Raw genomic sequence first — 55,368 nt, 5'->3', positions numbered from 1 at the left:
GGCCGCCGTACGGCTCGGCCGAGCGGAACTTCGGCCACCACCTGGCCACCACCTTCAAGGGGCTGCGCGACGAGCTGCTGATCTCGTCCAAGGCGGGCTGGGACATGTGGCCCGGCCCGTACGGCGGCATCGGCGGCACCCGCAAGTACCTGATCTCCAGCCTCGACCAGTCGCTGTCACGGATGGGTCTCGACTACGTCGACGTGTTCTACCACCACCGGCCGGACCCGGAGACCCCGCTCGAGGAGACGATGGGCGCCCTCGACGCGATCGTCCGCAGCGGCAAGGCGCTCTACGTCGGGATCAGCTCGTACGGCGCCGAGCTGACGCGTCAGGCGCACGCGATCCTGGCCGACCTCGGCACGCCGCTTCTCATCCACCAGCCGTCGTACTCGATGCTGAACCGCTGGGTGGAGTCCGACGGCCTGCTCGACACGCTCGGTGACCTCGGCGTCGGCTGCATCGCGTTCTCCCCGCTGGCGCAGGGGATGCTGACCGACAAGTACCTGCGCGGGATCCCGGAAGGGTCGCGGGCCAGCCAGGACAAGTCGCTCTCGGCCGACCTGCTCACCGACGCGGCGCTGACCCACATCCGCGAGCTCAACACGATCGCCGCCGATCGGGGACAGACGCTCGCGCAGATGGCGCTGGCGTGGGGCCTGCGCCGCCCCGAGGTCACCTCGGTCCTGGTCGGGGCGAGCAGTGCCGCCCAGCTGACCGACTCCCTCGGCGCCCTGACCCGGCTCGACTTCACCGCCGATGAGCTGGCAGCGATCGACCACCACGCGGTCGAGAGCGGCATCGACCTCTGGGGTGACGCCCGGGACTCCAAGAACGCCTGACGGGTCCAGCGCGCGGAGAATGCGGACAATGGGGTGATGAGCACGGACGGCAGCACCGACTCGATGGGTGAGCTCGAGGTCAGCCCTCCGCCGACGTACGCGGCGGGGGTGCCAGCGGTGAAGCGGGCGATGGCGTACTCGCTGTCGCAGACCTCGCCCAAGCGGACGGCGCTGACGCTGCTCGCGCTCAACCAGAAGGACGGCATCGACTGTCCCGGGTGTGCGTGGCCGGAGACCGCTGGGAAGCGGCATCGCAACGAGTACTGCGAGAACGGCGCCAAGCACGTCAACGACGAGGCGACGACGAAGCGGGTCACCCGCGCTTTCTTCGCCGAGCACTCGGTCGCGGAGCTGCGAGAGTCGTCGGACCGGTGGTTGAACCAGCAGGGCCGGCTGACCGAGCCGATGGTGCTGCGCCCCGGCGGCACGCACTACGAGCCGATCGCGTGGGACGACGCCTTCACCCTGATCGCTGACGAGCTCACGGACCTCGACTCACCTGACGAGGCGGCGTTCTACACCTCGGGCCGACTCAACAACGAGGCCGCGTTCCTGCTGCAGACCTTCGTCCGGATGTACGGCACCAACAACCTCCCGGACTGCTCGAACATGTGCCACGAGTCCAGCGGAGCGGCACTGACCCAGACCCTCGGAGTCGGCAAGGGCAGCGTCCAGCTCGACGACATCCACACCAGCGACCTGGTGTTCGTGGTCGGCCAGAACCCCGGCACCAACCATCCCCGCATGCTCAGCGCGTTGGAGGAGACCAAGCGCAACGGCGGTCGGGTGATCGCGGTCAACACGCTGCCCGAGGCCGGGCTGATCCGGTTCAAGAACCCGCAGAACGCCCGCGGGGTGGTGGGTCGCGGCACCGAGATCGCCGACCGGTTCCTGCAGATCCGCCCCGGTGGGGACCTGGCGCTTTTCAAGCTGCTCAACAAGCGGCTCCTCGAGGACGACGCCCTCGACCACGCGTTCATCGCCGCGCACACGTCGGGCTTCGACGAGTTCGTCGCCCAGGCGCACGACATCACCCTGGCCCAGACCCTCGAGGCCACCGGCCTGACCGAGGCCGAGATCGAGGCCGTGCACGCCGACGTCCTCGCCAGCAGGAGCGTCATCGTGTGCTGGGCGATGGGCCTGACCCAGCACAAGCACGGCGTCCCCACCATCCGGGAGATCGTGAACTTCCTGCTGCTGCGCGGCAACCTCGGCAAGCCCGGCGCCGGGGTCTGTCCGGTGCGTGGCCACTCCAACGTCCAGGGCGACCGGACGATGGGGATCGTGGAACAAGCACCCGACTGGTTCCTCGACGCTCTCGGCACCGAGTTCGGGTTCGAGCCGCCGCGCGCCCACGGGTTCGACTCGGTCGACACCGTCCGCGCGATGCGTGACGGTGACGTGAAGGTCTTCCTCGGCATGGGCGGGAACTTCGTCCGCGCGATGTCGGACTCGACGATCACCGAGGAGGCGCTGCGGCGCTGCCGGCTCACCGTCCAGGTCTCGACGAAGCTCAACCACTCCCACACCGTCACCGGCGACACGGCCCTGATCCTGCCGACCCTGGGCCGCAGCGACCGCGACGTCCAGGCCAGCGGGGAGCAGTTCGTCACCGTCGAGGACTCGATGAGCCTGGTGCACGCCACCCGCGGCCGCCTCGACCCGGCGTCTCCCGACCTGCTCAGCGAGGTCGCGATCATCTCCCGCCTCGCCCGCGCCACCCTGCGTGACCCGGGCACGGCCGACTGGGCCGGTTTCGAGGCCGACTACGGCCTGATCCGTGACTCCATCTCGCGGGTGGTCCCCGGGTTCGAGGACTTCAACACCCGGATCGTCGACGGCAGCAACGACGGGGCCGGCTTCGCGCTGCCCAACCCGGTCAACGCGGGCACCTTCCACACCGCCAGCGGCCGGGCGACCTTCAGCACCAACGGCCTGGAGTGGCTCGCGACCCCGCCGGGGCACCTGATCCTGCAGTCGCTGCGCTCCCACGACCAGTGGAACACCATCCCCTACACGCTCGACGACCACTACCGGGGCATCCACCACGGTCGCCGGATCGTGATGGTCAACCCGCTCGACATCGCCGAGCTCGGCTTCGCCGACCGCGACGTGGTCGACATCATCAGCGTCTGGGACGACGGGATCGAGCGCCGCGCCACCGGGTTCGTGCTGGTCGGCTACCCGGCCGCGCGCGGTTCGGCGGCGTCGTACTACCCGGAGACGAACGTGCTGGTGCCGCTCGACAGCGTCGCCGACATCAGCAACACCCCCACCTCCAAGGGCGTCCTGGTCCGCTTCGAACGGGGGAGCGTCGGATGAGTCGCCTGGCCGTACGGCGCCGGGTGCTGCGTCTGCGCGACGGGATCGCCGAGGCGGGGCCGGACGACCTGGCCGCCGAGGAGCCGATGGAGATCCGGGTCGACGGTGCTCCGTTGACGATCACGATGCGCACCCCGGGCCACGACTTCGACCTCGCCGTCGGGTTCCTGGTCGGCGAGGGCGTCCTCGCCGCAGCCGACGAGGTCGCCGGCGTGGCCTACTGCGCGGGCGCCCGCACGGGTGAGGACGGGACGAATCCGTACAACATCGTCGACGTCACCCTGGCCGCCGGCGTCACCGCCCCGATCGCCGACCTGACCCGCAGCGTCTACACGACGTCGTCGTGCGGGCTGTGCGGCAAGGCCTCCCTCGACCTGGTCCGCACCAGCTCGCGGTGGAGCGTCGCCGAGGACCCGGTGCGCGTCTCTCCGGAGCTGATCGGCGCGCTGCCCGACCGGCTCCGCGCGGTGCAGCGCACCTTCGACCGCACCGGTGGCCTGCACGCCGCGGCCCTGTTCACCGCCGAGGGGGAGCTGATCGCGGCGCGGGAGGACGTCGGCCGGCACAACGCCGTCGACAAGGTGATCGGCGACGCCCTGCTGGCGGGCCGCCTCCCCGCCCGCGGCACCGTCCTGATGGTCAGCGGACGCGCCTCGTTCGAGCTGGTGCAGAAGGCGGTGATGGCCGGAATCCCTGTCCTGGCTGCGGTCTCAGCGCCGTCCTCGCTCGCCGTCGACCTCGCCGAGGACCAGGGCCTCACCCTGCTCGGCTTCGTCCGCGGCACCTCGATGAACGTCTACGCCGGAGCGCACCGCATCTCGTGACACGGCTCAGGGCTGCCAGAGCTCGATCCGGTTCCCCTCGGGATCGGTGACCCACCCGAACCGGCCGACCCCCTCCATCTCCTGCACCTCGTCGTCGACGGCCGCGCCGGCGGCCCGCAGCTGGGCGAGCATCGCGTCGAGGTCCGCGACGCGGAAGTTCACCATCGTCTGCTGGGTCTGCGCCCCGAAGTACGTCGTCGCCGACTCGAAGGTCGCCACCACGGTCGGGCCGGCCTCGGGCTGCCACAGCCCGTGCTCACCGAGATCGAGCCCGAGCACGTCGCGGTACCAGGCGAGCTGTGCCTCCGGGTCGCGCGCACGCAGGAAGTAGCCACCAATTCCGAGGACCCGCTCCATGTCTCGAGTCTGGCACGACGAGCGGGCCCTACGCTGAGCCTGAATCGAAGGGAATGCCGGTGGGCGAGCTGTTGTGGAACCTGGCGCCGACGGCGCTGGGCATCATCGCCAGCCCGCTGGCGATCCTGGCGCTGGTGGCCGTGCTCGTGGCGGAACGGGGACGCCGCAACGGGATCGCGTTCGCCCTCGGCTGGGTGGTGGGCCTGCTGCTGGTGCTCGTCCTGGGCCTCGTGGTCTTCGCCGTCTTCGACACTCCCGATCACCTCGATGCCCCGACCTGGTTCTCCCGGCTGCGTGTCCTCCTCGGTGCGTTCATGGTGCTGGCGGCCTACTTCGTCATCCGGCGCGGCCAGGGCCACCGGCAGGCGATGGCGTCGGCGACGACACCGGGTGAGGTCGCCGCAGCGGCACCGCAGCTGCCGGGCTACCTCCAGGCGGTCTCGCAGTTCACGTTCTTCCGCACCTTCGCCCTCGGCGTGGGGCTGTTCGCGCTGAACCCGGTCGACGCGTCCTGCGCCCTGATCGCCGCGCTCGACGTCAACCAGGCGGCGCTCCCGGCGGCCCAGTCCGCTCTGGTCGTCGGCATCTTCACCGTCGTCTCGGTGCTTCCCGTCCTGGTCCCGGTCGGTGTGGTGGTGGTCCGCGGTGAGGCGGCGCGGCCGATGGTCGACGGGCTCCGGGACTGGGTGGCGGCCCGCACGAACCTGCTCAACGCCGCCCTGCTCCTCGGCATCGGCGTGATCCAGATCCAGAAGGGGATCTCCGCGCTGATCGGCTGAGTCAGTCGCCCTGGGCCAAGAACTCCCGCAGCCCGGTCGGCGGCCGACCGGTGAGGCGTTCCACGTCCCCGCTCACCCCGTCCATCTCCCCGGCCGCGATCGCGGTGTAGGTCGAGACCCAGGCGTCGTACTGCCACGCCGGGGCGGGCCACTGCTTCCGCGACTCGTAGGCCTCGGCCACCGTCTCGTCGTGAAACCGGATCGCGCGTCCGGTCTCCTCGCCGACGATCGCGGCCACCTCGGCCAGCGTGTGCGCGGCCGGCCCGGTCAGGTCATAGGTGATGTCCCGGTGGGCGTCGGGGTCGGTGAGCACCGCCACCGCGGACCGTACGACGTCGGCGCGGGTGACGGACGCGACCCGACCGTTCCCCGCCGGACCGCGGATGACCCCGTCCTCGCCGGCCAGGTGCGGCAGGAAGTCCAGGTAGAGGTTGTCGCGCAGGAAGGTGAACCCCATCCCGCTGGCCCGGATCGCCTCCTCGGTCGCCCAGTGGTCGCGGGCGAGCGTGAACGTGGCCCCGGGCGCTGCACCGACGAACGAGGTGTAGACGACATGTTCGACCCCGGCCGCGGCGGCGGCCTCGACGAAGGTGAGGTGCTGGCTCAGTCGATCCGCCGCCTCGGCCGCGGAGACCATGAACAGCACCCGTGCGCCGCGCAGCGCTTCGCGTGAGCGGTCGAGGTCGCCGTACGAGGCTAGAAGGGTCACTGCGCCGGGCAGGTCCGGCGCCCGGGCCGGATCCCGGGCGAGCATCCGGAGCGGAACCCCAGCACCAGCGAGGGAACGGGCGGCGTGACCACCGAGGAAGCCGGTGACGCCGGTGATCGCGAGCTCGGGAGAACCGGTCATGTTCCGAAGATAATCGGAAAATCCGAGGCGTAACCTGGGACGATCCGTTCATCTTGTGAACATCGGGTGGGGTCGGTCGGGCGACGGCGCCCGTCAGACCGGGAGGGTCCCGAACATGACACGCGCCGTGGCGCCTGGTTCCACCTCTGCCCTGCGGGCGCAGAACCGTCAGCGCATCCTCGACTGCCTCGCCGTCGAGCCGATGCGCCAGGCAGACCTCGCGCGACGCACCGGACTCTCGGCGGCGACCGTCTCGGGCCTGATCCGCACGATGGCCGCCACCCACGAGGTGGCCATCGCCGACGGCGTCGCCAACGGTCGACGGGGCAAGGTGGTCTCGCTGGTCCGGGAGGAGGCGATGCCGGGGATCGGGGTCGACCTCGGCCGGACCTACCTCCGCCTCGTGCTCGGCACCGGCCTGCACGACATCCGTGCCGACGAGTACCTCCCGCTCGCCGGCGAGCCGGCGCCGGCCGAGATCGTCTCCTTCGCCGCCGCGCGGATCCGGGACCTGTGCGACCGCTTCGGACTGGAGCCGTCGCACCTCGCCGGTCTCGGGCTGGCCATTCCCGCGCCGGTCGACGTCTCCACCGGCAAGGTGGTGCCGGGCGCGATCCTCTCGCCCTGGGACGACACCCCGGTGCGCGACATCCTCGAGCGCGAGCTCGGCATCGCCCCCGTGGTCGACAACGACGCCAACATGGGTGCGGTCGCCCTGGACCGTGAGACCGGGTCGGACCAAGGCGTCGTCTACCTCAAGGTGGCCGCCGGCATCGGTGCCGGCGTGATGATCGAGGGCCACCTGATCCACGGCGCCTCCAACGCGGCCGGGGAGCTCGGCCACCTCAACTTCGATCCCAACGCGGCCACCGTCTGCCGCTGCGGGCGCCGGGGCTGCCTGGAGACGCTCAGCTCGACCGAGGCGATCCGGACGGCCCTGGAGCAGGCGCTGCGGGAGCCGATCACGTTCGAGGACACCCTCCGGCTCGTGCGCGAGGGGAACCCGGTCGCGGTCACGCTGGTGAGCGAGGCCGGCAACGCGCTGGGACGCAGCCTGGCGATGGTGGCGATGGCGCTCAACCCCGGTCGGATCGTGATCGGTGGACCCCTGGCCGCGGCCGGCGCTCCGTTGCTGACCGCGGTCCAGGCCGGCCTGGACCGCGCGGTCCTGCCGATGATGTTCGCCCGGGCCCAGGTGGAGTTCTCCCCGTTCGGCGAGCACACCGAGGCGCTCGGCGCCCTCGAGGCCGGGCTGGCCGCCTCCCGGGTGGAGGGCTGAGGAGACGTCGTACCCACTTCTGGGTAGATGCCGTCCTGCGGCCACGACCCGTCCCGCCGGAAAAGGTCTCGTGGGGTAGGCGCTGCACCTCGCAGCGAACGGGCCGATTCGCGCGGTCCGCATGGGACTGGGGGTTATATCGATGTTCGGACGACGCCACCGTCAGGAGATCGATGACGCTCATTGGGTGGAGCGGCTCTCGCTGACGGAACGGACGGCCATCGTCACGATGTTCCGCGACGAGCTCGCCCGCGGCTGGGTGCCGCAGCGCACGGACCTCGAGGCCGCGCTCAACGCCTACCACCTCGGTACGTCGCCCTCGGGCTCCCGCTACGCCGGCTGACCGCCGACGCTCCTGAGCCGATCGCTCACGCGCGGGTCGGCGGTCGGGCATTCTCTTGTGCATGAGTGAGACCGACGACAGTGTGCTGGTGACCATCGACGGAAGCGTCATGGTCATCACGATCAACCGGCCGCAGGCGAAGAACGCGATCACCGGTGCCGTGGCCCGCGGGATCGCGAGTGCCCTCGACGAGCTGGACGGCAACGACGACCTCGCGGTGGGGATCCTCACCGGTGCCGGTGGATCGTTCTGCGCGGGGATGGACCTCAAGGGCTTCCTGGCCGGGGACTTCCCGGCGGTCGAGGGACGCGGGTTCGCCGGCATCGTCGAGAGAGCGGCCGCCAAGCCGCTGATCGCCGCGGTCGAGGGCTATGCGCTCGCCGGTGGCTGCGAGGTCGCGCTGTCGTGCGACCTGATCGTCGCCGGCCAGGGTGCGAAGTTCGGGATCCCCGAGGTCAAGCGCGGCCTGATCGCCGCCGCCGGTGGTCTGATGCGGCTGCCCGAACGGATCCCGGTCAACGTGGCGATGGAGCTCGCGCTGACCGGTGAGTTCCTCGGCGCCGAGCGCGCCCACGAGCTCGGGCTGGTCAACCGGCTCACCGCCGACGGCGAGGCGCTCACCGCCGCCACGGCGCTGGCCGAGGTCATCGCGGCCAACGGTCCGCTGGCCGTGCGCGCCAGCAAGCAGGTCATCGTCGAGTCCGCCGCCTGGCCGGTCGAGGAGCGCTGGACCCGGCAGCAGACCATCGTCGACCCGATCTTCTCCTCCGCCGACGCCACCGAAGGGGCCGCGGCGTTCGCCGAGAAGCGCGCCCCGCAGTGGACGGGCCGCTGAGGCTGACCGGACTGGAGAGCTGAGCGCCGTGATCGTCTCGCAGAACCCGCTGCCCGAGCAGGTCGGCGAGCGGTTGCGGGCCCAGCTCACCTTCCTCGCCGAGGCCGACCGGCTGAAGACGGTCCTGCGCGCCTCGCCCCTCGCAGCGGCGGCACGACGGGAGAACGACGCCGAGCACTCGTGGCACCTCGCGCTGATGGTCCTGATCCTGTCGGAGTACGCCACCGAGCCGATCGACGTCGGCCGGACGCTCGAGCTCGTCGTCGTGCACGACCTGGTCGAGATCCATGCCGGGGACAGTCCGGTCTTCGACGACGACGCCGTGGTCGATCAGGTCGCTCGCGAGCAGGCGGCCGCCGACCTGCTGTTCGGGCTGCTCCCACCCGACCAGGCCCGCCGCGTGCGCGAGGCGTGGGACGAGTTCGAGGCCAACGAGTCACCCGAGGCGCGGTTCGCCAAGTCGATGGACCGGCTGGAGCCGATGCTGCTCAACTGGCTCGCTCGTGGCGGCACCTGGCAGACGCCGGGGGTGAGCGAGGCCGACGTGCGGGCACGCGAGGCCGACGTGGTCGGGCGTGGAACCACCCTGGGCGAGTTCGCGGACCTGATCGTCCGCGAGGGGCTCGAGAACGGCTGGATCCGTCCCGACGCCTGATCCTCAGTCACATCGCCCGGTGGTGCGGCAGTCCGTTCGCATCGAGCCAGTCGAAGACGCCCCAGCTGAACCCGGACTCGTACGCCGTCGTCACCGAGTCCGGCATCTCGGGCTCGATGCCGTGCCGCAGGCAGAGCGCTCGAGCCGTCTCATACCCTCGGATCCACTCGGCCTCTGAGTTCCCACCAACCACTCGTGCATTCGAACATTTGTTCGAACACGGTGCAAGTCGCGGAATGCCGCGGGCCAGGGTCTGCTGCGTGAAGCAGCGCGGCCCTGGCCCGGCGAGCATCGATCAGATGTTCGTCTGCACCCCAGCCAGCAGCTGGCGGGCCGCGACGATCCGCTGCACCTGGTTGGTGCCCTCGTAGATCTGGGTGATCTTCGCGTCGCGCATCATCCGCTCGACGGGGTAGTCCCGGGTGTAGCCGTAGCCACCGAGCAGCTGGATCGCATCCAGCGTGACCTGCATCGCGACGTCGGAGGCGAACGCCTTGGCCGAGGCGCCGAAGAACGTCAGGTCGGAATCGCCGCGCTCGGAGCGACCGGCGGCGGCGTAGGTGAGCTGGCGAGCAGCCTCCACCTTCATCCCCATGTCGGCGATCATGAACTGCAGTCCCTGGAACTCGGCGATCGGCTTGCCGAACTGCTGACGCTCCTTGACGTACTCGATCGCGTAGTCGAGCGCACCCTGCGCGACACCGACGGCCTGGGCCGCGATCGTGACGCGGGTGTGGTCGAGGGTCTTCATCGCGTACTCGAAGCCCTTGCCCTCCTCGCCGATCAGGCGATCGGCCGGGATCCGGACGTTGTCGAAGTAGACCTCGCGGGTCGGGGAGCCCTTGATCCCGAGCTTCTTCTCCGGCGCACCGAAGGAGACGCCGGGGTCGGACTTCTCCACGATGAAGGCGCTGATGCCCTTGGAGCGCTTCTCCGGGTCGGTCATCGCGAGCACGGTGTAGTACTCCGAGACGCCGGCGTTGGTGATCCAGCGCTTCACGCCGTTGAGCACCCACTCGTCGCCGTCGCGCACCGCGCGGGTCTTCTGCGCCGCGGCGTCGGAGCCGGCGTCGGGCTCGGACAGGCAGTAGGAGAAGCCGCCCTCGCCGGCGGCGAGCTTGGTCAGGTACTTCGCCTTGAGCTCGTCCGAGCCGCCGATCTGCAGCGGCAACGAGCCGAGCTTGTTGACCGCCGGGATGAGCGAGGCCGACACGTCGGCGCGGGCGATCTCCTCGATCACGATCACGGTCGCGAGGGCATCGGCGCCGACGCCGCCGTACTGCTCGGGGACGTGCGGTGCGTAGAAGTCGGACGCGACCAGGGCGTCGTGCGCCTCCTGCGGGTAGCGCGCGTCCTCGTCGACCTCGGCGGCGTACGGGGCGATCTTGTCCGAGACGATGGCGCGGATCGCGCGCCGGATCTCGATGTGGTCCTCAGGCAGACCGTAGAGCGGGTTGCTCATTCACTTCTCTCCATAGGTGTAGAAACCGCGGCCGGCCTTGCGGCCGAGCAGGCCGGCCGAGACCATCCGGATCAGCAGCGGCGGCGGGGCGTAGAGCGGCTCCTTGAACTCCTCGTAGAGCGACTCGGCCACGGCCTTGGTGGTGTCCAGGCCGATCAGGTCGGCCAGGGCGAGGGGACCCTGCGGGTGTGCGGCACCGCGCACCAGGGCCTCGTCGATGTCCTCGGCCGAGGCGAAGCCGGACTCGTACATCCGGATGGCCGAGAGGACGAAGGGGATGAGGAGCGCGTTGACGATGAAGCCGGCGCGGTCCTGCGACTCGACCGGGTGCTTGCCCAGGTCGTCGATGACGAACGAGCGGGCCAGGTCGACCGACTCACGGCTGGTGAGCAGCGAGGGCACCAGCTCGACCAGGGAGAGCACGGGGACGGGGTTGAAGAAGTGGATGCCGAGCACGTGGGTCGGGCGCGAGGTGGCGACCGCGAGGTTCATGATCGGGATCGACGAGGTGTTGGAGGCGAGCAGCGCCTCGGGGTCGGTGACGATCTTGTCGAGCTTCTGGAAGAGGTCGATCTTGGCGCCCTCGTCCTCGAGGATCGCCTCGATCACCAGCTGGCGGTCGGCCAGCGTGGTGAGGTCGTCGACGACGCGGATCCGAGCCAGGACGTCGGCCGCGGAGTCGATCTTGCCGCGCTGCTCGGCGCGCTCGAGGGAGGCGGTCAGGCGACGCTGGGCGGCGTCGACGGCACCCGCGCTCGACTCGACGACGATGACGTCCTTGCCGGCGCGTGCACTGACCTCGGCGATACCGGACCCCATGAGGCCACCGCCGACCACTCCGACCCGCTCGATACCCGTCATGCCTGTCTCCTTGTTCGACTCGAACCTCTAGTGAAACGCAATTCCACCTTCACGATACTCCGTTTCATTGGATAGGTTCAATCCATGACCTCAGGTGAGCGTTCAGCCCGGGAGCGGCTCGTCGCCGCGGCCTTCGAGCTCTTCGAGGAGCAGGGCTACGAGAGCACCACCGTGGACGAGATCGCGACGCGTGCCGCCGTCAGTCGATCGACCTTCTTCCGGAACTTCGGTTCCAAGGAGGACGTGATCTTCCCCGAGCACGCCGCGCTCCTGACCCGGATCGGGCAGCGGCTCGAGCTCTCCCAGGCCGACACCCGGGAGATCGCGGTCGCCGACGCGGCCCGAGTGGTGCTGATGCACTACCTCAGCGAGGGCGACATGGCGCGGGCTCGCTACCGGCTCACCTCGACCGTGCCGACGCTGCGTTCGCGCGAGCTGGCCAGCCTGCGCCAGTACGAGCTGCTCTTCGCCAGCTACCTGCGCCGGTGGTGGATCGACCTGCCCGACGGTTCCCTGCGCGCGGAGCTGATGGCGGCGACGGTCGTCGCGGCGCACAATCACGTCCTGAGGGGCTGGTTGCGCGACGAGTCGGGCGACCCGATCGCGGAGTTCAACCACGCGATGGAGCTCGTCCTCGGGCAGTCCACCTCGACGGAGGAGACTGCGGTGGTGGTGGTGAAGCTGGGCGGCGACACGGCGAGTATCGCCCGCAGGGTCCAACGGGCGCTCGACGCCCATGCAGCAGAAGTTTCAGCAGACTCAGAGGGGTAGGCGTTCATGCAGCAGGTCAAGGCAGTCATCGCTCGTGCCAAGGGATCACCGGTCGAGCTCGTCACGATCAACGTGCCCGACCCCGGTCCGGGTGAGGCGGTGGTGAAGGTGCAGGCCTGCGGGGTCTGCCACACCGACCTGCACTACCGGGAGGGCGGGATCAACGACGAGTTCCCGTTCCTGCTGGGCCACGAGGCCTCCGGGATCGTCGAGGCCGTCGGCGAGGGCGTCACCGGCGTCGCGCCCGGCGACTTCGTGATCCTCAACTGGCGCGCGGTGTGCGGGCAGTGCCGGGCGTGTGACCGGGGCGAGCCGCAATACTGCTTCGCGACCCACAACGCCAAGCAGAAGATGACGCTCGAGGACGGCACCGAGCTCTCGCCGGCCTTGGGGATCGGGGCGTTCGCGGAGAAGACCCTGGTCGCCGCCGGGCAGTGCACCAAGGTCGACCCGTCGGCCCGTCCGGCTGCGGTCGGGCTGCTGGGCTGCGGCGTGATGGCCGGGCTGGGTGCGGCGATCAACACCGGCGCGATCACCCGCGGTCGCTCGATCGCCGTGATCGGCTGCGGCGGTGTCGGCGTGGCCGCGATCGCCGGTGCCGCGCTGGCGGGGGCGAACCCGATCATCGCCGTCGACATCGACGCCAAGAAGCTCGAAGCCGCTCGCAAGCTGGGCGCGACCCATCTCGTCGACTCCTCGCAGGTCGACCCGGTGGAGGAGATCAAGCGGATCTGCGGTGAGGTCTACGCCGGCGCCGAGGGTGCCGACGTGGTGGTCGAGGCGGTCGGTCGCCCGGAGACGTGGAAGCAGGCGTTCTATGCCCGCGACCTGGCCGGCACCGTCGTCCTGGTCGGTGTCCCGACGCCGGACATGAAGGTTCCCGAGATCCCGCTGATCGACGTCTTCGGCCGCGGCGGCGCGCTCAAGTCGAGCTGGTACGGCGACTGCCTGCCGTCCCGCGACTTCCCGATGCTGGTCGACCTGTACCAGCAGGGCCGGCTCGACCTGGACGCCTTCGTCACCGAGGAGATCTCGATCGACGACGTCGAGGCGGCGTTCGAACGGATGCACCACGGCGACGTGCTGCGCTCGGTGGTCGTGTTGTGAGCGCCCGGGTCGACCACGCGGTCTCGTCGGGCACGTTCTCGCTCGACGGGCAGACGTTCGACGTCGACAACAACATCTGGGTGGTCGGTGACGACCACGAGTGCGTCGTGATCGACGCCCCGCACTCGGTCGAGGACATCCTCACCGTGGTCGGCGACCGGGTGGTGGCAGCCATCGTGTGCACGCACGCCCATGACGACCACGTCCGGGTCGCGCCGGCGCTGGCCGAGGCCACCGGTGCGCCGATCCTGCTGCACCCGGCCGACCGTCCGGTCTGGGAGCTCACCCACGGCGACCTGGAGTGGGACGTCGATCTCGAGGACGGGATGACGATCGGGCTGGGCGGCACCGAGCTCAAGGTGCTGCACACGCCGGGTCACGCCCCGGGCGCGGTCTGTCTCTACGTGCCGGAGCTCGGCTGCGTCTTCACCGGCGACACCCTGTTCCACGGCGGCCCCGGTGCGACCGGTCGCTCCTTCTCCGACGCCGACCTGATCGTCGACTCCATCCGCGCCCAGCTCTTCGCCCTGCCCGACGAGACGGTGGTGCACACCGGCCACGGCGAGGACACCACCATCGCGGCCGAGAAGGCGGCCCTCGGCGCCTGACCTAACGCTCGGGCTGGCCCTCGAGGACCGCGTCCATCGCGGCCCGGCCGATCGCCAGCGCCTCGGCGATCACGCTCAGGTCCTTGCCCAACCGTGGCACGTCGTGCGAGTCGGCTGGCGGTCGCACCTGCGTGATCAGCGCCCCTGCGTCGGCGGGAGGGGCGTCGAGGAACAGGTCGTCGGCGGCGTACCGACGCGCGCGGTCGCGGTAGCTCGCCTCGGCACCGCGGGCGTGGCGCAGGAAGTAGGGCCGCATCAGCGCCTGCTCGAGCCGCGACCCGCTGGAGGACTGGCCCGCCCGGCGGGTGCGCAGCACCAGCACGTGCGTGGCCCCGGCGGCGAAGGCGGTGCGGAACGGGACCGCCTCGGCCAGGCCGCCGTCGAGGAAGCGGCGCCCGCCCAACGCGACCGGGTGCCCGGCGAGCAGCGGCAGCGTCGTGGTCGCCTTCAGCGCGGTCTTGAGCGAGCCGCGGTCGACGATGTGCGGCGCCAGGTCCGTCGGCGTACCGGACTCGACGTCCGTGGCGATCGGGTGGAAGGTCACCGGGTTGGCCAGGATCGCGTCGAAGTCCATCGGGGTGATGTGCTCGTAGACCTCGTTGACCAGCACGTCGAGGTCGACCGCCGGGCCGCCGCGGAGCAGGCGACGCGGATCGTTCACGCCGGCCGACGCGACCTCGGGGAACGCCCAGCCCGGCAGGAACTCCTGGGCATGGCCCGTCAGCAGCCACGCCGCGTTCAGGGCGCCGCCCGAGGTGCCGTAGAGGGCGTCGAAGGAGTCCACGAGACCGGCCGAGTCCAACGCCAACGCCATCCCGGCGGAGTACGCCGTCCTGTTCCCGCCACCCTCGATGACGAGCGCGACCCGGTGCGGGTCCTCGCGCTGGCCGGGTCGACTGCCCGTGTCGCGGCGGTGGGTGAGGACCTCGAGGACGGGCTGGATCGCGGGCTGGGTCACGTGATCGTGATGCCGCCGTCGACGGCGATGGTCTGGCCGGTGATGTAGCCGGCGGCGTCGGAGGCGAGGAACGCCACCGTCGCGGCCAGCTCGGCCGGGTCGCCGACCCGGCCGACGGTGACCCGAGCCATCTGGGCCTCGAGGTAGCCGGGCGGGTAGGTGTCGGTCATCTCGCTGGTGAAGAAGCCCGGCGCGATCGCGTTGACCCGGATGCCCTTGCGGCCGGTCCACTGCTGGGCGAGGTCGCGCGTCATCCCGATCAGGCCCGCCTTCGAGGAGGCGTACGCCGCCTGGGGAAGGCCTGCGGTGGTCAGGCCGAGGACGGAGGAGATGTTGATGATGCTCGAGCCCGGACCCATCACGCGGCCGCACGCCTGGGCCATCCAGTAGCAACCGTGCAGGTTGATGTCGATCACCTGGCGGAACTGCTCGGGGGTCTCCTTGAGCGCCGGCACCGCCGTGCCCACGCCCGCGTTGTTGACCAGGATGTCGACCCGGCCGAAGGCCTCCATCGCCGCGGCGACCAGGGCGGTGCAGGAGTCGGGGTCGGTGACGTCGGTCGGGACGGCGAGGCCGCGGCGGCCGGTCGCCTCGACCAGGGCCAGCGTGTCGGCGAGCCGGTCGGCGCGACGGGCGGCGATCACCACGTCGGCGCCGGCCTCGGCCAGGCCCTGGGCGAAGGCGACACCGAGGCCGCTGGAGGCGCCGGTGACGATCGCGACCCGACCGTCGAGCCGGAACAGGTCGGGGAGCGGGGTCTGGGCCATAGCGGTGGTCTCCGGGATCGTGATACAAGTGAGCAATCGCTTAGGTAAGCGTTCGCTCAGCAGCATTCCACGGTGCTGCGAGTGTGTCCAGGATGTCTGCTCCGCGCAGCCGCGGAAAGGGGGAGCGCGATGACCGATGTGAGCCCCGGCCCGGGCCCGGCCCTGAGCCCCGCCCAGCAGCGCCTCCTCGACGCGGCCGCCGACGCGTTCGCCGAGAAGGGCTTCGGCGGTACCGGCACCCGCGACATCGCGGCCCGAGCCGGCCGCAGCCCGGCGGCCGTCTACATCCACTACGGCTCCAAGGAGGAGCTGCTCTACGCGATCAGCCTCCAGGGCCACCTCGACTCCCTCGCCGTGCTGCGCGAGGCGTTCGAGGAGTTCGCCGATCCGGTGCGGCGGCTCTGGGCGATGGTGCACCGGTTCAGCCACTGGCACATGGCGCACGCCAAGCGCGGCCGCGTCGTGCAGTACGAGCTGCACGCCCTGGCCGAGCCGCACCGTGCCGAGATGCTCGACCTGCGTCGCGAGCTCACCCGGCTGATGATCGACGCGCTGCACGACGGCCAGGCCCGTGGCGCCTTCGAGGTCGGCGACGTCGAAGGCACCGCCCGAGCGCTGCTCTCCCTCTCGGTGGACCTCGTCCGATGGTTCGACCCGAGCCTGGCGCGTGACGCGGAGCGGGTCGCCGTCCTGAATGCCGACCTGGCGGTGCGGATGGTCGCACCCCGGACCTCACCTGCAGGAACGCCCTCTATTGTGACAGCAGAACTGTCACCATCACGGAAGCACGGAGAACACTCATGACCACTCGTACCGCCATCGTCACCGGCGCCGCTCGTGGCATCGGCGCCGCCGTTGCCAAGCGTCTGGCCGCCGACGGGATGAAGGTCGCCGTCCTCGACCTGGACGAGGCCTCGTGCGCCGACGTCGTCAACGCGATCAACGCCGCCGGTGGTGAAGCGATCGCCGTCGGTGCCAACGTCGCCGACGAGGCGTCCGTCATCGCGGCCGTCGCCAAGGTCGCCGAGGAGCTCGGCGCTCCGACCGTCCTGGTCAACAACGCCGGCATCATCCGCGACAACATGCTGTTCAAGATGAGCGTCGACGACTGGGACTCCGTGATGGCCGTCCACCTGCGCGGTTCGTTCCTGATGACGCGCGAGGTGCAGAAGCACCAGACCGTCGCCAAGTACGGCCGAATCATCAACCTCTCCAGCACCTCCGCGGTGGGCAACCGGGGCCAGGTCAACTACTCCGCCGCCAAGGCCGGCGTCCAGGGCTTCACCAAGACCCTGGCGATCGAGCTCGGCAAGTTCGGCGTGACCGCCAACGCGATCGCCCCCGGCTTCATCGAGACCGAGATGACCGCCGCCACCGCCGCCCGGATGGGCATGGAGTTCTCCGACTTCAAGGAGATGATCGCCAAGAACACCCCCGTCGCCCGGACCGGTGTCCCGGACGACATCGCCAACGCCGTGTCGTTCTTCGCCGGCGAGGCCGCGGGCTACGTCACCGGCCAGGTGCTCTACGTCGCCGGTGGTCCCGTTGACTGAGGCCGGCGTGCAGAAGCGGGTCTTCAACGGGGTCGCCGAGCTCGAGGCCGCGGTCGGCGAGCACGTCGGCTACTCCTCGTGGCACGAGATCACCCAGGCGCAGGTCGACCAGTTCGCCGAGGCCACCGGGGACCACCAGTGGATCCACGTCGACCCGGCCCGCGCCGCCGAGGGTCCGTTCGGGCGGACGATCGCGCACGGCTTCCTGACGATCTCGATGGCCCCGGTCCTGATGGCCGAGATCTACGACCTGACCGGGATCGCGATGGGGCTCAACTACGGCTCCAACAAGGTCCGCTTCCCGGCCCCCGTGCCGGTCGGCTCCCGGATCCGTGCCGGGCTCGAGCTCGCCTCGGTCACCCCCGGTGCCGGCGGCTACCAGGTGCAGTGGAACGTCACGATCGAGATCGAGGACAGCCCCAAGCCCGCCTGCGTCGCCGAGTTCCTCGTCGTCGTCATCCCGGGCTGAGGTGGCTCGCACAGTGTCACGGTGATGGCTGGCGTCGAGGGTGACACCTCCGAGATGTCACCGATGAGGCAACCTGTCACCGTGACACTTTGCTCGCTGCGCCCCATCACCGACGCCGACATCGCGACCGTCCTGCGGATCAACCTCGACAACGTCGAGGTGCTCGCTCCGATGGACGAGGCGAAGCTGCGCCGCAAGCTCGCCATCGCGGAGCGGTTCGACGTGATCGACGTCGAGGGCGAGGTGGCCGGGTTCGTCGTCGCCTACGGTCCGGAGGCGCCGTACTGGTCGCCGAACTTCGAGTGGTTCAAGGACCGGTACGGCGACCTCGTCTACCTGGACCGGATCGCGATCGATCCCGCGTTCCGTCGTCGGGGGATCGCCAGCGCCGTGTACGACGAGCTCGAGGCGCTGGCCGCCCCGCACGGCCGGATGGCGCTGGAGGCGGTCGACGACAACGACCCCTCGCTGGCCTTCCATGCGGGTCGCGGCTACGTCGAGGTCGGCCGATTCACCTGCATCGGCCACGACAACGTGATGATGGTCAAGGAGCTCTGAGCGCACCAGACCGGCCATCTCGGCGGACCAGACGGGCCATCTCGGCGGGTCAGAGACGGCGCAGCAGCACCACGCCGTCCTCGAGGGTCGCCTCGGTCCCGTCGGGACCGACCGCGTCGCGGGAACGGGTCTCGGCGAGCACCGTCTCCCACTGCCCGTCCGGCAGGTCGAGCTCGGCGATCTCCTGGTCGGGGCTGAGGAAGTCGTGGTGGTGATGGCCGCCGCCGTGCGTGTGGTCCTCATGCGAGTGGTCCTCGTGCTGGTGCTCCTGGGCCGCCTTCGACCACGGCGGGAACGCCGCGTGCGAGACGATCAGCAGGTGCCCGCCCGGCGCGATCGAAGCCGCCGCACGGCGCAGGATCTCGGTGCGGTCCAGGTCGACCATCGAGTGGAAGAACGAGGCCGTCACCAGGTCGTAGGACGCCTGCGGCTCCCAGGTCTCCAGGTCGTGGGCGATCCAGGTGGCCCGCTCCTCGAGCCCCCGAGCGGCGGCGGCCTCGGCGCCGCGGGCGACGGCGGTCGGCGAGATGTCCACCCCCGTGACCTGCCAGCCCTGCTCGGCCAGCCAGATCACGTCGCCGCCCTCGCCGCAGCCCAGATCCAGTGCCCGGCCCGGGGTCAGGGTCGCCGCGACCGCGGCGGTCGTCGCGTTCACCCGTCCTGACCAGATCTGCGCCTGGTCGCCGGTGTCGTTGTAGCGCGCCTCCCAGTGCACCGCGGGCACCTCGGCCTCGGCGGCGTCGAACTCGCTGCTGATCAGCGCCATGTTGAGCATCGCGGCGGCGGAGACGCCGGCGCTGATCGACATCGGCACGTTGAGGCCGGGGTTGACCACGTTGCCGGCCGCCCAGACCCACGGGTGGCTGGTCCGGCCGGTCATCGGGTCCACGGCGAGAACCGGGCCGAGCGGACCCTCCTCGTGGGCGAGGTCGAGTCCGCCGAGGAAGCCCTCGTGCGGGCGCGGGGTGGCGCCGACGAAGAGCGCGCCGACCTCGACCACCCCCTCCTCGGTGCGGACGCCGGTCACGGTCCCGTCCGGGCCGAGCACCTCGATCACGGGGCTGGTCACGATCCGCACGCCGCGGCTCTCCAGGCGTCGTACGGTCTCGACCGGGAGGTCGCCCAGGGCGTCCGAGAAGAGGACCACGTCGTCGCTCCACTGGCGGATGAGCTCGGTGAGGTGGACGGAGAACGGGCCGGTCGCGAGCACGCCGAGACGCTGGTCGCGCACCTCCCAGCCGTGGCAGTAGGGGCAGTGCACCACGCCGGTGCCCCACCGTTCGGCCAACCCTGGGACGGCGGGAAGCTCGTCGGTCAGTCCCGTGGCGACGAGGGTGCTGCGCGCGGCGTGACGGGATCCGTCGGCCAGGGTGGCGATCAGCCCGGCACCGTCGGGGTGGTCCTCGAGCCGGTCGACCGTTCCGGTGACGACCTCGACGCCGTACTCGGCGATCTCGGCGCGGCCGCGCCGGAGCAGCTCCGCTGGATCGAGCCCCTCGTGCCCCAGCACGCCGTGCATGTGCGCGGCGTAGCGGTTGCGCGGCTCGCCCGCGTCGACGACGAGCACGCGGCGGCGCGCCCGGCCGAGGGTGAGGGCGGCGCTGAGGCCGGCGGCGCCGCCTCCGATGACGAGGACATCCCAGGTGTGGCTGTGTTCCATGCTGACAAGAGTGCGTCGACCATGACAGAATCGCAAACAGTCTTGCAGAAATGGCAAGAACTGGACGAGGAGTGCGGATGGACGGCTTGGAGCAGGTCGGGCCACGGCTGCGGGCGGCGCGGCAGGATCGTGGCTGGACGTTGGAGACCCTCGCCGAGCGCGCGGGGCTGTCGGCGAGCACGCTGTCGCGGCTGGAGAGCGGGAAGCGTCAGGCCAGCCTCGAGCTGCTGCTCCCGCTCACCCGCCAGCTCGGCATCCGGATCGACGACCTGCTGCCCGCCGAGGTGCCCGACCCGCGGGTGCGACGGCCGGTGATCAAGCGGCACGGCATGGTGCTGGTGCCGCTGGCCCCGGAGGGGTCGGCGATCGAGACCTACAAGGTGACCTTCCCGCCCGGGGAGCCACCGGAGCTGCGGGTCCACGACGGCTTCGAGTGGCTCTACGTGCTCAGCGGCAAGCTGCGGCTGCGCCTCGGCGAGCGCGAGCTGATCCTGACGCGCGGCGAGGCGGCCGAGTTCGACACCCGCACCCCGCACAGCCTCTCCGCCGCAGGCACGCGGCCGGCCGAGGTGATCAGCATCTTCAACCAGGCGGGCGTGCGGATGCACACCCACGCCGACAGCTGAATCTCAGCGGATCACGCCACCCCACGCCGAGCGGGCCCCGGACTCACCGACCCGGTACACCTGGACCGCCGTCGCCAGCGCCGCCAGGACGGCCAGCACCGCAACCGTGACGACGACCGCCTGACTCGTCTCGGGACGCCGACCGAGCCAGACCCAGACGACGTCGAGGACCAGCAGCGCCAACGCGAACCAGATCAGCTGCTTGCCGAGATCTGCGTGTTTGCCCGGATCCCCGACCAGCTTCTCCAGCGCCTCGCCGGAGTTGGTCGCGATCGGGATCAGGGCGGTCGCGACCGCAGTGATCGCGACGACCAACCAGCCGTACGTCGCCCGCCAGTTCGGCTTGACCACGATGGCGAGCGTGCCGATGACTGCCAGTGGAAGTAGAACCACGACCCCGTGCACCACGAGCGGGTGAAGCGGGAGACCGTTGATGGAGTCCATGCGTCCAGCATGCCGGGTCGAACCCGATCACGACATGGGCCGCGCCCGTGGCGTGCTGGCGATCGGCGCCGTGATCCTGGCGGTCCTGGCCCTCCTGGTCGTGCCCGACCCCGCCCACGCGGCCCCGGCGGCCCCGGCGGCGCCGCGTCCCGTCGTGGACGGACCCGTCCTGATCGACCAGGTCACCGGCCAGCGCTGGATCCCGCGCGGGGTCAACTGGCCCGACCTGGAGTACTCCTGCGTCGGCACGACCGGCACCAACGGCTGGGACGCCAGCCCCCGTCACAGCGCCGCCGAGACCGCCGCGATGGCGACCTGGGGGATCGACGTGGTCCGGCTCCCGCTCAACCAGGACTGCTGGCTGGGCACCGACGGCGCGACGGCCGGCACCAACCCGAGCACCACGACCTACCGCAACGAGGTCGCCGCCCGCGTCGACCTGGCGCACCGCGCCGGTCTGGCCGTCATCCTGGACCTGCACTGGAACGCTCCGGCCGGACGGCTCGCCCTCCGTGACCAGCGCGCGATGCCGGACCAGCAGTCGGTCACGTTCTGGGCCAGCCTGGCCGCGACGTTCAAGGACGACCCGTCGGTGATGTTCGACCTGTTCAACGAGCCCTACTCACCCGCCCAGATCTGGCCCGGTCGCCCGGGTGCCAGCCACGTCAGCTGGGACTGCTGGCGTGACGGCGGCTGCCGGGTGCCGGACCTGACCCAGGCCGAGGTCCCGACCGCCACCTCCCCGACGTACGTCGCCGCCGGGATGAGCGCGCTCGTCGCAGCGGTCCGCGGCGCCGGTGCCGACCAGCCCGTGATCGCGTCGGGCCTCGAGTTCGGCAACGACCTCACCGGCTGGCGCGCCCACGCCCCGGACGACCCGCAGCTGGTCGCGGGCTGGCACGACTACGTGCACCAGAGCTGCCCGCGGGCGTGCTGGACCCCGATGGTCGACCCGGTCGCGCACACCACCCCGGTGGTGATGACCGAGACCGGGTACGCCAGCGCCGACCCGACCTGGCTCAACGACGCGATGGCCTTCGGGGAGCGGCACGGGATCGGCTCGATGCCGTGGGCCTGGTGGAACCTGACACCCGGCGAGATCGCGGCCAAGGGCGACTACGCGCTGCTCGAGCCGGGCACGTTCACCCCGCGGGTGCCGGCGGGGCGGGTCGTGCACGACCGGCTCGGTCGGACCCCGGTGCCGCCGATGGATCCCGCCGAGATGATGGCCGAGCCCCCGAACGGGACGCCCAACCCCACCGGGCCACTGACCAACGCGGCTCCACCACCGCTGCGGGTGGTCTTCGGGTCGCGACCGAAGCTGGTCGGCACGGCCGCGGTCGGGCGCCGGCTCACGGCACGCGTGCGTGGCTGGACGTGGGGGACGCGGCTCAGCTTCGTGTGGCGGCGCAACGGTCGCCCGATCGCGGGCGCCGACCGGGCGACGTACCGGATCCGGCGGGCCGACCGGCGCGCGAAGCTCTCGGTGCAGGTGACCGGCCGCAAGCCCGGTCACCTCTCCCTGACCCGGACGAGCGCGGCCCGTCGTATCAGGTGAGGGTCAGGTCAGTTGCTGATCTGCAGCGTCTTGGCGGTGCGGGTCAACGTCTCGTTGGCCAGCGCGGCGTCCTCGCCCAGCTTCGTCCCGTACGTCGGCACCAGCTCGCTCAGCGTGGGGGCCCAGGCCTCGGCCTTCTCGGGGAAGCAGCGGCTGAGCACCTCGAGCATGATCGGCGTGGCCGTCGAGGCGCCCGGGGACGCACCGAGCAGACCCGCGATGGTGCCCTCGGAGCCGGTGATGACCTCGGTGCCGAACTGCAGGGTGCCGTCGGGGCGGATCACCTGGACGCGCTGACCGGCGGTGATCGTGTCCCAGTCGCCCGGCTTGGCGTCGGGGAAGAAGTCGAGCAGGTCCTTGAACTTGGAGTCCTTGGAGCGCAGCACCTCGGAGACCAGGTACTTGGTCAGCGACATGTTGTGCGCCGCCGTGCTCAGCATCGGGCCGAGGTTGCCCGGCTTGATCGAGCCGAACAGGTCGAACCACGAGCCGTGCTTGAGGAACTTGGGGGTCCAGCCGGCGTAGGGGCCGAAGAGCAGGTGGCTCGAGCCGTCCACCACGCGGGTGTCCAGGTGCGGCACCGACATCGGCGGGGCGCCGACGGCGGCCTTGCCGTAGACCTTCGCCAGGTGCTGGGTGACCAGCTCCGGCTTCGAGGTCCGCAGGAACTCACCCGAGACCGGGAACCCGCCGAAGCCGTGGATCTCCTTGATCCGGGACTTCTGCAGCAGCGGCAGCGCGCGGCCACCGGCGCCGACGAAGACGAAGTCGGCCGTGTGGTGGAACGCGTCGCCCTTGGCGGCGCCCGAGCGGTACTTGCCCATCACGTGCCAGGTGCCGTCCATCGTGCGGTGGACGTCCTTGACGTCGGCGCCGTACTCGACGGTGGCGCCGGAGGCGACCAGGTTCGCGGTGAGCAGCTTGGTCAGCGTGCCGAAGTCCACGTCGGTGCCGGCCGGGTGGAACGTCGCAGCGATCGGCTCAGCACCGGAACGACCCTCCAGAAGCAGCGGCGCCCAGCCGCGGATGACCTCGGGGTCGTCGCTGAACTCGATGCCGACGAAGAGCGGGTGGTCCTTGAGCGCCTCGTGCCGACGACGCAGGTAGTCGACGTTGTCGGCGCCCCACACGAAGGACATGTGCGGAGTGGTGCGGATGAACGCGGCGGGGTCGGGGATCCGACCGGACTCGACCAGGAACGCCCACAGCTGGCGGGAGATCTGGAACTGCTCGTTGACCGTGACCGCCTTGGAGATCTCGACGGTGCCGTCGGCCTTCTCCGCGGTGTAGTTGAGCTCGCACAGCGCGGAGTGGCCGGTGCCGGCGTTGTTCCACGGGCCGGAGGACTCCTCGGCGAGGGCGTCGAGGCGCTCCAGGATCCGGATCGACCAGGTCGGCTCGAGCTCGGCGAGCAGGGTGCCCAGCGTGGCGCTCATGATGCCGCCGCCGATGAGCACGATGTGCTTGGCGTCGGCTGAGCTGTCCGCAGTGCTGTCCGCGATCGCGACCTGAGCGTGGGAGGAGGCCATAGCCGCATTCTGCTCCGCGCCGCGTGCACGCCTGAAATCAGCCCCTGTGTGACGTTCCAATCATTAGCATCGAACTCGGCCGACGACGGCCCACCCGATCGAGAAGGGGCCGGGCAGTGAAGCGTGTTCTCGCTGGTGCGCTGGTCCTGGCCGCGCTGACCTGGGGAGCGCTGCTGGTCGTCGAGCTCCGCGACCGGTCGAAGGAGAGCTGGCGCGACGAGCAGGCCGCCCATCCCGCCGCCGAGACGGTGGCGATGGCCGACGAGATCGGGCTCACCCCGCAGGGGCGCACGCTCTTCTACCGCTCGGTCCCGCGCTACGTCGGCGCGACCGAGGTGATGGACGCGTGCGCTGCCGGCAACGACCGCCCCGGCGACTCCTGGGCCGGCTGCTACGACGGATCCCGGATCACGATCTACCGGCCCGCCGATCCGCGGCTCGCCGGATCGACCCTCGTCACGGCGGCGCACGAGTTCCTGCACGCCGTCTTCGACGAGCTCGACAAGGCCGACCGCGACGAGGTCACCGCACTCCTGGCGGCGGAGGTGAAGCGGCTCCCGGCGAAGGCGCGGGTCCGTCGCCAGATCGCCGCCTCGACCCGCCGCGCGAAGGAGAACCTGCCGAGCGAGCAGTTCGCCTACCTCGGCACCCAGGTCCGGCGAGCCGGCGGTCTCGCCCCGCGGCTCGAGGAGATCTACGCGCGCTACCTCACCGACCGGCGCGCGCTGGTCGAGTCCTACCGCCGCTCCGAGCGGGTCCTCACCCGGGTCTGGAAGGAGGTCGTCGCCGAGGAGAAGGCGGTCGCCGAGGACCGCTCCGTGCTCGAGGGGGACAAGGCGTCCTACAACTCCGACCGCGAGAACCTGCAGCGCGAGATCGACGAGGCCCTGACCCTGACGCCCGACGAGCTCGCCGGCACCACCATCACCCTGACCCGGGACGGCAAGGTCGTGCTGAGGGAGTCGTTGGCGGACTACCTGCGCACCGAGGGGCCCCGGTTGCAGCAGGTCTACGACTCGTTCGCCGGGCGGGAGGCGGCGGTCGCCGAACGGGCACGGATCGCCGCCCAGCGCCGTGCCGACGCGGAGGCGCTGACGGTGGACGCCCAGCCCGGCTTGGCGGCGCGCTCGGGGAGCGCCGGCTGATCCGCCCGACGCCGTACTCCTAGGCTGCTGCCATGCCGGTCCTGACCCCAGCTCACCGTGCGTGGATCGACGAGGCGGTGCGCCGGGTCGAGGCCGACGCCAACCGCAGCGCCGACACGCACCTGCACGCCTTCCCGCTCGCCTCCGAGATCCGCGGCGACGGGATCGAGCTCTACCTCAAGGACGAGTCGGTCCACCCGACCGGATCGCTCAAGCACCGGCTCGCCCGCTCCCTCTTCCTCTACGCGCTGTGCAACGGCTGGCTGCACGCCGGGTCGACGGTGGTGGAGGCCAGCTCCGGCTCGACCGCGGTCAGCGAGGCGTACTTCGCCCGCCTGATCGGGCTGCCGTTCATCGCGGTGATGCCGCGCACGACCTCGCCGGCCAAGATCGAGCTGATCGAGTGGTACGGCGGCACCTGCGCGTTCGTCGACAGCGCCGGTGAGGTCTACGACGCCGCCCGACGGATCGCCGCGGAGCGCAACGGCCACTACATGGACCAGTTCACCTACGCCGAACGTGCCACCGACTGGAGGGGCAACAACAACATCGCCGAGTCGATCTTCGCCCAGCTGTCCGCCGAGCCGCACCCCATCCCAGCGTGGATCGTGGTCTCGGCCGGCACCGGTGGCACCAGCGCCACGATCGGTCGCTTCCTGCACTACCGCCGCCATCCCACCCGCCTGCTGGTGGCCGACCCCGACGGCTCGGCCTTCCTCGACGGCTGGGAGTCCGACACCTCGACCGCGATCGGCCCCGGCTCCCGGATCGAGGGGATCGGTCGGCCGCGGATCGAGCCGTCGTTCATCGGCGGGGTCGTCGACGACATGCTGCGGGTGCCCGACGGGGCCAGCGTCGCCACCATGCGGTGGGTCTCCGAGCAGCTCGGCCGGCCGGTGGGGCCCTCCACCGGGACGAACGTGTGGGCCGCGCTGCGGGTGATCGACCGGATGCGGGCCGCCGGTGAGACCGGCAGCGTCGTGACGCTGCTCTGCGACGGCGGCGACCGCTACGGGACGACCTACTACGACGACGCGTGGCTGGCCGAGCACGCGATCGATCCGGTCCCGTTCAGCGCCGAGCTGGCGTCGTACGGACGGCGTGGACAGGGCACGGGGCCCGCCGAGCCGACTGGCACGATGACCTCATGACGAGTGGCGTGTCGACCAGCAAGGCGATCTCCCCCGACTCCGGTGAGCACTGGAGCCTCGAGGGTGCGTGGCAGGTCGCCGAAGGGCTGCACCGGATCCCGCTGCCGCTCCCGATGGACGGCCTGCGCGCGGTCAACGTGTACGTCCTCGAGACCGCCGAGGGGCTGACCCTGATCGACGGCGGGTGGGCGATCACCGAGGGTCGGACCGCGCTGGAGACCGGGCTCAAGGAGATCGGCCGGACCTTCGCCGACATCCGCCGGTTCCTGGTCACCCACGTGCACCGCGACCACTACTCGTTGGCCCGGGTCCTCGGCACCGAGTACGGCGCCGACGTCACGCTGGGTCGGGGCGAGAAGCCGACGATGGACATGCTGCTCGACCCCGACAACGCCACCGGCCTCAACATGGTCGACCAGCTCCGGGCGGCCGGGGCGCACGAGATCGCCGAGATCTTCGAGTCGATGGAGCCCGACGACGGACGCGACAACAAGTCGTTCAACTACCCCGACACCTGGCTCGAGGGCGACGTCGAGATCGCGGTCGGCGAGCGCACCCTGAGCGCGATCCACACCCCGGGTCACACCCAGGGTCACTACGTCTTCGCCGACCGGGCCGCCGGGATCCTCTTCGCCGGCGACCACGTGCTGCCCACCATCACCCCCTCGATCGGCTTCGAGCCGGCCGTGGTCGACCAGCCGCTGGCCGACTTCATGAGCTCCCTGGCCCGGGTGCGCGCGCTGCCCGACATGCGGCTGCTGCCTGCCCACGGACCGGTCGCCCCCTCGACCCACACCCGCGCCGACGAGCTGCTGGCCCACCACGAGCAGCGTCTCGACCTCTGTCGCGCCGCGCTGACCGCGCCCGCTGGGAAGAGCTCGCTCGACGTCGCCGAGGTGCTGCCCTGGACCCGGCACGAGCACGCCTACTCCACCCTGGACACCTTCAACGGTGCCCTGGCCGTGATGGAGACCAAGGCGCACCTGGAGCTGCTGGTCAGCCGGGGTCAGGCCACCCGCACGATCACCGACGGCGTCGTCACCTTCGCCGCGACGAGCTAGATGGCTTCCCTTCCTGGGCGACGGCGCGCGATCGCGATCGTCGCGGCCCGCGTCGTCGTCAGTCTCGCCCTGATCGCCGTCTGCGCCCGCGTCGGTGGGTGGGTCGGGTTCCTCGCACTGATCGCCGCCTACTTCACCCTGCCTGATTTCGTTCTCCCGTCGCGGCGGGCGCGGAAGAAGCGCGAGGCGGAAGGCCCGAGGACGCTGCTCACACTCCGCTTCACCGAAGCGGGGGAACGCGTGATCGACGTGGTCAAGGTGCTTCGCGAGTTCTCGGATGCTTCAGCCTCCGACCTGAAGGCCGCGGTCCTCGCCGGTGACCCGATCGAGCTCGAGGTCCCCGAGTCCACGCGCGGCCGACTGCACGATCGCCTGGCGCAGTTCGGCGCCCACGCCGACGAGCAGGTCGGGAGCACGTCAGGGGAGGGCTGGTTCACCGTCGCCGACGGTGCTGATCCGGTCACCGTCGAAGCGGCCTACCGCGGAGCGCTGGACGCGGTCCGTCACCGTCTCCGCTATCTGCAGGTCGACGTCCACTCAGACGAGGACTGGCCCGCGGAGGTTCAGTGGGCCGTGGATGCCGCCCAAGAGGAGATCGAGCGCCGGACCGCGCGCAAGCGGCGGGTCGGGCGCCGCCTGGCCCGGGACACCATCACGCTCGACGTCGACCCGACCGACGATGACGGTGTCGCGATCGTCCGGTCACTCGCACCGTTCACGATCGCCGGCACGGGCATCGACACTCGCGGCCGGCTCGTCTGGTCCGCCGACGACACCGGGACGAGTGCGGCGTTCAGGCTGGACCAGACCGAGCTGCTGCTCTCCCGCGCCGCCATCACCGACGCGGGCGGAGATTCCAGCCAGCTGGTGCCGCTCCACGACTAACTGGTCTTGAACCCGCCCGAGGATGCTCGATCCGGCCGGTTTCAAGACCAGTTAGTGAGGCCGTCGGCGAGCGCCCTAGACTCGACAGGTCAGACAGGGGAGCCCTGATACCGGGCTGAGAGTGCGACATGGAATCGCAGACCCTCCGAACCTGCTCCGGTTAATACCGGCGAAGGGAGTCGTGATGCGTCAGCGCGCACACACCTCAACCGTCCTGCCCGTCCTTCCTCTCCTGGCGACCGGGGCGTTGGCCCTCGGTGCGCTCACCGCCTGCGGTGCCTCGGAGAACGCCAGCGTGAACGGCAGCAAGGACGCCCCCACCACCGTCACCGTGGTCACGCACGACTCGTTCGTGCTGCCCGACGACCTCAAGGCCGCCTTCGAGAAGGAGTCGGGCTACACCGTCAAGGTGCTCACCAACGGTGACGCCGGTGCCCTCACCAATAAGCTGGTCCTCACCCAGGCCGCCCCGCTGGGCGACGTCGCGTTCGGGGTCGACAACACGTTCGCCTCGCGGGCGTTGGACGCCGACGTCTTCGCCGCGCACACCCCGGCCGCCGTCCCGGCGGGAGTGAGCGACTTCAACCTGCCCGGCGACGACGGCAAGCACCTCACCCCGGTCGACAACGGCAACGTCTGCATCAACGTCGACACCACCTGGTTCGCCGAGCACGACCTGGCGGCGCCGGTCACCCTCGACGACCTGACCAAGCCGGCGTACAAGGACCTGCTCGTCCTCCCGGGCGCGTCCACCTCCTCGCCGGGGATGGCGTTCCTGCTGACCACGATCGCCGCCAAGGGCGACGACTGGCCGACCTACTGGGAGGCGCTGCTCGACAACGGCGCCAAGCTGACCGCCGGCTGGTCCGACGCCTACCAGGTCGACTTCACCGCCGGCGGCGGCGACGGCAAACGTCCGATCGTGCTCAGCTACGACTCCAGCCCGGCCTTCACCGTGGCCGATGGGAAGACCTCCACGGCCGCGCTGCTCCAGACCTGCTTCACCCAGGTCGAGTACGCCGGCGTGCTGACCCATGCCGCGAACCCCGACGGTGCCGCGGCGTTCGTGGACTTCCTGCTCACCCCGGAGGTCCAGGCGGCACTGCCGGAGTCGATGTACGTCTTCCCGGTGGTCAAGGACACGCCGCTGCCCGCCGAGTGGGAGAAGTTCACCCAGCGGCCGACCGACCCGTGGACGGTCGCGCCGGACGAGATCGACGCGAACCGTGACGAGTGGCTGCAGAAGTGGACCGACATCACGACCTCGTGACCGTCACGTGATCGCCGTGCCCCGAGGGGCTGCCGGGCGCACCGCCGTCGTCCTCGTGATGGCGGCGGTGCCTCTGGCGATCCTCGGGGCGCTGTTCGTCCTCCCCGTCGCCGGCATGGTCAGCCGCGGCCTCGACGGCGGGCTCGGCCCGGTGCTCGACGTCTTCGCCCGGCCGCGGATCCACCGCGTGCTCTGGTTCACCGTCTGGTCCTCCGCCCTGGCCAGCGCGATCTCGGTCCTCGGCGGAGTCCCGGTCGCGGCGGTGCTCTACCGGTTGGACTGGCCCGGCCGGCCGCTGGTGCGGGCGATCGTGCTGGCCCCCTTCGTGATGCCGACCGTGGTGATCGCGATCGCCTTCCGGCAGCTGCTCTCCGAGGGCGGACCGCTCGGCGGTCTCGGACTGGACCAGTCCGCGGCCGCGATCATCGCCGGGCTGGTCTTCTTCAACCTGCCGATGGTGGTCCGCGCCGTCGGCCTGGCCTGGGAGGGCCTGGACCCCGAACCCGCCGAGGCGGCCACCGTGCTCGGTGCCGGAGCCTGGACGGTGTGGCGCCGGATCACGCTGCCCGCGCTGCGTCCGGCGATCGCCGGATCGGCCAGCGTCGCCTTCCTGTTCTGTGCCACCGCCTTCGGGATCGTGCTGATCCTCGGAGGACTGCGCTACTCCAGCATCGAGACCGAGATCTACCTCCAGACGACCACCTTGCTCGACCTGCGGGCGGCGTCCGCGCTCTCGATCCTGCAGATGCTCGCGGTGGTGCTGCTGCTCGGCTTCACCGCCCGGATCGGACGCGCGGTGCCCAGCGAGCACGGTGTGGTCCGCCCCCGCCGGATCGCCCGCTTCGACCTGCCCGCGATCGGCCTCACGCTCCTCGTCCTCGTCTTCCTGCTGACCCCGCTGCTGACCCTGGTCCTGGGCAGCCTGCGCCGCGACGGCGCCTGGACGCTGGTCAACTACCGCGACCTTGAGGGCGTCCTCGGCCCGGCGATCGGGGCGAGCCTGCAGACCGCCCTGGTCGCCACCTCGATCGCGATGGTCCTCGGCCTGCTGGTCGCGTTCATCGCCAGCGGCCGCTCGACGAGTCCCGCCGAGGCCGGCGTACGACGCCTCGTGGACGGGGCCTTCATGCTGCCGCTGGGGGTCTCCGCGGTGACGTTGGGCTTCGGCTTTCTGCTCACGCTGGGTGCGTGGCGGACCAGCCCGTGGCTGGTCCCCATCGCCCAGGCGCTGGTCGCGCTGCCGCTGGTGGTGCGGATCGTGGCGCCGGTCTGGGCGGCCGTCGACCAGACCCAGCGCGACGCCGCCGCGACGCTGGGCGCCTCCCCCGTCCGGATCGTGCGGCGGGTCGACCTGCCCGCGATCCGCCCGGCCGCCACGTCGGCGGCCGCGCTGGCGGCCGCGGTCTCGCTGGGGGAGTTCGGCGCGACCAGCTTCCTCGCCCGGGAGGACCACCTGACCCTGCCGATCGTGATCTACCGGCTGGTCACCCACCCGGGTGCGGCCAACCTGGGAGCCGCCCTGGCCGCGTCGGTGGTGCTGGCCGCGCTCACGGGTGCCGTGCTCCTCGCGGGGGAACTTGCTGGCCGCGGCCGTTAGGATTGCCGGCGTGTATCGCCGCGCCCAGATCCTGCTCGCCGTCAATGCGATCGGCATGGGTCTCGCGGCACTCATCGTCTCCCAGGTCACGGGCAAGCCGCTGGTCGACCCCGAGGGCAGCTTCCTCGGCCCGACCTGGCTGCGGCTGCCGCTGCTGCTGACCGGGGCGCTCGCGCTCGACCTGGTGCCCCGGGCGCTGTGGTTCTCGAAGTTCCGACCCTCCGCGATGGGGCCGATCGTCCGGGCCCGGCTGCGCACCCACTGGAACCGCGACCGGCTCACCCTGGTCGCCGCCGGGATCGCGGCGTTCTACGTCATCTACGTCTCCTACCGGAACCTGAAGTCCGCGCTGCCGGCGCTGATCAGTGACCAGTACGACCACGAGCTGCACCTGATCGACCGGGCGCTCTTCTTCGGGCACGAGCCGGGCGCGGTGCTGCAGGACATCTTCGGCACCAGCGTGATGGCGTTCGTCTTCAGCTACGTCTACCTGTGGTTCCTGCCGCTGGTCCCGATCGCGGTGACCTGCTGGGTGGTGTGGTCGCGCAACCTGTCCTACGGCTACTGGTTCGTGACCTCGCAAGGCCTGGCCTGGACCTTCGGCACGATCTCGTACTACATGCTCCCGACCATCGGTCCCGGTCTGCAGTACCCGTTCGTCTACTCGCTGCTCTCGCACACCCCGACGACCGACCTGATGGACTCCCTGGTCAACGCCCGTCACACCGCGCTCTGGGACCAGCAGGCCAACGCCGCCCAGACCGTGGCCGGTTTCGCCTCGCTGCACGTGGCGATCACGCTGCTGGTCGCGCTCATGGTCCAGTACACGTTGGAGTGGCGCTGGGTGAAGATCGTCTTCTGGGTCAACTTCGGCTTCACCGTCTGCGCCACGCTCTACTTCGGCTGGCACTACGTCAGCGACGACGTCGCCGGGGTCCTGATCGCGCTGGCCTCGTTCTACTTCGGTGGGTTGGTCAGCAACCAGCAGTTCCGCCGCAAGGGCTGGGGTCGACGTGAGGCGCTCCGGATGCGCGAGGACCAGACGGTCAGCAGCGTCTGACCTGCGACTGACACCGGTCTGACACTCGTCTGCCATGGTTGGCCCCATGGATGAGGTCACCGCCGAGCTCCACACCCTCCTGGCAGGTCCGCACGCCGAGGTCCGTGCTCGCGTCCTCGACGGGCTGGCCCCCTACGCGGGCGTCCTGGCCGAGGCCGAGGAGCTCGACCTGGACGCCTTCCGCGACCGGGTCCGCGACGTCGTCGTCGAGCTGGCCGGCTCGGAGCTGACCGGTCTCGGCTTCCCCGAGCAGTACGGCGGCGGGGGAGACATCGGCGCCTCGATCGCCGCCTTCGAGACGGTCGCCCACGGCGACCTCTCGGTGCTGGTCAAGGTCGGGGTGCAGTTCGGCCTCTTCGGTGGCGCGATCCTCCACCTCGGCACGGAACGCCACCACGAGGCCTATCTCGCCGATCTCGTCGCGGGCCGACTGCTCGGCTGCTTCGCGATGACCGAGCACGGGCACGGCTCCAACGTCGCTGCCCTCGGCACCGTCGCCACGTTCGACCCCGCGACCGACGAGTTCGTGATCACCACCTCCGCCGAGGACGCCTTCAAGGACTACATCGGCAATGCCGCCCGGCACGCCGAGATGGCGGTCGTCTTCGCCCAGCTCGACGTCCCGGGCGAGGACGGTGAGGTGCAGCGCCAAGGCGTGCATGCCTTCGTGGCCCGGATCCGCGACGGTGGGCAGCTGGTGGCCGGCGTACGGATCGCCGACGACGGTCGCAAGATGGGCCTCAACGGGGTCGACAACGGCCGGATCTGGTTCGACGGTCTGAGGATCCCGCGGGAGAACCTGCTCAACCGGTTCGCCGACGTCAGCCCCGAGGGGGTCTACGCCAGCGAGATCGACTCGGTGAACAAGCGCTTCTTCACCATGCTCGGCACCCTCATCCAGGGCCGGGTCAGCGTCGGCGGCGCCGCCGTCACGACGAGCAAGGTCGCCCTGACCGTCGCCACCCGCTACGCCCTGCAGCGTCGGCAGTTCGAGGGCGGCGAGGATCCTGAGGCGCCCGAGGCCGAGACCCTGCTGCTCGACTACGGCCAGCACCAGCGCCGGTTGTTCCCCCTGATCGCCCGGACCTACGCGCTCACCTTCGCCCAGGAGGTGCTGGTCTCCCAGCTGCACGCCTCGTTCAGCGGCCTGGTGGCTCCGGAGGAGGCCGAGACGTTCCGACGCGAGCTGGAGTCACGCGCGGCCGGCACCAAGGCGTTCGCGACCTGGCACGCGACCCGGACGATCCAGGAGTGCCGCGAGGCCTGCGGCGGAGCCGGCTACCTGGCCGCCAACCGCTTCGCCGCGCTCAAGGCCGACACCGACGTCTTCACCACCTTCGAGGGCGACAACACCGTGCTGATGCAGCTGGTCGCGAAGGGCCTGCTGACCAGCTACTCCAGCGAGTTCTCCTCGATGGACCAGCTCGACCTGGTCCGCTTCGTCGCGGGGCAGGCCGTCGACACGGTGGTGGAGAAGGCGAGCGTGCACAAGCTGCTCGAGCGGGTCAGGGACCTCCTGCCCGGCGGGTCCGGCGACGACGTCGACGTCCGCGAGGACGACTACCACCTGGCGATGCTCCGTTTCCGCGAGGAGCACATGCTGGCGAGCGTCGCCCGGCGGCTCAAGGGCGGGATGGACCGCGGCACACCGCCCGGAGTGGTCTTCTCCCACGTCCAGGACCACGTCATCGCCCTCGGCCACGCCCACGTCGAACGACTGGTGCACGAGGCGTTCGTCGACCGGCTCGCGACCGTGCCTGAGGGGGAGACGCGTGACCTGCTGGTCCAGCTGGCCCACCTGCACGCGCTCACCACGATCGAGGCCGACCGGGCCTGGTGGATGGAGCACGGCCGGCTCACCGTGCAGCGCTCCAAGGCGATCACCGCGGAGATCAACGCGATCTGCCGGGAGCTGCGCCCCCACGCGCGTTCCTTGGTCGACGCCTTCGGCATCCCGGAGGCCTTCCTCCGCGCCGACGAGCTGATCTGACCGACCGCGGAGACCAGTGCGAGGATGCGTGGATGAGCTGGGGAGACGTCTGGGTCAACGCGGACAAGGTGCGACCCGGGATCGATGCCACCGGCCCCCGGGCGCCGTGGATCCCCGCCGGCGTCATCTCGTCGGAGGAGCGGGCGTTCGTCGAGGCTGCGCAGGCGCTCCGCAGGACCCGCGGCGCTCACGCCCGGGCGGTCGAGTTCGACCTCCAGGTCACCTCGTCCGCCGTGAGCAAGGAGCGCGCCGGCACGGGGAAGGCCGTGGTCGGCTTCGAGCCGGCCGGGTTGTGGCTCGCTGTCGACGTGACCCCAGCGGGGAGCCTCGCCGAGGAGGCCCGTTTCGTGGTGTTCACCCAGCGCGTGCACGTCGTCGACGGGGCACCGCGGGCCGGCGGGCGCGGCACGCCGGGCCGCTCGCAGGTGACCATCCGGCTGCGCGGTCGCGCGCGATCCAGGGAGTCTGCCTTGGAGTGGGGTCACCGGGCTCGGGACTGACCCTGGCCGCACGCGGGGTGCGGTTCCGATCGATGCCCGGAGATGCAGCACGGCGGGCGGGGCATCGCCCCGCCCGCCGTACGAACGTCCGTGTCAGTGACGGATCAGTGACCCGACTCGGCGAGGCGCTTGATCGACGCCTCGACCTCGGCCTCGGCCTCGGCGCGACCGACCCAGTCCGAACCCTTCACGGACTTGCCGGGCTCGAGGTCCTTGTAGCGCTCGAAGAAGTGCTTGATCTCGTTCAGGGTGAACTCGTCGATGTCACCCAGGTCCTGGAGGTGGTCGAAACGGGGGTCGGTCGGGACGCAGAGGACCTTCTCGTCCTGACCCTTCTCGTCCTCCATCACGTACATCGCGACCGGGCGGCACTCGACGATCACGCCGGGCACCAGGGGGAACGGGAGCAGGACGAGCGCGTCCAGCGGGTCGCCGTCGCCACCGAGGGTGTCCTCGATGTAGCCGTAGTCGGCCGGGTAGACCATCGAGGTGAAGAGCACGCGGTCGAGGCGGAGCTTGCCCGACTCGTGGTCGATCTCGTACTTGTTGCGCGAACCGCGGGGGACCTCGATGAGCACGTCGAACGTCACAGTCATGGCAGGTAGTGTCCCCGACGAACGTCCCGGATGCGAGTTCGGGTGCTCGGGGCGGCCGGTCCCCGGGAGACAGATCTGAGGAGTGGACCCGACGGTGAAGGTGCTGCGCTGGGTCGCTCCTGTGCTGACCCTCGCCCTCGTGGTGGCGGTCGGCGTCGCCGGGGCCCAGCTGGGCTGGGTCGACACCTGGCTGGGTGACGACACCGCCGAAAGTCCCGCGGCCAGTGCCGCTGCGGAGCCCTGGCAGGCCGCCGTACCCACGCCGGAGGCGTCCGCCACCACCGAGCCCGCGCCCGACCCCGCCGCCGTCCGGCAGGCCCTGGCCGGGCAGCTGCAGGCGGCGGACCTGGGTCCGCACGTGCTCGTCGAGGTCGCCGGGCTGACCGGGGACCCGCTCGTGCGCCGCGGGAAGGGCAGTGTCACCCCGGCGTCGACGACCAAGCTGCTCACCACCGCCGCGGCCCTGCACGTCCTCGGCCCGGAGGCGACCTTCGCCACCACCCTGACCGCCCCGGCGCCCGGCCAGCTGGTGCTCGTCGGCGGCGGCGACCCACTCCTCGCCACGGCACCGACTCGCTCCAGGACGCTGCCCCGCGCCGACCTCACCACGCTCGCCACCCAGGCGGCCGCGGCGCTCACTGCCGCCGGCACCACCACGGTCACCCTCGGGTACGACGACACCCTCTTCACCGGTCCGGCCACCAGTCCCACCTGGCCGGCGAGCTACGTCACCGAGGGGGTGGTCTCCCCGGTCAGCGCGCTGCGCGCCGACGCCGGCATCCTCGACGGAGGGGCGCGCGACCTGACCCCGTCCCTCTCGGCTGCGCGGACCGTCGCCGCGGTGCTGCGCCAGCACGGGATCACCGTCGCCGGGCGGGTCCGACCCGCCACCGCCGGCACCACCGAGGTCGCGTCGGTCCGCAGCGCCCCGCTGCGGGAGATCGTCCAGCACACCCTCGAGACCAGCGACAACGACGCGGCGGAGATGATCGGCCACCTGGTGGGTGCGCAGTCCGGCGAGGGCAGCTTCGACGGTGCCGCCCGCGCCGTCGAGCAGGCGCTGGCCGACCTCGGCGTCCCGCTGACCGGCGTCACCCTGTACGACGGCTCCGGGCTGTCCCGGGCCGACCGAGTCACCCCGGCAGCGCTCACCGCCGTGCTCCGGACCAGCGCCACCGACCCCGACCTGCAGGCGGTGAACTACGGACTGCCCGTCGCCGGGTTCAGCGGCTCGCTGACCGCTCGGTACACCGACGAGTCCGGTCGGGCCGGCGAAGGCACGGTGCGCGCCAAGACCGGGACCCTGACCGGGGTGTCCGGGCTGGCCGGCTTCGTCACCACCGCCGACGGGATCTCGCTGACCTACGTCGTGCTGGCCGACCAGGTGCCGGTGGTGCGGACGCTCGCGGCCCGGGGCTCCCTGGACGACGCGGCCGCGGCCCTGGCCGCCTGCACCTGCGCCGCCACTCCCACCGGGTAACCGGGCAGGGACTACGGTCAGGCCATGAGCACTTCGGGCGAGATGATCGACTGGGGCCTGGCCGTCGCTCTGGCCGGTCGCCTCACCAAGGACGGCCCGCAGGTCAGCCGCGCCGAGGCCGACGCAGCCGTCGCCGAGCTCCGGCTCGACGCCGCGCTCTCGGCCGACCTGGTCCGTGCCTTCACCGGCCTCGACGCCCCGTCGGGCACCGCACCGCTGCTCGTCGTGGACCGCAAGGGCTGGGTCCAGGCCAACGCCGACAGCTTCGCCACCCTGCTCACCCCGGTCGTCGAGCACCTCTCGGCCAAGCACCCGCCGGTCGGCCTCACCAAGACGGTCGGACGCAAGATCGCCGGAGCCGAGGTCGGTGGCCTGCTCGGCTACCTCTGCACCAAGGTGCTGGGCCAGTTCGACCCGTTCTACACCGGCACGGGACCGGACGACGTGGCCCAGGGGCGGCTGCTGCTGGTGGCGCCCAACATCGTCCACGTCGAACGTGAGCTCGGCGTCGACCCGACCGACTTCCGGCTCTGGGTCTGCCTGCACGAGGAGACCCACCGGGTCCAGTTCACCGCCAACCCCTGGCTCAGCGAGCACCTGATCGCCCAGGTCACCGAGCTGGCGAGCCTGACCGACGCCGGCACCGTGATCAGCGACCTGGCCGCCAAGGTCAGCGACCTGGTCAAGGGCGAGGGGCCGACCGGCAGCGTCGTCGACCTGATGACCAGCCCCGAGCAGCGCGCCATCCTCGACCGGGTGACCGCCGTGATGTCCCTCCTGGAGGGCCACGCCGACGTCGTGATGGACGGGGTCGGTCCGACCGTCATCCCGAGCGTCGCCACGATCCGGTCGAAGTTCACCCAGCGCCGCCAGGGGATCGGCAGCCTCGACCGGCTGCTGCGCCGGCTGCTCGGGATGGACGCCAAGATGGCGCAGTACCGCGACGGCGCGAAGTTCGTCCGCTACATCGTCGACGCGGTCGGGATGGAGCGGTTCAACACCATCTGGACCGGGCCCGAGACGCTGCCGACGCTGGCGGAGATCCACGATCCGGAGCAGTGGATCGCCCGCGTCCTGACCGACGCGACCCCCGCCCCGAGTGAGTAACCGGTGAGCCTGCACCCCTCCATCGCCGCGGTCCGACGAGGTGTCCGCCAGACGCTGTCCGAGACCGAGCCCGGGGACACCGTCGTGGTCGCCGTCAGCGGCGGCCCCGACTCGATGGCGCTGGCCAGCGCGGCCGTCTTCGAGGGCCACCGGCTCGGGCTGACCGTGATCGGAGCCACCGTCGACCACGGCCTCCAGCTCGACTCCGCGGAGGTCGCCGCCCTCACCGCCGAGCGGCTGCGGGGGATCGGGATCGACGAGACCGTCACGATCGCGGTGGAGGTGCGCGACCCGGACCGGCTCGGCCCGGAGTCCGCGGCCCGCCAGGCCCGCTACGCCGGCCTCGACCAGTACGCCGACCACGTCGGTGCCCGGCTCGTCCTGCTCGGCCACACCCGCGACGACCAGGCCGAGACCGTGCTGCTGGGGCTGGCCCGCGGCAGCGGTCCGCGCAGCCTCGCGGGGATGCGGCGGGCCTTCGAGCGCTACCGCCGCCCCCTGCTCGACGTGGCCCGCGACGACACCGTGACGGCCTGCCAGGTCGAGGGGATCGACGTCTGGCACGACCCGCACAACCACGACCCCGGGTACGCCCGGGTCAGGGTGCGGCGTCAGGTGCTGCCCGTGCTCGAGGAGCAGCTCGGTCCCGGGATCGCGGCCACGCTGGCCCGGACCGCGGACCAGGTCCGGGACGACGTCGAGCTGCTCGACGCCGTGGCCGACGACCAGTGGGAGTCCTGCGGGGGGCGGCTCGAGGTCGCCGTACTCGACGGGCTGCCGCGCGCCCTGCGGACCCGGCTGCTGCGCCGCGGCGCTCTCGAGGCCGGCGCGTTGGCCGCCGAGCTGACCTTCGACCACGTCCGGGCGCTGGAGGAGCTGGTCATCGCCTGGCGCGGCCAGCGCTGGATCGACCTGCCCGGCCCGGTCCGTGCCGAGCGGGTCGACGGGGTCGTGATCTTCGTTCCCGCATGAGCGGCGGCGCAGTCTCCTAGGCTGCGTGCCGTGACGCGGTGGGAGAAGGGCTGGCTGATCGCGCTGGTGCTCCTCGCCGGCGCTGTCGTGACGATCCTGCTCGAGATCTGGCTGTGGCACCGGCTCGCCTCCTTGATCTCCTTCGTGGGGGTCTATCTGCTGATCGAGCGGATCTGGTCGCGCCCGGGCCCCGGCGGACGCCCTGAGGACCTGTCTCCCGCAGACACCGCTCCGCTGTCGGGCGGCCTGGGGGCCAGCAAGGCGATGGTCACCCCGTGGGCGACCAAGCACGACCCCTCGGCCGAGCGTTGATCTTCGTTCCCAGCTAGCCCTACTCCGCAGTAACCTGGCCGAATGACCGTCACCAGCTCGACCGCTGTCCCGATGGAGCTCACCGCGCAGGTGCAGGCCGACCTCGATGCCGACGTCGCCGCCCTCACCGCCGGTGCGGAGCACTGGGCAGGGCTGAGCCAGCGCGACCGGGCGGCCCTGATGCGCCGGACCCACGCGACGATCGCCGCCGAGGACCGGGCGTGGGCCGAGGCCGCCGTCGCCGCGAAGTCCACCCCCGCGGCCCTCGCCGGTGAGGAGTGGTTCAGCGGCCCCTACGTGACGATGACCGGGTTCGCCGGCGTCGCGCACAGCCTCGAGCGACTCGCGGCCGGCGGCTCACCGCTGGACGGGCTGCGCACCGGCACCGCCCCCGGCGCTCGGACCACGGTCAAGGTGCTGCCGGGCAACGCCCAGGAGTGGATGCTGCTCAACGGCTTCAGCGCCGACGTCTGGCTCGAGCCCGGGATCACCCCCGAGCAGGCCACGCGTGAGGCCGGGCTCGGGGCCCGCGAGGTCGGCGTCAACGGGGGCGTCGGCGTCGTCCTCGGTGCCGGCAACATCTCCGGGATCGGGCCGCTCGACGTGCTCTACGAGCTGGTCGCGTTCAACCGGGTCAGCATCCTCAAGCTCAATCCGACCTTCGCCACCCTCAAGCCCGTGCTCGACCGGGCGCTGGCCCCGCTGATCGAGGCGGACCTGCTCCGGATCGTCAACGGCGCCGCTGCCGTCGGTGGCTACCTCACCGGTCACGCGGACGTGCACCACGTCCACATCACCGGCAGCGCGGTCACGCACGATGCGATCGTGTGGGGCGTCGGGGACGAGGCGACCGCGCGTCGCGCCGCCGAGGACCCGAAGCTGACCAAGGAGATCACCTCGGAGCTCGGTGGCGTCTCGCCGATCATCGTCATCCCCGGGAAGTGGTCGAAGCGCGACCTGCGCTACCAGGCGGAGCACGTCGTCACCCAGCGGCTGCACAACGCGGGGCACAACTGCATCGCCGGTCAGACCCTGATCCTCAGCGCCGACTGGGACCAGCGGGAGGCCTTCCTCGCCGAGATCCGCCGGGTGCTCGACACCCTGCCGGCCCGCGCTCCCTGGTACCCGGGCAGCGACGCCAAGCTCGACCTCGCCCGCTCGGCCTACCCCGACGCCGAGGTGCACGGCGCTCAGGGGGATCGCCTGCTGATCGAGGTCGGCCCCGGCACCTCCCAGGAGTTCTTCACCACCGAGTACTTCGGCCCCGTCCTGGGTCACACCACCGTGCCCGGCCTCGGCGCAGGGTTCCTGCGGGCCGCGGTCGACTTCGCCAACACCAGCCTGGACGGGACCCTCGGCGCCTCGATCATCGTCCGGCCCCGCGACCGCAAGAAGATGGGACTCGCGTTCGACCAGACCCTGGTCGACCTGCGCTACGGCACCATCGGCATCAACGCCTGGAGCGCGATGGGCTTCCTGCTCCACGGCGCTCCGTGGGGTGCCTTCCCGGGCAACACCCTGGAGTCGGCCGGCAGCGGCATCGGCGTGGTGCACAACTCGCACCTGCTCGCCCACACGGAGCGCACCGTCGTGACCGGACCGTTCCGGCCGTTCCCACGCTCGGTGCTGCACGGGGAGAACTCGATGTCGCCCAAGGCACCTTGGTTCGTCACCGCCCGCACGGGCGCCACGACGGGTCAGCTGATGTCGGCGTACGCGGCGAAGCCGGGCTGGGGTCGGATCCCGGCGATCGTGCTCTCGGCCTTCCGGGGCTGAGGGTGGCGGGGACGCGATTGATCACCACCTGGGCGGCGCGGTTAGGCTCGTCCTGTGGACGCTGAGCACGTCAAGGACGACCTGTCGGGAATTCTCTTCACCGAGGCGCAGATCCAAGCGCGACTGGGGGAGATGGCCGAGCGGATCGAGGCCGACTACGCCGGCAAGGACCTCCTCATCGTGGGTGTCCTGCGCGGTGCGACCTGGGTGATCGCCGACCTGACCCGGTCGATCAACGGTCACGTCGAGATCGACTGGATGGCGGTCTCCTCCTACGGGTCCGGCACCAAGAGCTCCGGCGTGGTCCGGATCCTCAAGGACCTCGACACCGACGTCCACGGTCGGCACGTGCTGATCGTGGACGAGATCATCGACACCGGACTCACCCTGTCCTGGCTCGTCGCCAACCTCTCCAGCCGCGGCCCGGCCTCGATCGAGATCGCCACGCTGCTGCGCAAGCCCGACGCTCAGGCGATGCCCGTCGACGTGAAGTACGTCGGCTGGGACATCCCCAACGAGTTCGTCGTGGGCTACGGTCTCGACTATCGCGAGCGCTACCGGAACCTGCGCGATATCGGGACTCTCGCCCCTCACGTGTACTCGTAGGGGACAATCGTCCTGTTCGGTTCGTTGAACCCGTGACGGTGGTCGGCCGGCCATCGCCTGTTGAGTTGAAGAGAAGCCTGTGAAGCGTTTCACCACGAGCCCCTGGCTCTGGATCACCATCGCCGTCATCGGCGTCCTCGTGGGTCTGAATTTCATCGTGCCCAAGAGCGGCGGCGACGAGATCCCGACCTCCCAGATGATCAAGTACATCAATGCGGGCCAGGTCGACACGATCACGTTCATCGACGGAGACCAGCAGATCAAGGCCACCCTGGACAAGGGCACCCGGGACAAGGGTGACAAGGTCACGACGCACTGGGTCGACGGTGGCCAGCAGGCCATCCTGTCCGACGCCCAGGAGCAGTTCGACAAGGGCACGATCGAGAGCTTCAACTCCGAGATCGCCAAGCCGAGCCTGCTCGGGTCGATCATCAGCTTCCTGCTGCCGTTCGTGCTGATCGTGGTGCTCTTCCTGTTCCTGATGAACTCCGTCCAGGGCGGCGGTGGACGTGGCGTCATGCAGTTCGCCAAGTCCAAGGCGAAGCTGATCACCAAGGACATGCCGAAGACGACGTTCGCCGACGTCGCCGGCTCCGACGAGGCGGTCGAGGAGCTCCAGGAGATCAAGGAGTTCCTCGCCGAGCCTGCGAAGTTCCAGGCGGTCGGCGCCAAGATCCCCAAGGGCGTGCTGCTCTACGGCCAGCCCGGTACCGGTAAGACCCTGCTCGCCCGCGCCGTCGCCGGTGAGGCGGGCGTCCCGTTCTTCTCGATCTCCGGTTCGGACTTCGTCGAGATGTTCGTCGGTGTCGGTGCCTCCCGGGTGCGTGACCTGTTCGAGCAGGCGAAGGAGAACGCTCCGGCGATCGTCTTCATCGACGAGATCGACGCCGTCGGTCGGCACCGTGGTGCCGGCATGGGTGGCGGTCACGACGAGCGCGAGCAGACCCTCAACCAGCTCCTCGTCGAGATGGACGGCTTCGACGTGCGCGGCGGGGTCATCCTCATCGCGGCCACGAACCGGCCCGACGTGCTCGACCCGGCGCTGCTGCGTCCCGGCCGTTTCGACCGCCAGATCCAGGTGGACGCCCCCGACCTCGCCGGCCGGGAGAAGATCCTCTCGGTGCACTCCCGCGGCAAGCCGCTGGCGCCCGACGTCAACCTCACCACCGTGGCCCGCCGGACGCCCGGCTTCACCGGTGCGGACCTGGCCAACGTGCTCAACGAGGCGGCGCTGCTCACCGCTCGCGCCGACGAGAAGCTGATCACCAACGCCCACATGGACGAGGCGATCGACCGCGTCATCGCCGGCCCGCAGCGTCGTACCCGCCTGATGAGCGAGCAGGAGAAGCTCATCACCGCGTACCACGAGGGTGGCCACGCGCTGGTCGCCGCGGCGATGCCGCACAACGACCCGGTGCAGAAGGTCACGATCCTGCCGCGCGGTCGCGCGCTGGGCTACACGATGGTGATGCCCGACGAGGACAAGTACTCCCAGACCCGCTCGGAGATGCTCGACAAGCTCGCGCACATGCTCGGCGGCCGCGCTGCCGAGGAGCTGATCTTCCACGACCCGACCACGGGTGCGGGCAACGACATCGAGAAGGCGACCAACCTCGCCCGCGCGATGGTGACCCAGTACGGCATGACCGAGCGGCTCGGGGCGATCAAGCTCGGCTCCGCCAACGGTGAGCCGTTCCTCGGTCGCGACATGGGTCACTCCCGTGACTACTCCGAGGAGATCGCCGGGATCGTCGACGAGGAGGTCAAGAAGCTCCTCACCACGGCGCACCAGGAGGCCTTCGACGTCCTCGCCGAGAACCGCGACGTGCTCGACGCGCTGGTGCTCGAGCTGCTCGAGAAGGAGACGCTCGGCAAGGAGGAGATCGCCCAGATCTTCGAGCCGCTGCGTCGCCGTCCGCTGCGCCCGGCCTGGACCGGTTCCCCGACCCGGGTGCCGTCCGACGTGCCCGCGATCGAGATCCCGGAGTGGATCCGTGAGCGTGACCTCGCCGCGATGGAGGCCGCTCAGGCTCGCGTGGGTGGCACCGGCCAGGGTGGCGACATCAGCGACGTGCCCGTCGGAGCGCCCGGTTCGGGCAACAACGGCATCACGCCGCCGCTTCCCCCGACCGGGAACGACGGCGCCTGACCGTGGCCGAGTTCGATCAAGCCCGGGCCGAGGCCGCGATCCGGGAGCTGCTCATCGCGATCGGGGAGGACCCGAGTCGTGAGGGCCTGCTCGACACCCCCGCACGTGTGGCTCGGGCCTACGCCGAGGTGACCCAGGGACTCCACCAGCGGGCCGACGAGGTGCTCACCACGACCTTCGACATCGGTCACGACGAGCTGGTGCTGATCCGTGACATCGAGTTCTGGTCGCTGTGCGAGCACCACCTCGTCCCGTTCAGCGGGGTCGCGCACGTCGGGTACATCCCGACCTCTGACGGTCGGGTCACCGGGCTGTCGAAGCTCGCCCGGCTCGTCGACGTCTACGCCAAGCGCCCGCAGGTGCAGGAGCGGCTGACCAGCCAGATCGCCGACTCCCTGATGGAGATCCTCTCCCCGCAGGGCGTGATCGTGGTGATGGAGGCCGAGCACCTCTGCATGACGATGCGCGGGGTGAAGAAGGCCGGCGCACGCACCATCACCTCCGCCGTGCGCGGCACGATGCGCAGCAACGCGACCACCCGCGCCGAGGCGATGGGGCTGATCAACGCCCGAGCCTGACGCGCGCAGAGTGTCACCGTGACACTTCGCGTCGTTGGTGACACCCGCGAAATGACACCGACCGCGCAAGGTGTCTCGGTGACACTTTGCGCGGTCGGCGGGTGACTCAGTAGCGGAACGTCCGCAGCAGTGCGTCCAGTTCCGTGGCCAGGGTGGCCAGGGAGACGGCGGCCTGGGCGGTGCCGTCGGCGCCGGACCGGGTCGCGGCCGCGGACCGGGCCGCCTCGAGAGCGTCCGTGGCGATCCCGGTGCTGCCGTTGGCCGCCTCGGTGACCGAGCGGGAGATCTCGTTGGTCGTGGCGGTCTGCTCCTCGACGGCCGCGGCGATCGTGCCCTGGGTCTCGTGGATGTTGTTGATCACGTGACCGATCTCGGTGATCGCGGTCGCCGCTCCGGAGCTGTCGTGCTGGATCGCCTCGACCAGCCGACCGATCTCCTCGGTCGCCTTCGCGGTGCCGGCCGCCAGGTCCTTGACCTCGTTGGCGACCACGGCGAAGCCCTTGCCCGCCTCACCGGCACGGGCGGCCTCGATGGTGGCGTTGAGCGCGAGCAGGTTGGTCTGGGAGGCGATGGTGCTGATCACCTTCACCACCTGACCGATCTCGGTGGAGGACACCCCCAGGGCCCGGACGGCGTCGGTCGCCGTGCGCGCCTGGCTCACTGCGGTCGACGCGACCGCCGAGGCCGAGGTCGCGTTGCGGGCGATCTCCCGGATGCTGGCGCTCATCTGCTCGGTCGCCGAGGCGACGGACTGGACGTTGGAGGAGACCTGCTCCGAGGCGGCCGAGACGCTGCCGACCCGGCTCGCCGCGTCCTCGGCGCTGGTGCCCATGTCCTTGCTCACCGCGGTGAGCTCCTCGGCCGCCGAGGCGACCGACGTGGCGGTCTGACCGATCTGGGTCATGCTCGCCCGGATCGAGGCGACCAGCTCGCGGATCGAGGAGGCCATCTGGTCGACCGCCTCGACCTCGCTGACCAGGTCGAGCTCCTGGGTGAGGTCGCCGGCGGCGACGCCGGCCAGGTAGCGGGTGAGGATCTCCACCTCGGCAGCCACGGCGGCCGCTCGCTCGGCGGCCTCACGGTTGCGCTCGGCCTCGGCCGCGGCCTCGGCGCGCTCACGCTCCTGCTCCTCGGCGAGACGGGCGCGCTCGCGCTCGTCGGCCTCCGCCTGGGCCAGCGCACGCTCCCGCTCGCGCTCCAGCTCGGCCTCGGCGGCAGCCGCCTCCGCGTCGCGTCGCTCGCGCTCCCGCTCGGCCTCGGCCTCGGCGGCCTGGCGCTCGAGCTCGGCCCGCTCCTCGACGGCACGCTGCTCCTGCTCGGCGCGGGCGACCCGCTCGGCCTCGGCGGTCCGCGCCGCCTCGTCGCCGGCGTCGAGCGCGTCGATCACCTGGTCGAGAGCGACCGCGATCTCCCCGATCTCGTCGTCGGCGCGGTGCTGGACCCGCACGCTGCGGTCCCCGGCGGCGATCGCGCGCAGCGAGGTGACGACCTCCTGCAGCGGGCCGGCGATGGCCCGCATCATCCGCCAGCCGGCGAACAGCATGACGAGCAGACCGATCAGGCTCACCACCAGGGTCAGGGTGCGCAACGAGTCGACCGCGGCCGCGATGCCGTCGAGACCGTTGTCGACCAGGGAGTCGACGTAGTCGTCGGCCGCGTTGAACGTGCTCGTGATCGCGGTGCCCTCCTTGCCGGTGTCGGTCTCGGCCGCGATCGCGAACATCTGGTCGGGGTTCTCCTTGGACGCGACCTCGTCGAGCTCGTCCAGGTGCTGGTGGAACGCCTTGGTCTGCGTGATCAGCGAGTTCAGGAAGACCTTCGTCTTCGCGTCCGGGCCGAACGTCAGCGCCGCCTCGTACTTCTCGATCGCCGCCTTGTAGTGCTCCTCGGCCTCCTTGCGGAAGTCGTCCTCGTCACCCTTGACGTCGTTGATCGTCGCCTGGATGAAGGCGGTCGTGGAGATCCGCTGGTTGAGGAACTCCTCGTAGCCGGCGTTGAGCTTGCTGGAGATGTCGGCGTCGTCCCGGTTGGACGAGGTGAACCCGCGGACCTCGCCCGACTTCGCCATCCCGACGAGCATGACGATCACCATGATCGCGAGGCTGGCGCCGATCAGCAGCCACAGCCGGCGGGTGATCGTCAGCCGGAACCGACGGTGCTTCACCCCCGACGGAGGGACGTCGGCGGGCGCCGCCGCACGGTGCGAACCCTGTCGGGGCGCAGGCACGTGCGTGGGTTCGACAGTGGTCTCGGGTGGGGTCAGTAGCGAGGTCACGACCGCCGCAATCGGCACCGGAGTGCCATATCTGAACGGGCACGGATGTGATGTTCCCGGTACTCCTCAGTAGCCTCGACCCATGACCGGTCGCCCGCTGTTGATGGGGATCGTCAACGTCACCCCGGACTCCTTCAGCGACGGCGGTCGCTTCCTCCAGACCGACGCCGCGATCGAGCGCGGACGGGACCTGCTGCGCCAGGGCGCCGACATCCTCGACATCGGCGGCGAGTCCACCCGACCGGGCGCCACCCGTCCGCTGGTGACTGAGGAGCTCGGCCGAGTCGTCCCCGTGATCAGCGAACTCGCCGCCGAGGGCGCCCGGATCTCGGTCGACACGATGAGGTCCGAGGTCGCTGCCGCGGCGATCACCGCCGGCGCCCAGCTGGTCAACGACGTCTCCGGCGGCCTCGCCGACCCGCGGATCCTGGCCGTGACGGCCGACTCCGAGGCGAGCTACATCTGCATGCACTGGCGTGCCCATGCCGCCGACATGCAGGACCAGACCTACACGACGTACGACGGCGGGGTCGTCGCCGGCGTCGCCCGAGAGCTCGAGCAACGACTGGACGCCGCCCGCGCCGCCGGGATCGACGGCGACCGGCTGATCGCCGATCCGGGTCTGGGCTTCTCCAAGACGACGGAGCAGAACTGGGAGCTGCTGCGGGCCGTCGGACCGGGCGGGGCGTTCGACCCGGCCGCCCTCGGCGTCCCCGTCCTGGTCGGAGCCAGCCGCAAGGGCTTCCTCGGGCAGCTGCTCGCCGCCGACGACGGTCAGCCGCGTCCGGTCGCCGAGCGGGAGGCGGCCCACACCGCGGTGGTGGCGCTGCTCGCCTCCCGTGGCGTGTGGGGTCTGCGGGTGCACGACGTCCGGGCCGCGCACGACGCCCTCCTCGCGGCCGAGAAGTTCCACCGGATCTGACGTGGACGGGGTCCACCAGGGATGATGGGGCCCATGACTGTGCCGCTCGACGAGATCGCCGTCACGGGCATCGAGTGCTTCGCGCACCACGGTGTCTTCGAGTTCGAGCGTCGTCAGGGTCAGGTGTTCCTGATCGACCTCGTGCTCGCCCTGGACACCCGGACGGCGGCGGCGACGGACGACTTGCGCGAGACCGTGCACTACGGAACGCTCGTGGACAACGTGAAGGCCGCTGTTGAGCGGGATCCGGTGGATCTCATCGAGACCTTGGCTCAGCGGATTGCCGATGTCGTTCTTTTGGAACGGCGTGTTGAATGGGTGCGGGTGACCGTACACAAGCCCGATGCCCCGATCGAGGCGACGTTCTCCGACGTCACCTTGACCATCACTCGAGCCAATGGAGGCCCTGACCGTGAGTGATTCTCCGAATCCTTTCGTGATCGACACCGACACCCTGACGGGTGAGATGAAGCCGATCCGGCGCGCGGTGATCGCCCTCGGCTCCAACCTCGGCGACCGCGAGGCCAACCTGCAGGGCGCCGTCGCCCAGCTCGCCGACACCCCCGACGTCTGGATCACCGGCGTCTCCCCGGTCTACGAGACCGAACCTGTGGACTCCCCCGACGGCTCGGGCCTGTACCTCAACGCGGTCGTGCTGATCGACACCACGCTCTCCGCCAAGGTGCTGCTCGACCGTGCGATGGCGATCGAGGAGGCCTTCGACCGGCAGCGCACCCCCGGCATGCTCAACGAGCCGCGCACGATCGACGTCGACCTGATCATCGTCGGCGACAAGGTGGCCGACGAGCCCGAGCTGAGCCTGCCGCACCCGCGCGCGGGGCAGCGCCCCTTCGTGCTCAAGCCGTGGCACGACCTCGAGCCCGATGGCGTGATTCCCGGAGTCGGCGCGATCGCGGAGCTCCTCGCCGGCCTCGACGGCGGCGGGCTGGTCCTCACCGACATCACCCTCGCCGACGATTGAGCCGGACCCCGCCCGCCCCTGAGCGTCTCCGGCCGCTGCCCGGAGGGCTGCTGGCCGCCGCCTTCATCGGCGCGCTGATCCTCGGCTGGATCACCCGGCGGGTGACGGAGTCCGTGTTCGACCACGCCCCGGTCGTGACGTGGGCGCAGCCGGCACTCTTCTTCGTCATCGCCGCGATCCTCGGCTACGTCGCCTGGGCGACGTACCGGACGGTGCAGGTCCAGCGGATCCGGATCGAACCCGAGCGAGCGGTCAACCGGCTCGTCCTGGCACGCGCCTGCGCGATCGTGGGCGCCCTGGTGGCCGGCTTCTACCTGGGGTACGCGGTGAGCTGGCTCGGCGTCGACACCGATCTGGCCCAGCAGCGGGTGGTGCGCTCGCTGTTCGCGGCCGTCGGTGGCGGTGCGATCGTCGGTGCGGCTCTCGTGCTCGAGTGGGCGTGTCGCGTCAAGGACGACGAGGGAGCGACTTAGTCTCGGAAGCATGTCTTCCCCATCCGTCACAAAGGCCACACGCGTCACAGCGACGCGGAGCCGCCGGCGGTCGCGCAGCACGCGCGGCTCGCTCGCGGTCGGCCTGGTGGTGCTGGCTGCGCTGACCGTCGTCGGCGCAGTCCTCAGCGGTTCGCCCCTGGCGATCACCGTTGCTGCCGTCGGTGCCGTGCTCCTCGGCGCCGTCGCCTCCCGGATCGTCCATCTCGATCTCCTCGACGCCCGCGTCGAGGCGGCCCGTGATCGCGCCGAGCTCGCACAGAGCTACGTCGCCCTCACCGACGAGCGGATCGCCGACCACACCGCGCACACCGCGCGGTTGACCGCCCGACTGGAATCCCAGGCCCGGGAGATCTCGACCCACCGTCAGGTCGTCGACGACCTGGAGGGCGCGCTCACCGCCGCCCACCAGCGCGCCGCCGACGCGATGAAGCAGCGCGCCGAAGCGGTCCGCGCCGCCGATTCCTGGCTCGGCGCCGCCGAGACCCGGCTCGAGGAGGCCGAGGCACGCGCGGCCGAGGCGATCCTGCGTGTGCACGAGCTGGAGCTCGAGCTCGACGCCGCCCACGCGATGCTCACCCACACCTCGACCCAGACGGAGTCCGCGGTTCGCCGGAGCGCGTGATCTGAGCGATTCGGCTGTGGGTCTCGTCACATCGGCGACGGGTTCACTTGGCCGTCACCGAGGCGTACCGTCGGCGACGGACACAACGTCCGGCACCCTTACCGGCCCCATTCGGGGTGGGCGGCGGGGCTGGAACGAAAGGTGAACGTAGATGAGCAACGCTGCTCTCTCCGCGCGCGCGAGCGTGGGGGCCATCGGCGCTGGACGCGTCGGTGCTGTGGTGACCGCGGCCCTGAGCCGTGCGGGCCGTCCGGTCGCTGCCGTCGCCGGTGAGTCCGACGCCTCCCGCGCCCGGATCGCCGACCTGCTCCCCGGCGCCACCATCGCCAAGCCGACCGCGGTCGCCAAGGCCGCCGACATCATCCTGCTGACCGTCCCCGACGACATGCTGGCCAACGTCGTCACCACCCTGGTCGGCGCCGGCGCGATCCGCTCCGGCCAGATCGTCGTGCACACCTCCGGGCGTCACGGCCTGGCCGTCCTCGCCCCCGCCCGTGCGGTCGGGGCGCGCACCATCGCGCTGCACCCGGCGATGACCTTCACCGGCACCGAGGTCGACATCGAGCGCCTCGCCGGCTGCGTCTTCGGTCTCACCGCCGAACCGGCCGACCGCGAGATCGCCGAAGCCCTGGTCGCCGACCTCGGCGGCCGCCCGATGTGGGTTCCGGAGGAGATGCGGACGCTGTACCACGCCGGTCTGGCCCACGGCGCCAACCACCTCGTCACCCTGGTCACCGAGGCGATCGAGATCCTCTCCGCCGCCGGCGCCAGCGACCCGGCCGGCACGCTGCGGCCGCTGCTGACCGCTGCCCTCGACAACGCGCTCGCCCACGGCGACGCCGCGCTCACCGGCCCGATCGTGCGCGGCGACGTGGGCACCGTCGTGGCCCACCTCGAGGACATCCGGGCCAACGCGCCGCAGACCCTGTCGTCGTACGTCGCCCTGGCCCGTGCCACCGTCGGCCGCGCTGTCGCCGACGGGCGCCTCGTCCCGATCCGGGCGCTCAAGATCAGCCAGCTGCTCGACGCCGCCCAGTTCGGTCTGCCGCTGCCGACGCCCGAGAACGCCGAGTCCGCCGACCTGTGAGCGTTCGCCTCGTCTCCACCCGTGCCGAGCTCGCCGCCGCGCTCGCCCCGGCCCGCGCCGCCGGACGCCGGATCGGGTTCGTGCCCACCATGGGAGCGCTGCACGACGGCCACGCCAGCCTGATGCTGACCGCGCGCGAGCACCTCGATGCCGCCGATCCGGTGGTCGTGTCGATCTTTGTGAACCCGCTCCAGTTCGGTGCCGGTGAGGATCTCGACCGCTATCCGCGCACGCTGGAGGCCGACCTCGAGCTCTGTGCCGCCCACGGCGTCGACGTCGTGTTCGCGCCGGCCGTCGACGAGGTCTACCCCGGGGGCTTCACAGCCGAGGCGAACGCCGCGATGACCACGGTCGAGCCGGGTGCCCTGGTCGCCGACATCCTCGACGGGGCCTCACGCCCCGGACACTTCCGCGGGGTGCTGACCGTGGTCGCCAAGCTGTTCGGGCTGGTCCGCCCGGACCTCGCGGTCTTCGGGCAGAAGGACTACCAGCAGCTGGCGCTGATCACCCGGATGGCCTCCGACCTGTGCCTCGGCATCGAGATCATCGGCGCTGAGACCGTCCGCGAGCCCGACGGACTCGCCCTGTCGAGCCGCAACCGCTACCTCTCGGCCGCCGAGCGTGAGACCGCCCTGGTGCTCAGCCGGTCGCTGCGGGCCGCTCAGACCGCTGCCGCCGGCGGTCCCGCCGCTGCCGAGGCCGCCGCCGTCGCGGTCCTGGCCGCCGAGCCCGGGATCGAACTGGACTACCTCGCCGTCCGGGGCGCCGACCTCGGCGCGCTGGAGGAGGTCGTCGCGGCCGGCACCGCGGGTCGCGTGCTGGTCGCAGCGCGGGTCGGCAGCACCCGGCTGATCGACAACCTGCCGCTCACCTTCTGATGCGGGCCGAGGGATAGGGTGCCGAAGTGACCGAGTTCCGTCTTCCGGGCAAGCTCCGTGCGCCCGTGGCGGGATGGACGGCACGCGCCGACGTCGTCATCGTCGGCAGCGGCATCGCCGGCCTGACCGCCGCGCTGCGTCTGCGGGGGACCGTCGACACCATCGCCGTGGTGACCAAGGACGTGCTCTCGGCCGGCTCCACGCAGTGGGCCCAGGGCGGGATCGCCGCGGCGCTCGGGGAGGGCGACACCCCCGAGCAGCACGAGATCGACACCCTGATCGCCGGTGCCGGGGCGTGTGACCTCGACGCCGTCCGGGCGCTGGTCACCGAGGGCCCCGCCGCCGTGCACGAGCTGATCAGCTGGGGCACCAACTTCGACCTCGACGAGGACGGATCGCTGGCGCTCGGTCGCGAGGGCGGTCACCTCCGCCACCGGATCGCGCACGCCAACGGCGACGCCACCGGTGCCGAGATCCAGCGAGCGCTGATCGAGGCCGTCCGGGCAGCCCCCGAGATCCACGTCTTCGAGCACGCGATGGTGGTCGACCTCGTGCCCGCCGCCGACGGCGGCGTGGCCGGCCTGAGCCTGCACGTGGTCGGCGAGGGCGTCGACGACGGTGTCGGCCTGGTGCTGGCCCGCGCCGTGGTGCTCGCCTCCGGCGGCCTGGGTCAGGTCTTCTCCCAGACCACCAACCCCGCGGTGAGCACCGCCGACGGTATGGCGGCCGCGCTCCGCGCCGGGGCCCGGCTGCGCGACCTCGAGTTCGTCCAGTTCCACCCGACCGTGATGTACCTCGGACCCGACTCCCGGGGGCAGCAGCCCCTGATCAGCGAGGCGGTCCGTGGCGAGGGCGCGTTCCTGGTCGACGGCCAGGGCAACCGCCTGATGGAGGGCGTCCACCCCCTGGGTGACCTCGCCCCGCGCGACGTGGTCAGCAAGGCGATCATGAAGCGGATGCTCGAGACCGGTGAGCCGAACATGTGGCTCGACGGTCGGCACCTCGGCAAGGCCGAGTGGGAGCGCCGCTTCCCGACCATCCTCGCCTCCTGCCGCTCGCACGGGGTCGACCCGCTCACCGACCTGATCCCGGTCGCCCCTGCCTGCCACTACGCCAGCGGCGGCGTCGCCACCGACCTGTGGGGCCGCACCTCGGTCCCCGGCCTCTACGCCACCGGCGAGGTCGCCTGCTCCGGGGTGCACGGCGCCAACCGGCTCGCCTCGAACTCGCTCCTGGAAGGGCTGGTCTTCAGTCGCCGGATCGCCGACGTGCTGCCCGGCGAGCTGCGCTCCTGGTCCGAGCCCGGCCACGACCCGCGTCGCGTGGGTCTGGTCGGAGCCGACGTACGCCGGCGGATGCAGGAGACGATGTCGGCCCGCGCCGGCGTGCTCCGCAACGCGGCCGGACTCATCGAGGCTGGCGTCGACCTCGACGACCTGACCTGGGACGCCGCCGAGGTCAACCAGGCGGCCTGGGAGAACACCAACCTGCTCACCATCGCGCGCGTCCTGACCGCGGCCGCCGGCGCCCGTGAGGAGACTCGCGGCTCGCACTGGCGCGAGGACTTCCCGGAACGCAACGACCCGGTCTGGTCCGGCCACTTCGACGCCCTGCCCACCTTCGTCGACGGAGACCTGACCGTCGAGCTCGCCTTCACCCCCGCACCTGCAACGGATCCGGCATGAACCTGCACCCCATCCCCGACGACCTGCGCGCCGAGATCACCGCGGCCGGCCTGGACGTCGACGCCCTGATCGCCTTCGTCGACCGCGCCCTGGCCGAGGACCTGCCCGGACCCGACGCCGTGGACGTCACCTCGGCCGCCACCATCTCGCCGGGCGCGCGGGCGCGGGGCGGCTTCGGTGCGCGTCACGCCGGGGTGGTCTCGGGGCTCCTGGTCGCCGAGCTCACCTTCCGCCGGGTGCTCGGCCCGGACGTCACCGTCTCCGGCCGCGCCGCGGAGGGGACCCGGGTGCTGCCGGGCGAGGTCGTGATGGAGGTCGAGGGCCCCACCCGCGGTCTGCTCACCGCCGAGCGCACCGCGCTCAACTTCGCCAGCCACCTCTCGGGCGTCTCCACCGCGACCTGGCACTGGGTCCAGGCCCTGAGTGGCACCGGCGCCCGGGTGCTGGACACCCGCAAGACCCTGCCCGGGTTCCGTGAGCTCCAGAAGTACGCCGTCCGGGTCGCCGGCGGGGTCAACCACCGGTTCGCGCTCAACGACATGGCGCTGGTCAAGGACAACCACGTCATCGCCGCCGGCGGCGTGGTTCCGGCCTACCTGGCCATCACGCGTGACTACCCGGACCTGCCGATCGAGGTCGAGGTCACCACCTTGGGCGAGCTCGAGGCGCTGCTCGAGGTGGGCTGCGAGCGGATCATGCTCGACAACATGTCGAGCGCCGAGATGGCCGAGGCCGTCCGGATCACCGCCGGTCGGGCCGTGCTCGAGGCCTCGGGCGGGCTCACCCTCGAGCGAGCCCGCGAGGTCGCCCTCACCGGGGTCGACTTCATCTCGGTCGGTGCGCTGACCCACTCGGTGACCGTCTTCGACCTCGGCTTCGACCTCCAGGACCTGTGACGCCATGCCGCTGCTCGCCGTCGACATCGGGAACGCCCACACCGCGTGCGGACTGATCGAGAACGGTGAGGTCGCGGCGCACTGGCGGGTCTCGACCGACGAGCGGCGCACCAGCGACGAATGGGCGGTCACGCTGCGGGGACTTCTCGGAGATCACCTCGAAACGGTGAGCGGAATATCGGTCTGCTCCACCGTTCCGGTCGTTCTCTCCGAATGGAGGGAGATGATCAACCGGCATTTCTCCGACATTCCCCACGTCATTGTCGAACCCGGTGTGCGCAGCGGCGTGGCGATCCAGATGGACAATCCGCGCGAGGTCGGCACCGACCGGATCTGTAATGCACTCGCGGCCTCCACCCGGTACGGCGGGCCGTGCATCGTCGTCGATTTCTCCGGCACGGCGACCACCTTCGACGTGGTGAATTCGGCCGGCGCGTATATCGGTGGCGCGATCGCACCGGGAATCGAGTTGGCGCTGGCCGGACTCGGTCAGCGGAATGCACAGCTGCGCGAGGTCGAGCTCACCCGACCGCGGCACGTGATCGCGAAGAACACCGTCGAGGCGCTCCAGTCGGGCCTGCTCTTCGGCATCGCGGCGCAGGTCGAGGGAATGGTGGCCCGGATGGTGGCGGAATTGGGTGTCGAGAATTCCGAGGTCGATGTGATTGCGACCGGCCACCTCGCGCCGTTGGTCGTGGACGCGATGTCCGATTCCGGCGTCTTCACCGATCATGCACCCTGGCTGACACTTCAAGGACTCGAATTGGTCTTCCTTCGCAATTCTTGAGCCGTGTGACATTCTGGAGATATACCGACGGCATTGCGGCCGTCGATTGATCGAGAAAAGGAATTCCCATGGCTCAGAAGGTTCAGATCATTCTCGAGGACGACCTCACCGGTGGTGCGGCGGACGAGACGGTGACGTTCGCCCTCGACGGCACGACGTACGAGATCGACCTGTCGACCAAGAACGCCGCCGCGCTGCGCGACGCGTTCGCCCCCTATGTCGGACACGCCCGCAAGGTCGGTCGGGCGGGCAAGGCCGCGAAGAAGTCCACCCAGCTGGGTGCCTCGGCCGGCGAGATCCGGGCGTGGGCCAAGTCCAACGGTTTCGACGTGCCCGAGCGTGGTCGGATTCCCGCCAACGTGCGTGAGGCGTTCGACGCCGCGAGCTGATCCGGATCGAGTCGATCACCGGTTGTTCGCTGTCAGCGGATCGGAACTTCGCACTCTTCGGGAACGCGTAGGCTGGTTACGGGGTTAGACCCCTGTAAC

56 protein-coding genes and 1 riboswitch (1 of these 57 running past the window's edge) are annotated in these 55,368 nt (G+C 70.9%); of the genes, 45 read left to right on the top strand and 11 right to left on the bottom strand.

All coding sequences use genetic code 11. The features are described from left to right. The 3 genes in view from mgrA to fdhD are tightly spaced (at most 36 nt apart) and all read left to right on the top strand, a layout consistent with a single transcriptional unit that may run on beyond the window. Positions 1 to 842: the 3' portion of an L-glyceraldehyde 3-phosphate reductase gene (mgrA, locus tag ACZ5J1_RS16125; RefSeq protein ID WP_464560552.1), read on the top strand. Its footprint begins 223 nt before the window's first position; 842 of the gene's 1,065 nt are visible here — the last part of the coding sequence; its start codon lies beyond the left edge, outside the window; it ends in the stop codon at positions 840 to 842. 36 nt (positions 843 to 878) lie between these two features. Then, positions 879 to 3,164 (top strand): FdhF/YdeP family oxidoreductase, encoded by a 2,286-nt coding sequence (locus ACZ5J1_RS16120; protein ID WP_464560551.1) that lies wholly within the window; start codon positions 879 to 881, stop codon positions 3,162 to 3,164. Next, positions 3,161 to 3,988: a formate dehydrogenase accessory sulfurtransferase FdhD gene (gene fdhD / locus ACZ5J1_RS16115; protein WP_464560550.1), complete on the top strand. Its 828-nt coding sequence runs from the start codon at positions 3,161 to 3,163 to the stop codon at positions 3,986 to 3,988. Before ACZ5J1_RS16120 ends, fdhD begins: the two co-directional genes overlap by 4 nt. Before the next feature lie 6 nt (positions 3,989 to 3,994). On the opposite strand, the gene ACZ5J1_RS16110 is transcribed toward fdhD, so the two are convergent. After that, complete coding sequence (locus tag ACZ5J1_RS16110) at positions 3,995 to 4,345, bottom strand: VOC family protein (RefSeq protein WP_464560549.1); 351 nt, start codon at positions 4,343 to 4,345, stop codon at positions 3,995 to 3,997. Positions 4,346 to 4,404: 59 nt separating this feature from the next. Between ACZ5J1_RS16110 and ACZ5J1_RS16105 the strand changes: the two genes are divergently transcribed. Beyond that, on the top strand, positions 4,405 to 5,124 hold the full coding sequence (locus tag ACZ5J1_RS16105; RefSeq protein ID WP_464560548.1) for a GAP family protein: 720 nt from the start codon (positions 4,405 to 4,407) through the stop codon (positions 5,122 to 5,124). Position 5,125: 1 nt separating this feature from the next. Here ACZ5J1_RS16105 and ACZ5J1_RS16100 read toward each other — a convergent pair whose 3' ends face one another. Continuing rightward, positions 5,126 to 5,974, bottom strand: a complete 849-nt coding sequence (locus ACZ5J1_RS16100) for an SDR family oxidoreductase (RefSeq protein ID WP_464560547.1) — start codon at positions 5,972 to 5,974, stop codon at positions 5,126 to 5,128. Between the two features lie 115 nt (positions 5,975 to 6,089). On the opposite strand from ACZ5J1_RS16100, the gene ACZ5J1_RS16095 reads away from it, so the two are divergent. From ACZ5J1_RS16095 to ACZ5J1_RS16080, 4 genes are all read left to right on the top strand, one after another. Next, a complete protein-coding gene (locus ACZ5J1_RS16095) occupies positions 6,090 to 7,253 on the top strand; it encodes an ROK family transcriptional regulator (protein WP_464560546.1) in 1,164 nt (387 codons plus the stop codon). Between the two features lie 187 nt (positions 7,254 to 7,440). Next, positions 7,441 to 7,596, top strand: coding sequence for a hypothetical protein (locus ACZ5J1_RS16090; RefSeq protein ID WP_464560545.1), 156 nt, complete (start codon positions 7,441 to 7,443; stop codon positions 7,594 to 7,596). Between the two features lie 61 nt (positions 7,597 to 7,657). After that, complete coding sequence (locus ACZ5J1_RS16085) at positions 7,658 to 8,431, top strand: crotonase/enoyl-CoA hydratase family protein (RefSeq protein ID WP_464560544.1); 774 nt, start codon at positions 7,658 to 7,660, stop codon at positions 8,429 to 8,431. A gap of 28 nt (positions 8,432 to 8,459) precedes the next feature. Then, entirely contained in the window at positions 8,460 to 9,086 is a 627-nt protein-coding gene (locus ACZ5J1_RS16080; protein WP_464560543.1) for an HD domain-containing protein, read from the top strand. A 295-nt stretch (positions 9,087 to 9,381) separates the two neighbouring features. On the opposite strand, the gene ACZ5J1_RS16075 is transcribed toward ACZ5J1_RS16080, so the two are convergent. Then, positions 9,382 to 10,548: an acyl-CoA dehydrogenase family protein gene (locus ACZ5J1_RS16075; RefSeq protein ID WP_464560542.1), complete on the bottom strand. Its 1,167-nt coding sequence runs from the start codon at positions 10,546 to 10,548 to the stop codon at positions 9,382 to 9,384. Next, positions 10,549 to 11,409 (bottom strand): 3-hydroxybutyryl-CoA dehydrogenase, encoded by an 861-nt coding sequence (locus ACZ5J1_RS16070; protein WP_464560541.1) that lies wholly within the window; start codon positions 11,407 to 11,409, stop codon positions 10,549 to 10,551. Positions 11,410 to 11,493: 84 nt separating this feature from the next. Here ACZ5J1_RS16070 and ACZ5J1_RS16065 point away from each other — a divergent pair, with 84 nt between their 5' ends. The 3 genes from ACZ5J1_RS16065 to ACZ5J1_RS16055 are packed head-to-tail and all read left to right on the top strand — an operon-like array spanning position 11,494 to position 13,895. Next, positions 11,494 to 12,180: a TetR/AcrR family transcriptional regulator gene (locus ACZ5J1_RS16065; protein ID WP_464560540.1), complete on the top strand. Its 687-nt coding sequence runs from the start codon at positions 11,494 to 11,496 to the stop codon at positions 12,178 to 12,180. 6 nt (positions 12,181 to 12,186) lie between these two features. Continuing rightward, positions 12,187 to 13,287, top strand: a complete 1,101-nt coding sequence (locus ACZ5J1_RS16060; RefSeq protein ID WP_464560539.1) for an S-(hydroxymethyl)mycothiol dehydrogenase — start codon at positions 12,187 to 12,189, stop codon at positions 13,285 to 13,287. After that, positions 13,284 to 13,895 (top strand): MBL fold metallo-hydrolase, encoded by a 612-nt coding sequence (locus ACZ5J1_RS16055; protein ID WP_464560538.1) that lies wholly within the window; start codon positions 13,284 to 13,286, stop codon positions 13,893 to 13,895. Before ACZ5J1_RS16060 ends, ACZ5J1_RS16055 begins: the two co-directional genes overlap by 4 nt. 1 nt (position 13,896) lies before the next feature. Here the strand turns inward: ACZ5J1_RS16055 and ACZ5J1_RS16050 are convergent, their stop codons facing one another. Both ACZ5J1_RS16050 and ACZ5J1_RS16045 read right to left on the bottom strand, forming a co-directional pair. Next, a complete protein-coding gene (locus tag ACZ5J1_RS16050) occupies positions 13,897 to 14,853 on the bottom strand; it encodes a patatin-like phospholipase family protein (RefSeq protein WP_464560537.1) in 957 nt (318 codons plus the stop codon). After that, entirely contained in the window at positions 14,850 to 15,620 is a 771-nt protein-coding gene (locus tag ACZ5J1_RS16045; protein ID WP_464560536.1) for an SDR family NAD(P)-dependent oxidoreductase, read from the bottom strand. The genes ACZ5J1_RS16050 and ACZ5J1_RS16045 overlap by 4 nt, the downstream gene beginning before the upstream one ends. Positions 15,621 to 15,749: 129 nt before the next feature. Between ACZ5J1_RS16045 and ACZ5J1_RS16040 the strand changes: the two genes are divergently transcribed. From ACZ5J1_RS16040 to ACZ5J1_RS16025, 4 genes are read left to right on the top strand one after another with little or no spacing between them, the layout of a single operon-like run. After that, a complete protein-coding gene (locus tag ACZ5J1_RS16040) occupies positions 15,750 to 16,424 on the top strand; it encodes a TetR/AcrR family transcriptional regulator (RefSeq protein ID WP_464560535.1) in 675 nt (224 codons plus the stop codon). Beyond that, positions 16,421 to 17,173 (top strand): SDR family oxidoreductase, encoded by a 753-nt coding sequence (locus ACZ5J1_RS16035; protein WP_464560534.1) that lies wholly within the window; start codon positions 16,421 to 16,423, stop codon positions 17,171 to 17,173. Before ACZ5J1_RS16040 ends, ACZ5J1_RS16035 begins: the two co-directional genes overlap by 4 nt. Beyond that, positions 17,166 to 17,642, top strand: a complete 477-nt coding sequence (locus tag ACZ5J1_RS16030; RefSeq protein ID WP_464560533.1) for a MaoC family dehydratase — start codon at positions 17,166 to 17,168, stop codon at positions 17,640 to 17,642. Before ACZ5J1_RS16035 ends, ACZ5J1_RS16030 begins: the two co-directional genes overlap by 8 nt. A gap of 24 nt (positions 17,643 to 17,666) precedes the next feature. Continuing rightward, positions 17,667 to 18,200, top strand: coding sequence for a GNAT family N-acetyltransferase (locus tag ACZ5J1_RS16025; RefSeq protein ID WP_464560532.1), 534 nt, complete (start codon positions 17,667 to 17,669; stop codon positions 18,198 to 18,200). A gap of 49 nt (positions 18,201 to 18,249) precedes the next feature. On the opposite strand, the gene ACZ5J1_RS16020 is transcribed toward ACZ5J1_RS16025, so the two are convergent. Next, on the bottom strand, positions 18,250 to 19,860 hold the full coding sequence (locus ACZ5J1_RS16020; protein WP_464560531.1) for an FAD-dependent oxidoreductase: 1,611 nt from the start codon (positions 19,858 to 19,860) through the stop codon (positions 18,250 to 18,252). Between the two features lie 77 nt (positions 19,861 to 19,937). Here ACZ5J1_RS16020 and ACZ5J1_RS16015 point away from each other — a divergent pair, with 77 nt between their 5' ends. Continuing rightward, positions 19,938 to 20,486 carry a helix-turn-helix domain-containing protein gene (locus ACZ5J1_RS16015; RefSeq protein WP_464560530.1) on the top strand — a complete coding sequence of 183 codons (549 nt, stop codon included), beginning with the start codon at positions 19,938 to 19,940 and terminating at the stop codon, positions 20,484 to 20,486. Between the two features lie 3 nt (positions 20,487 to 20,489). Here ACZ5J1_RS16015 and ACZ5J1_RS16010 read toward each other — a convergent pair whose 3' ends face one another. Next, positions 20,490 to 20,930: a DUF2231 domain-containing protein gene (locus ACZ5J1_RS16010; RefSeq protein ID WP_464560529.1), complete on the bottom strand. Its 441-nt coding sequence runs from the start codon at positions 20,928 to 20,930 to the stop codon at positions 20,490 to 20,492. 34 nt (positions 20,931 to 20,964) lie between these two features. Here ACZ5J1_RS16010 and ACZ5J1_RS16005 point away from each other — a divergent pair, with 34 nt between their 5' ends. Beyond that, entirely contained in the window at positions 20,965 to 22,488 is a 1,524-nt protein-coding gene (locus tag ACZ5J1_RS16005) for a glycoside hydrolase family 5 protein (RefSeq protein WP_464560528.1), read from the top strand. Between the two features lie 8 nt (positions 22,489 to 22,496). Here the strand turns inward: ACZ5J1_RS16005 and mqo are convergent, their stop codons facing one another. Then, the gene (gene mqo, locus ACZ5J1_RS16000) at positions 22,497 to 24,017 is read right to left on the bottom strand and encodes a malate dehydrogenase (quinone) (protein ID WP_464560527.1); all 1,521 of its coding nucleotides are present in this window, start codon (positions 24,015 to 24,017) and stop codon (positions 22,497 to 22,499) included. Between the two features lie 116 nt (positions 24,018 to 24,133). Here mqo and ACZ5J1_RS15995 point away from each other — a divergent pair, with 116 nt between their 5' ends. The 9 genes from ACZ5J1_RS15995 to ACZ5J1_RS15955 all read left to right on the top strand — a co-directional run bounded on the left by ACZ5J1_RS15995 (position 24,134) and on the right by ACZ5J1_RS15955 (position 34,676). Then, complete coding sequence (locus tag ACZ5J1_RS15995) at positions 24,134 to 25,162, top strand: hypothetical protein (RefSeq protein ID WP_464560526.1); 1,029 nt, start codon at positions 24,134 to 24,136, stop codon at positions 25,160 to 25,162. 32 nt (positions 25,163 to 25,194) lie between these two features. Continuing rightward, on the top strand, positions 25,195 to 26,313 hold the full coding sequence (locus ACZ5J1_RS15990; RefSeq protein WP_464560525.1) for a PLP-dependent cysteine synthase family protein: 1,119 nt from the start codon (positions 25,195 to 25,197) through the stop codon (positions 26,311 to 26,313). Next, positions 26,310 to 27,374, top strand: a complete 1,065-nt coding sequence (locus tag ACZ5J1_RS15985) for an MBL fold metallo-hydrolase (RefSeq protein ID WP_464560524.1) — start codon at positions 26,310 to 26,312, stop codon at positions 27,372 to 27,374. The genes ACZ5J1_RS15990 and ACZ5J1_RS15985 overlap by 4 nt, the downstream gene beginning before the upstream one ends. Further along, complete coding sequence (locus tag ACZ5J1_RS15980) at positions 27,375 to 28,259, top strand: hypothetical protein (protein WP_464560523.1); 885 nt, start codon at positions 27,375 to 27,377, stop codon at positions 28,257 to 28,259. A gap of 85 nt (positions 28,260 to 28,344) precedes the next feature. After that, positions 28,345 to 28,454, top strand: a riboswitch (TPP riboswitch). Beyond that, on the top strand, positions 28,444 to 29,529 hold the full coding sequence (locus tag ACZ5J1_RS15975) for a thiamine ABC transporter substrate-binding protein (RefSeq protein WP_464560522.1): 1,086 nt from the start codon (positions 28,444 to 28,446) through the stop codon (positions 29,527 to 29,529). It overlaps the preceding riboswitch by 11 nt. 16 nt (positions 29,530 to 29,545) lie before the next feature. Further along, positions 29,546 to 31,126: an ABC transporter permease gene (locus ACZ5J1_RS15970; protein WP_464560521.1), complete on the top strand. Its 1,581-nt coding sequence runs from the start codon at positions 29,546 to 29,548 to the stop codon at positions 31,124 to 31,126. Between the two features lie 10 nt (positions 31,127 to 31,136). Beyond that, positions 31,137 to 32,186 (top strand): phosphatase PAP2 family protein, encoded by a 1,050-nt coding sequence (locus ACZ5J1_RS15965; protein WP_464560520.1) that lies wholly within the window; start codon positions 31,137 to 31,139, stop codon positions 32,184 to 32,186. Between the two features lie 46 nt (positions 32,187 to 32,232). Next, entirely contained in the window at positions 32,233 to 34,176 is a 1,944-nt protein-coding gene (locus tag ACZ5J1_RS15960; protein WP_464560519.1) for an acyl-CoA dehydrogenase family protein, read from the top strand. Positions 34,177 to 34,208: 32 nt separating this feature from the next. Beyond that, a complete protein-coding gene (locus ACZ5J1_RS15955; protein WP_464560518.1) occupies positions 34,209 to 34,676 on the top strand; it encodes a hypothetical protein in 468 nt (155 codons plus the stop codon). A 104-nt stretch (positions 34,677 to 34,780) separates the two neighbouring features. Here ACZ5J1_RS15955 and ACZ5J1_RS15950 read toward each other — a convergent pair whose 3' ends face one another. Further along, entirely contained in the window at positions 34,781 to 35,272 is a 492-nt protein-coding gene (locus ACZ5J1_RS15950; RefSeq protein ID WP_464560517.1) for an inorganic diphosphatase, read from the bottom strand. An 82-nt stretch (positions 35,273 to 35,354) separates the two neighbouring features. Here ACZ5J1_RS15950 and dacB point away from each other — a divergent pair, with 82 nt between their 5' ends. From dacB to folE, 8 genes are all read left to right on the top strand, one after another. After that, a complete protein-coding gene (gene dacB / locus ACZ5J1_RS15945; RefSeq protein ID WP_464560516.1) occupies positions 35,355 to 36,752 on the top strand; it encodes a D-alanyl-D-alanine carboxypeptidase/D-alanyl-D-alanine endopeptidase in 1,398 nt (465 codons plus the stop codon). A 24-nt stretch (positions 36,753 to 36,776) separates the two neighbouring features. After that, the gene (locus tag ACZ5J1_RS15940) at positions 36,777 to 37,859 is read left to right on the top strand and encodes a zinc-dependent metalloprotease (RefSeq protein ID WP_464560515.1); all 1,083 of its coding nucleotides are present in this window, start codon (positions 36,777 to 36,779) and stop codon (positions 37,857 to 37,859) included. A 3-nt stretch (positions 37,860 to 37,862) separates the two neighbouring features. Then, a complete protein-coding gene (tilS, locus tag ACZ5J1_RS15935; RefSeq protein ID WP_464560514.1) occupies positions 37,863 to 38,831 on the top strand; it encodes a tRNA lysidine(34) synthetase TilS in 969 nt (322 codons plus the stop codon). Between the two features lie 30 nt (positions 38,832 to 38,861). Next, positions 38,862 to 39,143: a hypothetical protein gene (locus ACZ5J1_RS15930; protein ID WP_464560513.1), complete on the top strand. Its 282-nt coding sequence runs from the start codon at positions 38,862 to 38,864 to the stop codon at positions 39,141 to 39,143. A 42-nt stretch (positions 39,144 to 39,185) separates the two neighbouring features. Continuing rightward, positions 39,186 to 40,919, top strand: a complete 1,734-nt coding sequence (locus ACZ5J1_RS15925) for an aldehyde dehydrogenase family protein (RefSeq protein ID WP_464560512.1) — start codon at positions 39,186 to 39,188, stop codon at positions 40,917 to 40,919. Between the two features lie 54 nt (positions 40,920 to 40,973). Then, entirely contained in the window at positions 40,974 to 41,525 is a 552-nt protein-coding gene (hpt, locus tag ACZ5J1_RS15920; protein ID WP_464560511.1) for a hypoxanthine phosphoribosyltransferase, read from the top strand. A 79-nt stretch (positions 41,526 to 41,604) separates the two neighbouring features. After that, the gene (ftsH, locus tag ACZ5J1_RS15915; RefSeq protein WP_464560510.1) at positions 41,605 to 43,674 is read left to right on the top strand and encodes an ATP-dependent zinc metalloprotease FtsH; all 2,070 of its coding nucleotides are present in this window, start codon (positions 41,605 to 41,607) and stop codon (positions 43,672 to 43,674) included. A gap of 2 nt (positions 43,675 to 43,676) precedes the next feature. Next, positions 43,677 to 44,252 carry a GTP cyclohydrolase I FolE gene (gene folE / locus ACZ5J1_RS15910; RefSeq protein ID WP_464560509.1) on the top strand — a complete coding sequence of 192 codons (576 nt, stop codon included), beginning with the start codon at positions 43,677 to 43,679 and terminating at the stop codon, positions 44,250 to 44,252. A gap of 106 nt (positions 44,253 to 44,358) precedes the next feature. Here folE and ACZ5J1_RS15905 read toward each other — a convergent pair whose 3' ends face one another. After that, positions 44,359 to 46,479: a methyl-accepting chemotaxis protein gene (locus ACZ5J1_RS15905; protein ID WP_464560508.1), complete on the bottom strand. Its 2,121-nt coding sequence runs from the start codon at positions 46,477 to 46,479 to the stop codon at positions 44,359 to 44,361. Between the two features lie 130 nt (positions 46,480 to 46,609). On the opposite strand from ACZ5J1_RS15905, the gene folP reads away from it, so the two are divergent. From folP to ACZ5J1_RS15850, 11 genes are all read left to right on the top strand, one after another. Further along, positions 46,610 to 47,449 carry a dihydropteroate synthase gene (gene folP / locus ACZ5J1_RS15900; protein WP_464560507.1) on the top strand — a complete coding sequence of 280 codons (840 nt, stop codon included), beginning with the start codon at positions 46,610 to 46,612 and terminating at the stop codon, positions 47,447 to 47,449. Between the two features lie 33 nt (positions 47,450 to 47,482). Then, complete coding sequence (folB, locus tag ACZ5J1_RS15895; protein WP_464560506.1) at positions 47,483 to 47,869, top strand: dihydroneopterin aldolase; 387 nt, start codon at positions 47,483 to 47,485, stop codon at positions 47,867 to 47,869. Between the two features lie 16 nt (positions 47,870 to 47,885). Continuing rightward, positions 47,886 to 48,431 carry a 2-amino-4-hydroxy-6-hydroxymethyldihydropteridine diphosphokinase gene (gene folK / locus ACZ5J1_RS15890; protein ID WP_464560505.1) on the top strand — a complete coding sequence of 182 codons (546 nt, stop codon included), beginning with the start codon at positions 47,886 to 47,888 and terminating at the stop codon, positions 48,429 to 48,431. Further along, positions 48,428 to 48,904: a DUF3180 domain-containing protein gene (locus tag ACZ5J1_RS15885; RefSeq protein WP_464560504.1), complete on the top strand. Its 477-nt coding sequence runs from the start codon at positions 48,428 to 48,430 to the stop codon at positions 48,902 to 48,904. The genes folK and ACZ5J1_RS15885 overlap by 4 nt, the downstream gene beginning before the upstream one ends. A gap of 10 nt (positions 48,905 to 48,914) precedes the next feature. After that, entirely contained in the window at positions 48,915 to 49,547 is a 633-nt protein-coding gene (locus ACZ5J1_RS15880) for a hypothetical protein (protein ID WP_464560503.1), read from the top strand. A 151-nt stretch (positions 49,548 to 49,698) separates the two neighbouring features. Next, positions 49,699 to 50,634: a Rossmann-like and DUF2520 domain-containing protein gene (locus ACZ5J1_RS15875; RefSeq protein ID WP_464560502.1), complete on the top strand. Its 936-nt coding sequence runs from the start codon at positions 49,699 to 49,701 to the stop codon at positions 50,632 to 50,634. Then, positions 50,631 to 51,512 carry a pantoate--beta-alanine ligase gene (gene panC / locus ACZ5J1_RS15870; RefSeq protein WP_464560501.1) on the top strand — a complete coding sequence of 294 codons (882 nt, stop codon included), beginning with the start codon at positions 50,631 to 50,633 and terminating at the stop codon, positions 51,510 to 51,512. Before ACZ5J1_RS15875 ends, panC begins: the two co-directional genes overlap by 4 nt. A 26-nt stretch (positions 51,513 to 51,538) precedes the next feature. Next, entirely contained in the window at positions 51,539 to 53,197 is a 1,659-nt protein-coding gene (locus ACZ5J1_RS15865) for an L-aspartate oxidase (protein WP_464560500.1), read from the top strand. Beyond that, the gene (nadC, locus tag ACZ5J1_RS15860; protein ID WP_464560499.1) at positions 53,194 to 54,093 is read left to right on the top strand and encodes a carboxylating nicotinate-nucleotide diphosphorylase; all 900 of its coding nucleotides are present in this window, start codon (positions 53,194 to 53,196) and stop codon (positions 54,091 to 54,093) included. Before ACZ5J1_RS15865 ends, nadC begins: the two co-directional genes overlap by 4 nt. Positions 54,094 to 54,097: 4 nt before the next feature. Next, positions 54,098 to 54,880, top strand: coding sequence for a type III pantothenate kinase (locus tag ACZ5J1_RS15855; protein ID WP_464560498.1), 783 nt, complete (start codon positions 54,098 to 54,100; stop codon positions 54,878 to 54,880). Positions 54,881 to 54,948: 68 nt separating this feature from the next. Further along, the gene (locus ACZ5J1_RS15850; protein ID WP_464560497.1) at positions 54,949 to 55,269 is read left to right on the top strand and encodes a histone-like nucleoid-structuring protein Lsr2; all 321 of its coding nucleotides are present in this window, start codon (positions 54,949 to 54,951) and stop codon (positions 55,267 to 55,269) included. Positions 55,270 to 55,368 lie beyond the last annotated feature (99 nt).

The sequence above is a fragment of the Nocardioides sp. JCM 18999 genome (genome assembly GCF_055391175.1).
This window is presented reverse-complemented; position numbering and strand designations above follow the sequence as displayed.

Bases quoted from the DNA above. Each gene is read 5' to 3' on its own strand.
- ACZ5J1_RS16095 (WP_464560546.1), top strand. From the start codon at position 6,090: ATGACACGCGCCGTGGCGCCTGGTTCCACCTCTGCCCTGCGGGCGCAG.
- ACZ5J1_RS16100 (WP_464560547.1), bottom strand. From the start codon at position 5,974: ATGACCGGTTCTCCCGAGCTCGCGATCACCGGCGTCACCGGCTTCCTC.
- ACZ5J1_RS16020 (WP_464560531.1), bottom strand. From the start codon at position 19,860: ATGGAACACAGCCACACCTGGGATGTCCTCGTCATCGGAGGCGGCGCC.
- nadC (WP_464560499.1), top strand. From the start codon at position 53,194: ATGAACCTGCACCCCATCCCCGACGACCTGCGCGCCGAGATCACCGCG.
- ACZ5J1_RS16005 (WP_464560528.1), top strand. From the start codon at position 20,965: ATGGGCCGCGCCCGTGGCGTGCTGGCGATCGGCGCCGTGATCCTGGCG.
- ACZ5J1_RS16040 (WP_464560535.1), top strand. From the start codon at position 15,750: ATGACCGATGTGAGCCCCGGCCCGGGCCCGGCCCTGAGCCCCGCCCAG.
- ACZ5J1_RS15925 (WP_464560512.1), top strand. From the start codon at position 39,186: ATGACCGTCACCAGCTCGACCGCTGTCCCGATGGAGCTCACCGCGCAG.
- ACZ5J1_RS16075 (WP_464560542.1), bottom strand. From the start codon at position 10,548: ATGAGCAACCCGCTCTACGGTCTGCCTGAGGACCACATCGAGATCCGG.
- ACZ5J1_RS16110 (WP_464560549.1), bottom strand. From the start codon at position 4,345: ATGGAGCGGGTCCTCGGAATTGGTGGCTACTTCCTGCGTGCGCGCGAC.
- ACZ5J1_RS16035 (WP_464560534.1), top strand. From the start codon at position 16,421: ATGACCACTCGTACCGCCATCGTCACCGGCGCCGCTCGTGGCATCGGC.
- ACZ5J1_RS16120 (WP_464560551.1), top strand. From the start codon at position 879: ATGAGCACGGACGGCAGCACCGACTCGATGGGTGAGCTCGAGGTCAGC.
- ACZ5J1_RS16015 (WP_464560530.1), top strand. From the start codon at position 19,938: ATGGACGGCTTGGAGCAGGTCGGGCCACGGCTGCGGGCGGCGCGGCAG.
- mqo (WP_464560527.1), bottom strand. From the start codon at position 24,017: ATGGCCTCCTCCCACGCTCAGGTCGCGATCGCGGACAGCACTGCGGAC.
- ACZ5J1_RS16070 (WP_464560541.1), bottom strand. From the start codon at position 11,409: ATGACGGGTATCGAGCGGGTCGGAGTGGTCGGCGGTGGCCTCATGGGG.
- ACZ5J1_RS15850 (WP_464560497.1), top strand. From the start codon at position 54,949: ATGGCTCAGAAGGTTCAGATCATTCTCGAGGACGACCTCACCGGTGGT.
- ACZ5J1_RS16010 (WP_464560529.1), bottom strand. From the start codon at position 20,930: ATGGACTCCATCAACGGTCTCCCGCTTCACCCGCTCGTGGTGCACGGG.
- ACZ5J1_RS16065 (WP_464560540.1), top strand. From the start codon at position 11,494: ATGACCTCAGGTGAGCGTTCAGCCCGGGAGCGGCTCGTCGCCGCGGCC.
- ACZ5J1_RS16045 (WP_464560536.1), bottom strand. From the start codon at position 15,620: ATGGCCCAGACCCCGCTCCCCGACCTGTTCCGGCTCGACGGTCGGGTC.
- ACZ5J1_RS15880 (WP_464560503.1), top strand. From the start codon at position 48,915: ATGTCTTCCCCATCCGTCACAAAGGCCACACGCGTCACAGCGACGCGG.
- ACZ5J1_RS15960 (WP_464560519.1), top strand. From the start codon at position 32,233: ATGGATGAGGTCACCGCCGAGCTCCACACCCTCCTGGCAGGTCCGCAC.
- ACZ5J1_RS16025 (WP_464560532.1), top strand. From the start codon at position 17,667: ATGGCTGGCGTCGAGGGTGACACCTCCGAGATGTCACCGATGAGGCAA.
- fdhD (WP_464560550.1), top strand. From the start codon at position 3,161: ATGAGTCGCCTGGCCGTACGGCGCCGGGTGCTGCGTCTGCGCGACGGG.
- ACZ5J1_RS16085 (WP_464560544.1), top strand. From the start codon at position 7,658: ATGAGTGAGACCGACGACAGTGTGCTGGTGACCATCGACGGAAGCGTC.
- ACZ5J1_RS15980 (WP_464560523.1), top strand. From the start codon at position 27,375: ATGGCTTCCCTTCCTGGGCGACGGCGCGCGATCGCGATCGTCGCGGCC.
- folB (WP_464560506.1), top strand. From the start codon at position 47,483: ATGACTGTGCCGCTCGACGAGATCGCCGTCACGGGCATCGAGTGCTTC.
- ACZ5J1_RS15990 (WP_464560525.1), top strand. From the start codon at position 25,195: ATGCCGGTCCTGACCCCAGCTCACCGTGCGTGGATCGACGAGGCGGTG.
- ACZ5J1_RS15975 (WP_464560522.1), top strand. From the start codon at position 28,444: ATGCGTCAGCGCGCACACACCTCAACCGTCCTGCCCGTCCTTCCTCTC.
- ACZ5J1_RS16060 (WP_464560539.1), top strand. From the start codon at position 12,187: ATGCAGCAGGTCAAGGCAGTCATCGCTCGTGCCAAGGGATCACCGGTC.
- ACZ5J1_RS15875 (WP_464560502.1), top strand. From the start codon at position 49,699: ATGAGCAACGCTGCTCTCTCCGCGCGCGCGAGCGTGGGGGCCATCGGC.
- ACZ5J1_RS15855 (WP_464560498.1), top strand. From the start codon at position 54,098: ATGCCGCTGCTCGCCGTCGACATCGGGAACGCCCACACCGCGTGCGGA.
- ACZ5J1_RS15950 (WP_464560517.1), bottom strand. From the start codon at position 35,272: ATGACTGTGACGTTCGACGTGCTCATCGAGGTCCCCCGCGGTTCGCGC.
- ACZ5J1_RS15955 (WP_464560518.1), top strand. From the start codon at position 34,209: ATGAGCTGGGGAGACGTCTGGGTCAACGCGGACAAGGTGCGACCCGGG.
- folP (WP_464560507.1), top strand. From the start codon at position 46,610: ATGACCGGTCGCCCGCTGTTGATGGGGATCGTCAACGTCACCCCGGAC.
- ACZ5J1_RS15985 (WP_464560524.1), top strand. From the start codon at position 26,310: ATGACGAGTGGCGTGTCGACCAGCAAGGCGATCTCCCCCGACTCCGGT.
- ACZ5J1_RS15940 (WP_464560515.1), top strand. From the start codon at position 36,777: ATGAGCACTTCGGGCGAGATGATCGACTGGGGCCTGGCCGTCGCTCTG.